Annotated in this window: 71 protein-coding genes, 1 rRNA gene, 1 pseudogene and 2 other annotated features (1 of these 75 only partly in view); of the genes and pseudogenes, 70 read left to right on the top strand and 3 right to left on the bottom strand. The window is 45.0% G+C overall.

Translation table 11 applies throughout. The features are described from left to right. The 65 genes and pseudogenes from clpC to rpsI form a co-directional block, all read left to right on the top strand. Positions 1-1,745, top strand: partial view of an ATP-dependent protease ATP-binding subunit ClpC gene (gene clpC, locus ACINLD_RS21015; RefSeq protein WP_026586092.1) — the 3' portion only. The gene continues 688 nt to the left of window position 1, outside the view; 1,745 of the gene's 2,433 nt are visible here — the last part of the coding sequence; its start codon lies beyond the left edge, outside the window; it ends in the stop codon at positions 1,743-1,745. Positions 1,746-1,822: 77 nt separating this feature from the next. Beyond that, on the top strand, positions 1,823-3,202 hold the full coding sequence (radA, locus tag ACINLD_RS21010) for a DNA repair protein RadA (RefSeq protein ID WP_026586091.1): 1,380 nt from the start codon (positions 1,823-1,825) through the stop codon (positions 3,200-3,202). Positions 3,203-3,205: 3 nt separating this feature from the next. Next, the gene (gene disA, locus ACINLD_RS21005) at positions 3,206-4,282 is read left to right on the top strand and encodes a DNA integrity scanning diadenylate cyclase DisA (protein ID WP_026586090.1); all 1,077 of its coding nucleotides are present in this window, start codon (positions 3,206-3,208) and stop codon (positions 4,280-4,282) included. Positions 4,283-4,388: 106 nt separating this feature from the next. Continuing rightward, positions 4,389-5,477: a PIN/TRAM domain-containing protein gene (locus ACINLD_RS21000; RefSeq protein ID WP_026586089.1), complete on the top strand. Its 1,089-nt coding sequence runs from the start codon at positions 4,389-4,391 to the stop codon at positions 5,475-5,477. A 14-nt stretch (positions 5,478-5,491) separates the two neighbouring features. Continuing rightward, the gene (gene ispD / locus ACINLD_RS20995) at positions 5,492-6,187 is read left to right on the top strand and encodes a 2-C-methyl-D-erythritol 4-phosphate cytidylyltransferase (protein ID WP_026586088.1); all 696 of its coding nucleotides are present in this window, start codon (positions 5,492-5,494) and stop codon (positions 6,185-6,187) included. Beyond that, a complete protein-coding gene (gene ispF, locus ACINLD_RS20990; protein WP_026586087.1) occupies positions 6,180-6,656 on the top strand; it encodes a 2-C-methyl-D-erythritol 2,4-cyclodiphosphate synthase in 477 nt (158 codons plus the stop codon). The genes ispD and ispF overlap by 8 nt, the downstream gene beginning before the upstream one ends. A 79-nt stretch (positions 6,657-6,735) precedes the next feature. Then, positions 6,736-8,193: a glutamate--tRNA ligase gene (gene gltX, locus ACINLD_RS20985; RefSeq protein WP_026586086.1), complete on the top strand. Its 1,458-nt coding sequence runs from the start codon at positions 6,736-6,738 to the stop codon at positions 8,191-8,193. After that, positions 8,194-8,425: a binding site (T-box leader), on the top strand. A gap of 73 nt (positions 8,426-8,498) precedes the next feature. Continuing rightward, complete coding sequence (gene cysE, locus ACINLD_RS20980) at positions 8,499-9,149, top strand: serine O-acetyltransferase (RefSeq protein ID WP_026586085.1); 651 nt, start codon at positions 8,499-8,501, stop codon at positions 9,147-9,149. Continuing rightward, positions 9,146-10,549, top strand: coding sequence for a cysteine--tRNA ligase (cysS, locus tag ACINLD_RS20975; protein ID WP_077735270.1), 1,404 nt, complete (start codon positions 9,146-9,148; stop codon positions 10,547-10,549). Before cysE ends, cysS begins: the two co-directional genes overlap by 4 nt. Before the next feature lie 2 nt (positions 10,550-10,551). Beyond that, positions 10,552-11,011, top strand: a pseudogene (locus tag ACINLD_RS20970) (Mini-ribonuclease 3). Next, positions 10,965-11,714 (top strand): 23S rRNA (guanosine(2251)-2'-O)-methyltransferase RlmB, encoded by a 750-nt coding sequence (gene rlmB, locus ACINLD_RS20965; protein WP_077735271.1) that lies wholly within the window; start codon positions 10,965-10,967, stop codon positions 11,712-11,714. The pseudogene ACINLD_RS20970 and the gene rlmB overlap by 47 nt, the downstream one beginning before the upstream one ends. Positions 11,715-11,720: 6 nt before the next feature. Next, positions 11,721-12,233 carry a ribosome-dependent mRNA decay endonuclease Rae1/YacP gene (rae1, locus tag ACINLD_RS20960; RefSeq protein ID WP_410207170.1) on the top strand — a complete coding sequence of 171 codons (513 nt, stop codon included), beginning with the start codon at positions 11,721-11,723 and terminating at the stop codon, positions 12,231-12,233. Between the two features lie 63 nt (positions 12,234-12,296). Next, positions 12,297-12,968: an RNA polymerase sporulation sigma factor SigH gene (sigH, locus tag ACINLD_RS20955; RefSeq protein WP_026586080.1), complete on the top strand. Its 672-nt coding sequence runs from the start codon at positions 12,297-12,299 to the stop codon at positions 12,966-12,968. A gap of 82 nt (positions 12,969-13,050) precedes the next feature. Beyond that, positions 13,051-13,200, top strand: coding sequence for a 50S ribosomal protein L33 (gene rpmG, locus ACINLD_RS20950; RefSeq protein ID WP_006640304.1), 150 nt, complete (start codon positions 13,051-13,053; stop codon positions 13,198-13,200). 35 nt (positions 13,201-13,235) lie between these two features. After that, entirely contained in the window at positions 13,236-13,406 is a 171-nt protein-coding gene (gene secE, locus ACINLD_RS20945; RefSeq protein WP_026586079.1) for a preprotein translocase subunit SecE, read from the top strand. Between the two features lie 175 nt (positions 13,407-13,581). Further along, complete coding sequence (nusG, locus tag ACINLD_RS20940) at positions 13,582-14,115, top strand: transcription termination/antitermination protein NusG (protein WP_026586078.1); 534 nt, start codon at positions 13,582-13,584, stop codon at positions 14,113-14,115. A gap of 170 nt (positions 14,116-14,285) precedes the next feature. Next, on the top strand, positions 14,286-14,711 hold the full coding sequence (gene rplK, locus ACINLD_RS20935) for a 50S ribosomal protein L11 (RefSeq protein ID WP_003178300.1): 426 nt from the start codon (positions 14,286-14,288) through the stop codon (positions 14,709-14,711). Positions 14,712-14,813: 102 nt separating this feature from the next. Beyond that, positions 14,814-15,512: a 50S ribosomal protein L1 gene (gene rplA, locus ACINLD_RS20930; protein ID WP_410207169.1), complete on the top strand. Its 699-nt coding sequence runs from the start codon at positions 14,814-14,816 to the stop codon at positions 15,510-15,512. Positions 15,513-15,560: 48 nt separating this feature from the next. Further along, positions 15,561-15,701 (top strand) — a sequence feature (ribosomal protein L10 leader region). A 70-nt stretch (positions 15,702-15,771) separates the two neighbouring features. After that, positions 15,772-16,272 (top strand): 50S ribosomal protein L10, encoded by a 501-nt coding sequence (gene rplJ / locus ACINLD_RS20925; protein WP_026586076.1) that lies wholly within the window; start codon positions 15,772-15,774, stop codon positions 16,270-16,272. A gap of 42 nt (positions 16,273-16,314) precedes the next feature. Beyond that, positions 16,315-16,686 (top strand): 50S ribosomal protein L7/L12, encoded by a 372-nt coding sequence (rplL, locus tag ACINLD_RS20920; RefSeq protein WP_026586075.1) that lies wholly within the window; start codon positions 16,315-16,317, stop codon positions 16,684-16,686. 139 nt (positions 16,687-16,825) lie between these two features. Beyond that, positions 16,826-17,431: a class I SAM-dependent methyltransferase gene (locus ACINLD_RS20915; protein ID WP_026586074.1), complete on the top strand. Its 606-nt coding sequence runs from the start codon at positions 16,826-16,828 to the stop codon at positions 17,429-17,431. A 249-nt stretch (positions 17,432-17,680) separates the two neighbouring features. Beyond that, a complete protein-coding gene (gene rpoB / locus ACINLD_RS20910; RefSeq protein WP_026586073.1) occupies positions 17,681-21,262 on the top strand; it encodes a DNA-directed RNA polymerase subunit beta in 3,582 nt (1,193 codons plus the stop codon). 59 nt (positions 21,263-21,321) lie between these two features. Further along, positions 21,322-24,921, top strand: a complete 3,600-nt coding sequence (gene rpoC, locus ACINLD_RS20905; protein ID WP_026586072.1) for a DNA-directed RNA polymerase subunit beta' — start codon at positions 21,322-21,324, stop codon at positions 24,919-24,921. Positions 24,922-25,042: 121 nt separating this feature from the next. After that, entirely contained in the window at positions 25,043-25,291 is a 249-nt protein-coding gene (locus ACINLD_RS20900; RefSeq protein ID WP_026586071.1) for a 50S ribosomal protein L7ae-like protein, read from the top strand. Between the two features lie 104 nt (positions 25,292-25,395). Beyond that, entirely contained in the window at positions 25,396-25,812 is a 417-nt protein-coding gene (gene rpsL, locus ACINLD_RS20895; protein WP_006640313.1) for a 30S ribosomal protein S12, read from the top strand. Positions 25,813-25,975: 163 nt separating this feature from the next. After that, on the top strand, positions 25,976-26,446 hold the full coding sequence (rpsG, locus tag ACINLD_RS20890) for a 30S ribosomal protein S7 (RefSeq protein ID WP_006640314.1): 471 nt from the start codon (positions 25,976-25,978) through the stop codon (positions 26,444-26,446). Positions 26,447-26,495: 49 nt separating this feature from the next. Beyond that, entirely contained in the window at positions 26,496-28,574 is a 2,079-nt protein-coding gene (gene fusA / locus ACINLD_RS20885) for an elongation factor G (RefSeq protein ID WP_026586070.1), read from the top strand. A 118-nt stretch (positions 28,575-28,692) separates the two neighbouring features. Beyond that, the gene (tuf, locus tag ACINLD_RS20880) at positions 28,693-29,883 is read left to right on the top strand and encodes an elongation factor Tu (RefSeq protein WP_026586069.1); all 1,191 of its coding nucleotides are present in this window, start codon (positions 28,693-28,695) and stop codon (positions 29,881-29,883) included. Between the two features lie 322 nt (positions 29,884-30,205). Further along, positions 30,206-30,514 carry a 30S ribosomal protein S10 gene (gene rpsJ, locus ACINLD_RS20875; protein WP_003156464.1) on the top strand — a complete coding sequence of 103 codons (309 nt, stop codon included), beginning with the start codon at positions 30,206-30,208 and terminating at the stop codon, positions 30,512-30,514. 38 nt (positions 30,515-30,552) lie between these two features. Next, positions 30,553-31,182, top strand: coding sequence for a 50S ribosomal protein L3 (gene rplC / locus ACINLD_RS20870; RefSeq protein ID WP_026586068.1), 630 nt, complete (start codon positions 30,553-30,555; stop codon positions 31,180-31,182). A 26-nt stretch (positions 31,183-31,208) separates the two neighbouring features. After that, positions 31,209-31,832, top strand: a complete 624-nt coding sequence (gene rplD / locus ACINLD_RS20865) for a 50S ribosomal protein L4 (protein WP_026586067.1) — start codon at positions 31,209-31,211, stop codon at positions 31,830-31,832. Then, entirely contained in the window at positions 31,832-32,119 is a 288-nt protein-coding gene (gene rplW / locus ACINLD_RS20860; protein WP_026586066.1) for a 50S ribosomal protein L23, read from the top strand. The genes rplD and rplW overlap by 1 nt, the downstream gene beginning before the upstream one ends. A 31-nt stretch (positions 32,120-32,150) precedes the next feature. Next, positions 32,151-32,984, top strand: coding sequence for a 50S ribosomal protein L2 (gene rplB / locus ACINLD_RS20855; RefSeq protein WP_026586065.1), 834 nt, complete (start codon positions 32,151-32,153; stop codon positions 32,982-32,984). Between the two features lie 57 nt (positions 32,985-33,041). Further along, positions 33,042-33,320: a 30S ribosomal protein S19 gene (gene rpsS, locus ACINLD_RS20850; protein ID WP_006640321.1), complete on the top strand. Its 279-nt coding sequence runs from the start codon at positions 33,042-33,044 to the stop codon at positions 33,318-33,320. 17 nt (positions 33,321-33,337) lie between these two features. Further along, a complete protein-coding gene (gene rplV, locus ACINLD_RS20845) occupies positions 33,338-33,682 on the top strand; it encodes a 50S ribosomal protein L22 (protein ID WP_026586064.1) in 345 nt (114 codons plus the stop codon). A 3-nt stretch (positions 33,683-33,685) separates the two neighbouring features. Beyond that, complete coding sequence (rpsC, locus tag ACINLD_RS20840; RefSeq protein WP_026586063.1) at positions 33,686-34,342, top strand: 30S ribosomal protein S3; 657 nt, start codon at positions 33,686-33,688, stop codon at positions 34,340-34,342. A 1-nt stretch (position 34,343) separates the two neighbouring features. Further along, complete coding sequence (gene rplP, locus ACINLD_RS20835; protein WP_006640324.1) at positions 34,344-34,778, top strand: 50S ribosomal protein L16; 435 nt, start codon at positions 34,344-34,346, stop codon at positions 34,776-34,778. Beyond that, a complete protein-coding gene (gene rpmC / locus ACINLD_RS20830) occupies positions 34,768-34,968 on the top strand; it encodes a 50S ribosomal protein L29 (RefSeq protein WP_003178343.1) in 201 nt (66 codons plus the stop codon). The genes rplP and rpmC overlap by 11 nt, the downstream gene beginning before the upstream one ends. A gap of 24 nt (positions 34,969-34,992) precedes the next feature. Then, entirely contained in the window at positions 34,993-35,256 is a 264-nt protein-coding gene (gene rpsQ / locus ACINLD_RS20825) for a 30S ribosomal protein S17 (RefSeq protein ID WP_003178345.1), read from the top strand. Positions 35,257-35,297: 41 nt separating this feature from the next. Next, complete coding sequence (rplN, locus tag ACINLD_RS20820) at positions 35,298-35,666, top strand: 50S ribosomal protein L14 (RefSeq protein ID WP_026586062.1); 369 nt, start codon at positions 35,298-35,300, stop codon at positions 35,664-35,666. 37 nt (positions 35,667-35,703) lie between these two features. Next, entirely contained in the window at positions 35,704-36,015 is a 312-nt protein-coding gene (gene rplX, locus ACINLD_RS20815; RefSeq protein WP_026586061.1) for a 50S ribosomal protein L24, read from the top strand. 25 nt (positions 36,016-36,040) lie between these two features. Further along, positions 36,041-36,580, top strand: coding sequence for a 50S ribosomal protein L5 (gene rplE, locus ACINLD_RS20810; RefSeq protein WP_026586060.1), 540 nt, complete (start codon positions 36,041-36,043; stop codon positions 36,578-36,580). A 22-nt stretch (positions 36,581-36,602) separates the two neighbouring features. Further along, on the top strand, positions 36,603-36,788 hold the full coding sequence (gene rpsN, locus ACINLD_RS20805; RefSeq protein WP_003178353.1) for a 30S ribosomal protein S14: 186 nt from the start codon (positions 36,603-36,605) through the stop codon (positions 36,786-36,788). A gap of 31 nt (positions 36,789-36,819) precedes the next feature. Then, positions 36,820-37,218: a 30S ribosomal protein S8 gene (gene rpsH / locus ACINLD_RS20800; RefSeq protein WP_003178355.1), complete on the top strand. Its 399-nt coding sequence runs from the start codon at positions 36,820-36,822 to the stop codon at positions 37,216-37,218. A 29-nt stretch (positions 37,219-37,247) separates the two neighbouring features. After that, positions 37,248-37,784 carry a 50S ribosomal protein L6 gene (gene rplF / locus ACINLD_RS20795; RefSeq protein ID WP_026586059.1) on the top strand — a complete coding sequence of 179 codons (537 nt, stop codon included), beginning with the start codon at positions 37,248-37,250 and terminating at the stop codon, positions 37,782-37,784. A gap of 31 nt (positions 37,785-37,815) precedes the next feature. Beyond that, complete coding sequence (rplR, locus tag ACINLD_RS20790) at positions 37,816-38,178, top strand: 50S ribosomal protein L18 (protein ID WP_026586058.1); 363 nt, start codon at positions 37,816-37,818, stop codon at positions 38,176-38,178. A gap of 24 nt (positions 38,179-38,202) precedes the next feature. Continuing rightward, positions 38,203-38,703: a 30S ribosomal protein S5 gene (gene rpsE / locus ACINLD_RS20785; protein WP_026586057.1), complete on the top strand. Its 501-nt coding sequence runs from the start codon at positions 38,203-38,205 to the stop codon at positions 38,701-38,703. A 13-nt stretch (positions 38,704-38,716) separates the two neighbouring features. Then, positions 38,717-38,896, top strand: coding sequence for a 50S ribosomal protein L30 (gene rpmD, locus ACINLD_RS20780; RefSeq protein ID WP_006640333.1), 180 nt, complete (start codon positions 38,717-38,719; stop codon positions 38,894-38,896). A gap of 30 nt (positions 38,897-38,926) precedes the next feature. Then, positions 38,927-39,367: a 50S ribosomal protein L15 gene (gene rplO / locus ACINLD_RS20775; protein WP_026586056.1), complete on the top strand. Its 441-nt coding sequence runs from the start codon at positions 38,927-38,929 to the stop codon at positions 39,365-39,367. A gap of 1 nt (position 39,368) precedes the next feature. Beyond that, positions 39,369-40,664: a preprotein translocase subunit SecY gene (gene secY, locus ACINLD_RS20770; RefSeq protein ID WP_026586055.1), complete on the top strand. Its 1,296-nt coding sequence runs from the start codon at positions 39,369-39,371 to the stop codon at positions 40,662-40,664. A 52-nt stretch (positions 40,665-40,716) separates the two neighbouring features. Further along, positions 40,717-41,370: an adenylate kinase gene (locus ACINLD_RS20765; RefSeq protein WP_026586054.1), complete on the top strand. Its 654-nt coding sequence runs from the start codon at positions 40,717-40,719 to the stop codon at positions 41,368-41,370. Beyond that, the gene (map, locus tag ACINLD_RS20760; RefSeq protein ID WP_026586053.1) at positions 41,367-42,113 is read left to right on the top strand and encodes a type I methionyl aminopeptidase; all 747 of its coding nucleotides are present in this window, start codon (positions 41,367-41,369) and stop codon (positions 42,111-42,113) included. Before ACINLD_RS20765 ends, map begins: the two co-directional genes overlap by 4 nt. A gap of 10 nt (positions 42,114-42,123) precedes the next feature. Further along, positions 42,124-42,453, top strand: coding sequence for a KOW domain-containing RNA-binding protein (locus ACINLD_RS20755; RefSeq protein WP_026586052.1), 330 nt, complete (start codon positions 42,124-42,126; stop codon positions 42,451-42,453). Then, positions 42,431-42,649 (top strand): translation initiation factor IF-1, encoded by a 219-nt coding sequence (gene infA / locus ACINLD_RS20750; RefSeq protein WP_003178377.1) that lies wholly within the window; start codon positions 42,431-42,433, stop codon positions 42,647-42,649. Before ACINLD_RS20755 ends, infA begins: the two co-directional genes overlap by 23 nt. 33 nt (positions 42,650-42,682) lie before the next feature. Next, positions 42,683-42,796, top strand: coding sequence for a 50S ribosomal protein L36 (rpmJ, locus tag ACINLD_RS20745; RefSeq protein ID WP_003156543.1), 114 nt, complete (start codon positions 42,683-42,685; stop codon positions 42,794-42,796). A 22-nt stretch (positions 42,797-42,818) separates the two neighbouring features. Next, a complete protein-coding gene (gene rpsM, locus ACINLD_RS20740) occupies positions 42,819-43,184 on the top strand; it encodes a 30S ribosomal protein S13 (RefSeq protein WP_026586051.1) in 366 nt (121 codons plus the stop codon). A gap of 20 nt (positions 43,185-43,204) precedes the next feature. Then, entirely contained in the window at positions 43,205-43,600 is a 396-nt protein-coding gene (rpsK, locus tag ACINLD_RS20735) for a 30S ribosomal protein S11 (protein WP_026586050.1), read from the top strand. A 174-nt stretch (positions 43,601-43,774) separates the two neighbouring features. After that, on the top strand, positions 43,775-44,719 hold the full coding sequence (locus ACINLD_RS20730) for a DNA-directed RNA polymerase subunit alpha (RefSeq protein ID WP_003178382.1): 945 nt from the start codon (positions 43,775-43,777) through the stop codon (positions 44,717-44,719). A 77-nt stretch (positions 44,720-44,796) separates the two neighbouring features. After that, a complete protein-coding gene (gene rplQ / locus ACINLD_RS20725; protein ID WP_020449876.1) occupies positions 44,797-45,159 on the top strand; it encodes a 50S ribosomal protein L17 in 363 nt (120 codons plus the stop codon). Positions 45,160-45,297: 138 nt separating this feature from the next. Further along, entirely contained in the window at positions 45,298-46,143 is an 846-nt protein-coding gene (locus ACINLD_RS20720) for an energy-coupling factor ABC transporter ATP-binding protein (RefSeq protein ID WP_026586049.1), read from the top strand. Beyond that, a complete protein-coding gene (locus ACINLD_RS20715; RefSeq protein ID WP_026586048.1) occupies positions 46,119-46,988 on the top strand; it encodes an energy-coupling factor ABC transporter ATP-binding protein in 870 nt (289 codons plus the stop codon). The genes ACINLD_RS20720 and ACINLD_RS20715 overlap by 25 nt, the downstream gene beginning before the upstream one ends. Continuing rightward, the gene (locus ACINLD_RS20710) at positions 46,985-47,782 is read left to right on the top strand and encodes an energy-coupling factor transporter transmembrane component T family protein (protein ID WP_026586047.1); all 798 of its coding nucleotides are present in this window, start codon (positions 46,985-46,987) and stop codon (positions 47,780-47,782) included. The genes ACINLD_RS20715 and ACINLD_RS20710 overlap by 4 nt, the downstream gene beginning before the upstream one ends. Before the next feature lie 11 nt (positions 47,783-47,793). Then, a complete protein-coding gene (gene truA / locus ACINLD_RS20705; RefSeq protein ID WP_077735275.1) occupies positions 47,794-48,537 on the top strand; it encodes a tRNA pseudouridine(38-40) synthase TruA in 744 nt (247 codons plus the stop codon). A gap of 159 nt (positions 48,538-48,696) precedes the next feature. Continuing rightward, positions 48,697-49,134 carry a 50S ribosomal protein L13 gene (gene rplM / locus ACINLD_RS20700; RefSeq protein WP_026586045.1) on the top strand — a complete coding sequence of 146 codons (438 nt, stop codon included), beginning with the start codon at positions 48,697-48,699 and terminating at the stop codon, positions 49,132-49,134. 20 nt (positions 49,135-49,154) lie between these two features. After that, a complete protein-coding gene (gene rpsI / locus ACINLD_RS20695) occupies positions 49,155-49,547 on the top strand; it encodes a 30S ribosomal protein S9 (protein WP_026586044.1) in 393 nt (130 codons plus the stop codon). 67 nt (positions 49,548-49,614) lie between these two features. On the opposite strand, the gene ACINLD_RS20690 is transcribed toward rpsI, so the two are convergent. Further along, positions 49,615-50,073: a DinB family protein gene (locus ACINLD_RS20690; RefSeq protein ID WP_410207168.1), complete on the bottom strand. Its 459-nt coding sequence runs from the start codon at positions 50,071-50,073 to the stop codon at positions 49,615-49,617. 112 nt (positions 50,074-50,185) lie between these two features. Here ACINLD_RS20690 and ACINLD_RS20685 point away from each other — a divergent pair, with 112 nt between their 5' ends. The 3 genes from ACINLD_RS20685 (at position 50,186) to ACINLD_RS20675 (ending at position 52,607) form a co-directional block, all read left to right on the top strand. Next, complete coding sequence (locus tag ACINLD_RS20685) at positions 50,186-50,629, top strand: YbaK family protein (RefSeq protein ID WP_026586042.1); 444 nt, start codon at positions 50,186-50,188, stop codon at positions 50,627-50,629. A gap of 104 nt (positions 50,630-50,733) precedes the next feature. Then, positions 50,734-51,447, top strand: a complete 714-nt coding sequence (gene cwlD, locus ACINLD_RS20680) for an N-acetylmuramoyl-L-alanine amidase CwlD (protein ID WP_026586041.1) — start codon at positions 50,734-50,736, stop codon at positions 51,445-51,447. Between the two features lie 98 nt (positions 51,448-51,545). Then, positions 51,546-52,607, top strand: a complete 1,062-nt coding sequence (locus ACINLD_RS20675) for an Mrp/NBP35 family ATP-binding protein (protein ID WP_277692273.1) — start codon at positions 51,546-51,548, stop codon at positions 52,605-52,607. A gap of 52 nt (positions 52,608-52,659) precedes the next feature. On the opposite strand, the gene gerD is transcribed toward ACINLD_RS20675, so the two are convergent. Then, positions 52,660-53,241, bottom strand: coding sequence for a spore germination lipoprotein GerD (gerD, locus tag ACINLD_RS20670; protein ID WP_026586039.1), 582 nt, complete (start codon positions 53,239-53,241; stop codon positions 52,660-52,662). Between the two features lie 113 nt (positions 53,242-53,354). Between gerD and ACINLD_RS20665 the strand changes: the two genes are divergently transcribed. Beyond that, the gene (locus ACINLD_RS20665; RefSeq protein WP_026586038.1) at positions 53,355-53,954 is read left to right on the top strand and encodes a KinB-signaling pathway activation protein; all 600 of its coding nucleotides are present in this window, start codon (positions 53,355-53,357) and stop codon (positions 53,952-53,954) included. A gap of 6 nt (positions 53,955-53,960) precedes the next feature. Here the strand turns inward: ACINLD_RS20665 and pdaB are convergent, their stop codons facing one another. Continuing rightward, entirely contained in the window at positions 53,961-54,725 is a 765-nt protein-coding gene (gene pdaB, locus ACINLD_RS20660) for a polysaccharide deacetylase family sporulation protein PdaB (RefSeq protein WP_026586037.1), read from the bottom strand. 342 nt (positions 54,726-55,067) lie between these two features. Here pdaB and ACINLD_RS20655 point away from each other — a divergent pair. After that, positions 55,068-55,263 (top strand): 16S ribosomal RNA (locus ACINLD_RS20655); the annotation flags it as partial.

Here is a 55,263-nt window from a genome sequence, read left to right as displayed (position 1 = left end):
TGCCGGAAATTTTACGAGACAAACGCGTTATGACGCTTGATATGGGCACTGTCGTTGCAGGCACGAAATACCGCGGGGAATTTGAAGACCGCCTTAAAAAAGTGATGGATGAAATCCGCCAGGCCGGCAATATCATCTTATTTATCGATGAATTGCATACGTTGATCGGCGCTGGAGGTGCGGAAGGAGCAATCGATGCCTCCAATATCCTGAAGCCGTCGCTTGCTCGGGGAGAACTGCAATGCATCGGGGCGACAACCCTTGATGAATATAGAAAATACATTGAAAAAGACGCTGCGCTTGAACGCCGTTTTCAGCCGATTCAAGTCGATCAGCCGTCACCTGAAGAAAGCATTCAGATTTTGAGAGGGCTGAGAGACCGCTATGAGGCACACCATCGCGTATCGATCACCGATGAAGCGATCGAAGCAGCCGTGAAGCTGTCAGACCGCTATATTTCAGACCGGTTCCTGCCTGACAAAGCGATCGATTTAATCGATGAGGCCGGTTCAAAGGTTCGCCTGCGTTCCTTCACAACGCCTCCTAATTTAAAAGAGCTTGAACAAAAGCTTGATGAGGTGCGCAAAGAAAAAGATGCCGCCGTCCAAAGCCAGGAATTTGAGAAAGCAGCATCTCTGCGTGATACAGAACAGCGCCTGAGGGAACAGGTTGAAGAAACAAAGAAAACTTGGAAAGAAAAGCAAGGGCAAGAAAACTCCGAAGTAACAGTTGAGGATATCGCGATGGTCGTATCAAGCTGGACCGGGGTGCCGGTTTCAAAAATCGCCCAGACGGAAACAGATAAGCTCCTGAATATGGAACAAATTCTTCATTCACGGGTAATCGGCCAGGATGAAGCGGTTGTCGCCGTTGCCAAAGCTGTCAGACGGGCGCGGGCCGGACTAAAAGATCCGAAACGTCCGATCGGTTCATTTATTTTCCTCGGTCCGACAGGTGTCGGTAAAACAGAGCTTGCCCGCGCACTTGCGGAATCTATTTTTGGTGATGAAGAAGCGATGATTCGCATTGACATGTCTGAGTACATGGAGAAGCACTCCACATCAAGACTAGTCGGCTCGCCTCCTGGATATGTCGGCTATGATGAAGGCGGACAGCTGACGGAAAAAGTAAGAAGAAAACCTTATTCAGTCGTCTTGCTTGATGAGATTGAAAAAGCGCACCCTGACGTTTTTAACATTCTGCTTCAAGTTCTCGAGGATGGACGCCTGACTGATTCAAAAGGCCGCACCGTAGACTTTAGAAATACGATTCTCATCATGACTTCCAACGTAGGAGCCAGCGAGCTGAGAAGAAATAAATACGTCGGTTTTAACGTGCAGGATGAGACCCAGACTTACAAAGATATGAAAGATAAGGTCATGGGCGAATTAAAACGCGCTTTCAGACCGGAGTTTATTAACCGGATAGATGAGATCATCGTCTTCCACTCTCTGGAGAAAAAACATCTGAAGGACATTGTCTCCCTCATGTCAGAGCAATTGACCAAACGTCTGAAAGAACAGGATCTTTCAATCGAGCTGACAGAAGCGGCTAAAGAAAAAATCGCTGAAGAAGGAGTCGACCTTGAGTACGGCGCCCGTCCACTCAGAAGGGCCATCCAAAAACACGTCGAAGACCGTCTGTCTGAGGAACTTCTGAAAGGTCATATTGAAAAAGGCCAGCATATTGTTCTCGATGTAGATAACGGAGAATTTGTCGTAAAAACAGAAGCGAAAACGAACTAATATAGAGACAAAGGAAAGAGGCATACGATTTATCAGTATGCCTCACTTTCTTATAAAGGGAGCGTTTTGAAAAAGCAATGGCTAAAACGAAAAGTAAATTTATTTGTCAATCATGCGGCTATGAATCAGCCAAATGGATGGGGAAGTGTCCGGGATGCGGCGCATGGAACACCATGGTCGAAGAAATGATCAAAAAGCAGGCCGCTAACAGAAGAACCGCCTTTTCACATTCCATCCAAAAGGTGCAAAAGCCATCCCCCATTACATCAATTGAAACGACGGAAGAGCCGAGGATCCAAACGAAATTGCGCGAGTTCAACCGCGTTTTGGGAAATGGCATCGTCAAGGGATCGCTCGTGTTAATCGGCGGTGACCCAGGTATCGGAAAATCCACTTTGCTGCTGCAGGTGTCTGCCCAGCTTGCTGATTTGAAGGAAAATGTCCTGTACATATCAGGGGAAGAATCGGTCAAACAAACAAAGCTGAGAGCGGACCGCCTCGGCATCAACAGTCCAACTCTTCACGTTTTATCTGAAACCGATATGGAGTATATTACGTCTTCTATAGAAGAGATGAACCCTTCATTTGTGGTGGTAGACTCCATTCAAACCGTTTACCAAAGCGATATTACATCAGCCCCGGGCAGCGTATCCCAGGTAAGGGAATGCACCGCTGAGCTGATGAGAATTGCCAAAACAAAAGGGATTCCAATATTTATCGTCGGCCATGTCACAAAAGAGGGCTCGATTGCCGGCCCGAGACTGCTTGAGCACATGGTCGACACCGTTCTTTATTTTGAAGGAGAACGCCATCACACATTCCGGATTTTAAGAGCTGTTAAAAACAGGTTTGGATCGACAAACGAGATGGGGATTTTTGAAATGAGAGAAGAAGGCTTGACAGAGGTGCTGAATCCGTCGGAAATTTTTCTCGAAGAACGTTCGGCAGGTGCCGCCGGGTCAAGCGTTGTCGCCTCAATGGAAGGCACTAGACCGGTTCTGGTCGAAATTCAAGCGCTGATCTCACCTACCAGCTTCGGGAATCCGCGCAGAATGGCTACCGGAATCGATCATAATCGCGTCTCCCTGCTCATGGCGGTTCTCGAAAAAAGAGTGGGTCTCCTGCTGCAAAATCAAGATGCATATTTAAAAGTTGCCGGCGGAGTGAAGCTGGATGAGCCCGCGATCGACCTTGCCGTTGCAATCAGTATCGCGTCAAGCTTCAGGGATGCTCCGCCTCAACCGACAGATTGCTTTATCGGCGAGGTCGGCCTTACGGGAGAGGTCCGCAGAGTATCAAGAATTGAACAGAGGGTTCAAGAAGCCGCAAAGCTTGGTTTCAAAAGAATGATTATCCCTTCTGCCAATGTGGAAGGCTGGACCAAGCCGAAGGGAATTGAGGTCGTCGGTGTTGAAAATGTTGCTGAGGCCCTTCGAGCTTCATTAGGAGGATCATGATATATGGAAAAAGAAAAAAAAGGAGCGAAACAGGATCTTTCAGAAATATTACAGTTTGTCGCCCCCGGCACGCCTCTTCGCGAAGGAATCGAAAATGTGCTTCGGGCAAAAACAGGAGGATTAATTGTTGTCGGTTTTAACGATAAAGTTAAAGAAGTGGTTGACGGAGGATTTCATATAAACTCCGCTTTTTCTCCGGCCCATTTGTATGAGCTGGCGAAAATGGACGGTGCGATTATCCTCAGCGACTCAGGACAAAAGATTTTGTACGCCAATACGCAGCTTATGCCTGAGGCGACGATACCTTCATCAGAGACGGGGATGAGGCACAGGACGGCTGAACGGGTGGCCAAACAGACAGGTTGTCTGATCATCGCCATATCTGAAAGACGGAACGTGATCACGCTTTATCAGGAAAATATGAAATATATCCTTAAGGATATCGGCTTTATTTTAACAAAAGCCAATCAGGCTATACAGACCCTTGAAAAGTATAAATTAATTTTGGACAACGCAATTTCCACTTTAAGCGCTTTGGAATTTGAAGAGCTTGTCACATTCGGAGATGTCATTTCCGTTATGCACCGCTATGAAATGGTGCTGCGAATTAAAAATGAAATCAACATGTACATTAAAGAGCTCGGAACAGAAGGGCACCTCATCAGGCTTCAAGTAAGCGAGCTGATCACAGACATGGAACAGGAAGCGGCGCTGTTCGTAAAAGACTATGTCAAAGAAAAAATTAAAGACCCGTTTGTCCTGCTCAAAACGCTCCAGGATATGTCGAGTTTTGAATTGCTGGATGATTCCATTCTGCTTAAGCTTCTCGGTTATTCGGCTTCAACGAACATGGAAGAATACGTCTTTCCGCGAGGCTACAGGCTGCTTCATAAAATCCCCCGCCTGCCAATGCCGATTGTCGAAAATGTTGTGGAAGCGTTCGGCCATTTAAAGCTTATCATTGAAGCGGATGTAAAAGAATTGGACGAAGTGGAAGGAATTGGGGCTGTTCGTGCCCAAAAGATAAAGAAAGGTTTAAAAAGGCTTCAGGAAAAACATTATATTGACAGGCAGCTGTGAGAATTTATCCTAAAAACGATTAAAATATGCAATTTATGGGTATATTATTTTTAATTTTATTTTCACTACAGCAGCTGTATTCAAAAAAATAAAAGGAGGTGAAGGTATGTTAAAACGAATAGTTCAAGCGTTCTTTGCGATTTTGGGAGGCGTTATCGGTATTTTTCTCATACCGGAATTGTTTGTACTGTTAAATGTACAGGACATACCTTTAATAACAAACCCTTATGTGTCCGCTTGTTTGGGAGCTATCATCTTTTTTCTTCTGGGCATCTGGTGTGCGGATTATGTGATTAATTGGGTGAAATGGATTGAGGATTCCCTGATAAAAGCTCCTGTATCAGATTTGTTGTTTGGCTCACTAGGATTGATCTTCGGACTTATGCTCGCTTATCTTATCGTCAACGTTATTCCGTTAAAAGACATCCCGTACCAACCGATCAGCACGGTGATTCCGCTTGTTTTAGCCGCATTCCTGGGCTACCTCGGATTTCGGGTCGGCTTTAAGAAAAAAGACGAAATGCTCACCCTTTTTTCTACAAGGAAGAAAAAAGGTGCCGCTGAAGAAGAGCGTACTGAAGAAGACAAAAAGCTGAAAATTTTAGATACAAGTGTTATTATAGATGGGAGAATTGCTGATATTTGTCAGACCGGTTTTCTGGAAGGCGTTATTGTGATTCCGCAGTTTGTACTGGAGGAGCTTCAGCACATCGCCGACTCTTCCGACGTCCTGAAACGCAACAGAGGACGGAGAGGGCTTGATATTTTGAATCGGATTCAAAAAGAATTGGATATCAAAGTTGAAATTTACGAGGGCGATTTTGAAGACATCCAGGAAGTTGACAGTAAACTGGTCAAACTTGCAAAGCTGACTTCAGGTGTAGTCGTGACGAACGATTTTAACTTGAATAAGGTGTGCGAACTGCAGAAGGTAGCTGTATTAAACATCAACGACCTTGCCAACGCCGTCAAACCTGTCGTTCTTCCTGGAGAAGAAATGAAAGTACAGGTGATTAAAGACGGAAAAGAACACAATCAAGGTGTGGCTTATTTAGACGATGGCACAATGATTGTCGTTGAAGAAGGGCGAAACTATATCGGCAAACATATCGACGTGCTTGTGACCAGTGTGCTGCAGACGGCAGCCGGCAGAATGATATTCGCCAAGCCGAAACTGCTGGAAAAGGCGCTTTAAAAAGGGGAAAGAACATGAACTATGAAGTCGTCATTCTTGCTGCCGGGCAAGGCAAGCGAATGAACGCCGGGAAAAACAAACTGTTTATCGAGGCAAAAGGAATACCTGTTATAATTCATACTCTACAGGTGTTTGACAACCATGATGCCTGTAAAAGAATGATTTTAGTCATCAATGAGCAAGAATTCGGGGAATTCAACGCCCTTTTGAAACAATACCATTTCAAAACCCTGATCGAGGTCGTACCGGGAGGAAAGGAGCGCCAGCACAGCGTTTTTCAAGGCATCAAAGCGGCCGGAAGAGGGGAGATGGTCCTTGTTCATGACGGAGCAAGACCATTCATTAAACAGGAGCAGATCGAACAGCTCGTCAATAAAGCCGAACAAACAGGTGCTGCAATTTTGGCCGTCCCTGTTAAAGATACAATAAAACGCGTTCAAGACGATAAGATAGACGGAACGATCGAACGTTCAAGCTTGTGGGCCGCTCAAACCCCACAAGCTTTTCGTCTTTCTATTCTGATGAACGCTCATCTCGAAGCGGAAGCAAGTGGCTTTCTTGGAACCGATGACGCCAGCCTCGTCGAGGAAGCGGGCGGCAAGGTCGCGATTGTTCAAGGAGATTACCGGAATATTAAGCTGACGACTCCGGATGACTTGCTTATTGCCGAAGCGATATTAGAAGCGGAAAAGAGGAATGAACATGTTTAGAATTGGACAAGGGTTTGACGTTCATCAGCTTCAAGAAGGCAGGCCGCTCATTATAGGGGGAATCACGATTCCTTATGAAAAGGGCCTTCTCGGACATTCAGATGCTGATGTACTTTTACATACGATTGCCGATGCCTGCCTCGGTGCCATCGGGGAAGGCGATATCGGGAAGCATTTTCCCGATACCGATCCTGAATTCAAAGATGCCGATTCATTTAAGCTTCTTCGCCGCGTATGGCAGCTTGTGAAAGAAAAAGGCTATACGCTTGGAAACCTTGATTGTACAATCATCGCTCAAAAACCAAAGATGGCTCCCTACATCGAAGACATGAGAGCCAGAATTGCCGAAGGATTGGAAGCGGAAGTTTCGCAAATTAATGTGAAAGCGACAACGACGGAAAAGCTCGGGTTTACGGGAAGAGCTGAAGGAATTGCCGCCCAGGCTTCAGTTCTGCTCCAAAAGGCATAATTCATTTTGAAGACCGATTCATTTGATGATAGAATAAGAATAAATTTGAACTCTCATTGAGACGAAAGGAAGTAGACAGATGGGAAACGAAGTTCGCGTTCGTTATGCGCCGAGTCCAACCGGCCATTTACATATCGGGAATGCCAGAACGGCTCTCTTCAATTATTTGTTCGCCCGGAGCCAAGGCGGGAAGTTCATCATCCGCATTGAAGACACGGATAAAAAGCGGAATATTGAAGGCGGAGAGCAAAGCCAGCTCAACTATTTAAAATGGCTCGGGATCGACTGGGATGAAGGTGTGGATGTCGGCGGCGAATATGGACCATACCGCCAATCCGAAAGAAATGATATTTACAAGACATACTATGAGGAGCTTCTTGAAAAAGGCCTTGCTTATAAGTGCTACTGCACGGAAGAAGAGCTTGAAAAGGAACGGGAGGAACAGGCGGCCCGCGGAGAAATGCCGCGCTACTCCGGAAAATGCCGCAATTTGACGAAAGAAGAACAGGAAAAGCTTGAGGCTGAAGGCAGACAGCCGAGCATCCGCTTTAAAGTTCCTCAAGGTGAAGTCATCACCTTTAACGATATTGTCAAAGATGAAATTTCTTTTGAAACAGACGGCATCGGCGACTTTGTCATCGTAAAAAAAGATGGAACGCCGACTTACAATTTTGCGGTGGCGGTCGATGACTATCTGATGAAAATGACGCATGTGCTTCGCGGAGAGGATCATATTTCAAATACGCCGAAGCAGATTATGATATACAATGCGTTCGGCTGGGATGTCCCGACTTTTGGACATATGACGCTGATCGTCAATGAAAACCGCAAAAAGCTCAGCAAACGCGATGAATCGATCATACAATTCATCGAACAGTACGAGGAGCTCGGCTATTTGCCGGAAGCGCTCTTTAACTTTATCGCGCTCCTTGGCTGGTCGCCTGTCGGAGAAGAAGAACTGTTTACAAAGGAACAGTTTATTGAGATATTTGATGTGAATCGTTTATCAAAATCACCGGCTGTGTTTGACGCGCATAAACTGAAATGGGTCAACAACCAGTATGTGAAAAAGCTTGACCTTGATCAGGTCGTTGAACTGACTGTCCCCCACTTGCAGAAAGCCGGCAAGGTTTCCGAAGAGCTCGCCGGAAGCGAAAAGGATTGGGTTCGCAAGCTGATTTCCCTCTACCAGGAGCAGCTCAGCTTCGGTGCAGAAATTGTCGAGTTAACAGAGTTGTTCTTTAAAGACGAAATCCAGTATAATCGTGAAGCAAGGACGGTTTTAGAAGAAGAACAGGTTCCGGAAGTGCTGCGGGTGTTTTCCGAAAAGCTTGAACAGCTTGAGGATTTTACTGCGGATGAGATTAAGCAATCGATCAAAGCCGTTCAGAAGGAAACGGGGCATAAAGGGAAAAAGCTGTTTATGCCGATCCGCGTGGCGACAACCGGCCAAACTCACGGGCCTGAGCTGCCTCAGTCCATTGAGCTGTTAGGAAAAGACACCGTTTTAAAACGGCTGAATAACATTAATCAATAAGATAAATCGCTGACAGGGAGAAGTATAAAGCCACGGCCTTTAAAGAGAGAGTCTTCATCGGCTGGAAAAGACTTAAGCGCCAGGCTTTAGAAATGCGCCTCTTGAGACCTTTGAAGAACGTTTGATGACAAGTATTCAAAGGCGGTATCCGCCGTTATGGATGAAAGTTGAGAAAACAGCTGCGCCTGTTTTCTAAACAGAGTGGAACCGCGCGTCAAAAAGCGTCTCTGTCAGATGACAGAGGCGTTTTTTTTATATCGCCGGAACAAAAGGACAGAAGGAAGCGGGGAAACGGGGGGAATCATGTGTTTTTTAAAATGCTGAAAGAAGACGTAGATGTTGTTTTTGACCAAGATCCGGCTGCAAGAAGTTATTTCGAAGTCATCTTAACATATTCAGGATTGCATGCTATATGGGCGCACCGAATTGCACATGCTTTATATAAAAGAAAAAGATTTTTTATCGCCAGAATCATCTCTCAAATCGCCCGCTTCTTTACGGGAATCGAAATTCATCCGGGGGCAAAGATCGGCAGGAGGTTTTTCATCGATCACGGGATGGGGGTCGTAATCGGCGAAACCTGTGAGATCGGCAACAATGTCACGGTTTTTCAAGGCGTAACGCTCGGAGGGACAGGAAAAGAAAAAGGAAAAAGGCATCCGACAATCGAGGATGATGCTCTCATATCAACAGGGGCAAAGGTGCTGGGCTCGATTACGATTGGGAGAGGATCAAAGATCGGCGCTGGGTCCGTCGTCCTGCACGACGTCCCTGAATGCTCCACCGTTGTCGGCATCCCGGGGCGCGTCGTCGTGCAAAATGGCAAGAAAATTAAGCGCGACCTGAATCATCAGGATTTGCCCGATCCGGTGGCTGACCGCTTTAAAGAGCTGGAAAATGAAATCAGGCAGCTGAAACAGGAGCTCCAGAGAAAAGAAAGGGAAGATGAGCTGTGACACTTAAACTGTATAATACACTCACGCGAAAAAAAGAGCCGTTTGTGCCTATTGAAGAAGGCAAGGTCAAAATGTATGTGTGCGGTCCGACCGTCTATAACTACATCCATATCGGAAACGCAAGGCCGGCTATCGTTTATGATACGGTCAGAAAGTATTTAGAGTATAAAGGCTATGACGTCCAATATGTCTCCAATTTTACAGATGTCGATGACAAATTAATTAAAGCGGCTAATGAGCTTGGAGAGGAAGTGCCGGTCATCGCCGAACGCTTTATTAAGGCATACTTCGAAGACGTCGGTTCACTGGGCTGCACAAAAGCTGACTGCCATCCGCGCGTCACTGAAAACATGGATGAAATCATCGATTTTATTCAGACGCTGATCGATAAGGGCTATGCCTATGAGGCGGACGGAGATGTTTATTATAAAACAAGATCGTTTGCAGGCTATGGAAAGCTGTCTCACCAATCGGTCGATGAGCTGAGATCAGGCGCCCGGATTCAAGTGGGCGAAAAGAAAGAAGATGCGCTCGATTTTACATTATGGAAAGCGGCTAAAGATAACGAAATCTCCTGGGAAAGCCCTTGGGGAAAAGGCCGTCCCGGCTGGCATATCGAGTGCTCTGCGATGGCGAGAAAATATTTGGGCGATTCGATCGACATTCACGCCGGCGGTCAGGATCTGGCCTTCCCGCATCATGAAAACGAAATTGCCCAATCGGAAGCATTGACAGGGAAGCCGTTCGCGAAATATTGGCTTCATAACGGCTACATTAATATCGATAATGAAAAAATGTCAAAATCGCTCGGCAACTTTGTGCTTGTGCATGACATTATTAAAGAGCATGATCCGCAAGTGCTGCGATTTTTCATGCTGTCTGTTCATTACAGACATCCGATCAACTATTCGGTCGAACTTCTCGAGAACACAAAAAACGCTTTTGGGCGTCTAAAAACAGCTTATAGCAATTTGCAACACCGCCTGAAAAGCAGTACAAATTTAACAGAGGGCGATTCCGAATGGCTTGAAAAAATCGAGGAGCAAAGAAACGCATTTGAAACGGCAATGGATGACGATTTTAACACGGCGAATGCGATTTCCGTCCTGTTTGACCTGGCCAAACACGCCAACTACTATCTGCAGGAGAAAAATACCGCTGAACACGTCATTCAAGCATTCCTTCAGCTGTTTGATGAAATTTGCACTGTGCTCGGCTTTTCGCTCAAGGAGCAAGAGCTGTTGGACAGGGAAGTCGAGGAGCTGATCGAAAAGCGGAACGAAGCACGCAAAAACCGCGACTTTGCCACATCAGACCAAATTCGCGACAAGCTGAAAAGCATGAACATCATCTTGGAGGATACTCCTCAAGGAACGCGCTGGAAAAGAGGAGAATCATAAACATGAACTTGGAAACCATTAAAGACGCCAAACAATTAAATGGTTTGGCGCTTGCCTATATGGGTGATGCCGTTTTGGAAATATACGTCAGGCATCACCTGTTAAAGCAAGGCATGACCAAGCCCAATGATCTGCATAAGCGGTCAAGCCGCTATGTGTCCGCAAAATCGCAGGCGAGCATGCTGTTTGCCCTTGAGGAGCAGGGCTTTTTCACCGAAGAAGAAAAGGCTGTGCTGAGAAGAGGGCGGAATGCAAAATCCGGAACGGTGCCAAAAAACACGGATGTCCAAACGTACCGTTACAGTACAGCTTTTGAAGCCGTTATCGGGTACCTTTTCCTTGAAAACAGGGAAGAAAGGCTTGATGAGCTCATCAAAAAAGCGTTGGAAAAACGGGACGGCAGGGAGGAAGTCAAATGAGTCAGCAGCACGATTATGTCATAGGGAAAAACGCGGTAATTGAAACGTTGAAATCGGACCGTGAACTGTACAAGCTTTGGATGGCTGAAAACACAGTGAAGGGACAGGCTCAGCAAGTCGTTGACCTCGCAGCGAAAAAAGGCATCACGATTCATTATGTCCCGCGAAAAAAGCTTGATCAAATGGTTGATGGCCAGCATCAGGGCGTCGTCGCTCAGGTGGCGGCTTACAAGTATGCGGAGCTGGACGACCTTTTTCAAAAGGCCGAAGACAGAAATGAACAGCCGTTTATCATCGTTTTGGATGAAATCGAAGACCCGCATAATCTGGGATCGATTATGCGGACGGCTGACGCAGTCGGCGCCCACGGCATCATCATTCCGAAAAGGCGTGCCGTCGGCCTTACGACGACTGTCGCCAAAGCCTCGACAGGTGCGATAGAACATATTCCGGTTGCGAAAGTAACGAACTTGGCCCGGACATTGGATGATATGAAAGAGCGGGGCATCTGGGTCGTCGGCACCGATGCGTCAGGACAGCAGGACTACAGATCGATGGACGGAAACATGCCAATCGCGCTTGTCATCGGCAGCGAAGGCAAAGGCATGGGAAGGCTTGTCAAGGAAAAATGCGACTTTCTCATCCGCCTGCCCATGGCGGGAAAAGTCACATCGCTGAACGCCTCGGTTGCGGCCGGTCTTTTGCTGTATGAAGTCTACCGGAAACGAAGCCCTCTAGGAGATTAGACAAGGATGGACATCCTGTTAGTCGACGGCTATAACATGATTGGGGCATGGCCTCAGCTGAAAGATTTGAAAGCGAACAGCTTTGAAGAAGCCAGGGACCTTTTGATTCAAAAAATGGCGGAATATCAATCATACACCGGTTTTCGGGTCATTGTTGTCTTTGATGCGCATCTTGTCAAAGGGATCGAGAAAAAACGAATCAATCACCGCGTAGAGGTGATTTTCACAAGGGAAAATGAAACGGCCGACGAACGGATTGAAAAGCTTGCGTCAGATTTGAACAATATTCAGACGCAGATCCACGTTGCCACATCCGATTATACGGAGCAGTGGGCGATCTTTGGCCAGGGGGCACTGCGCAAATCGGCCAGGGAGCTGCTCAGGGAAGTTGAAGCGATTGAAAGAAAAATCGAAAAGAGGGTGAAAAAAATCACCTCAGAACGTCCTGTCGGGAAAATTCCTTTATCAGAAGATATCCTGAAGATCTTTGAAAAATGGCGGCGGGGCGATTTGGATTAGGTTGACGCTTTTTTGTCCATTACTGTATAATATTTCTATCTACGTGCGGTCGGGGGGATCGGAGTGAACTTACAAAACAACCAGGGAAAATTCAGCAAGGAACAGTTCAGCAAAGAACAGTTTTGCCAGTTGGAAGACGAGCAGGTCATTGAAATGGTTCATGTCGGAGACAGTGATGCGTTAGATTATTTGATTACAAAGTACCGTAATTTTGTAAGGGCAAAAGCGAGATCCTACTTTTTAATCGGGGCTGATCGGGAAGATATCGTTCAGGAAGGCATGATCGGACTCTACAAATCTATCCGTGATTTTAGAGAGGACAAGCTGACTTCATTCAAAGCTTTTGCAGAATTATGCATTACCCGCCAAATTATTACCGCTATCAAAACAGCTACTCGTCAGAAACATATTCCGCTCAATTCGTATGTGTCGCTGGACAAGCCCATTTATGACGAAGAGTCAGACCGGACGCTTCTCGATGTGATTTCAGGAGCGAAAGTGATGAACCCTGAGGAACTGATTATCAATCAGGAAGAATTCGATGACATCGAGCTGAAGATGGGAGAATTGCTTAGTGATTTGGAAAGAAAAGTTCTTGCGCTCTATCTCGACGGAAGATCCTATCAGGAAATCTCTGAAGAATTAAACCGCCATGTAAAATCAATCGACAATGCGCTTCAGCGCGTCAAAAGGAAGCTTGAAAAGTACCTCGAGCTCCGCGAGATCAGCTTGTAGCCGATGCTTATGGCATATTGACAGCAATTTTAGGACTGTGATATGTTACTTAGGAAATGCTAGTCCAGAAAAAGGTGTAAACATGAAGAAAAAAATAACGTTGGCCTGTAAAAATTGCGGAAACCGTAATTATACGACAATGAAAAGCTCCGCAGCTTTGGCTGAACGGCTCGAAGTAAAGAAATACTGCAATAACTGCAATTCACATACAGTACATCTGGAAACAAAATAGGCTTTTGTTTTTGGGTTGTGGAGGTTTCTTATATTATGAAATTCTTAAAGAATGTCGGAAAAGAAATGAAAAAGGTCACCTGGCCTAAAGGAAAAGAGTTAACGCGCTATACGATCACCGTTATAACCACCGTTATCTTTTTCGCCATCTTTTTTGCACTCATCGATTCGGGTATTACGCAAATAATTCGTTTAATAGTTGAATAATGATCAGCATAACGTGTTATAATAGATCTAAATATCACTTGCCAAAAAACCCGTTTAACGGGTTTTTTCATTGTTTCAAAATATGAGGCTCGTATAAAAGAACCGTCAGTTTCCCGTACGGCCAATAAACTTTTAAGGTGTGGGGAGGGAAGGACTAGAAAGGTCCTGAATGAGAATGGAAAAGAAATGGTATGTTGTTCACACGTACTCCGGTTATGAAAACAAGGTAAAGGCGAACTTGGAGAAGCGGGTAGAATCGATGGGAATGCAAGATAAAATCTTCCGCGTCGTTGTGCCTGAAGAAGAAGAGACGGATATTAAAAACGGCAAGAAAAAGGTTGTCAAAAAGAAGGTGTTCCCTGGCTATGTTCTTGTAGAGCTGGTCATGACGGACGATTCCTGGTATGTTGTTCGGAATACGCCGGGGGTGACAGGATTTGTCGGTTCAGCGGGGTCCGGTTCAAAACCGACGGCTTTGCTTCCGGGGGAAGCGGAAAAAATTCTGAAGCGGATGGGACTTGAAGAAAGAAAAACAGAAGTTGACTTTGAACTGAAAGAAACCGTTAAAGTCATCGATGGTCCATTTGCCGATTTCACAGGGACGATTGAAGAAATCGACCATGACAAAAACAAAGTCAAAGTATTTGTCAACATGTTCGGAAGGGAAACCCCTGTTGAGCTCGAATTTACTCAAGTTGACAAATTGTAATGGAAAAGCGCTTGAAATCACTATATAAAAGTGGTAATATACAAAGGTGCGTCTTGGCAAAAACGCCAAGGCAGCTAGCTTGATATTTTCATCATTCATATAAAGAATGAGACCTTGAGTGGGAGGGTTCACCCTATTACCACATCACGGACTTTAAGGAGGTGTGTCTCGTGGCTAAAAAAGTAGTTAAAGTTGTAAAATTGCAAATTCCTGCTGGGAAAGCGAATCCAGCTCCGCCAGTTGGTCCTGCATTAGGTCAAGCCGGTGTTAACATCATGGGATTCTGTAAGGAGTTTAACGCTCGTACATCTGACCAGGCTGGTCTTATCATTCCTGTAGAAATTTCGGTTTACGAAGACCGTTCATTTACATTTATTACAAAAACTCCGCCTGCTGCTGTATTGCTTAAAAAAGCGGCTGGAATTGAGTCAGGTTCTGGTGAGCCTAACCGTAATAAAGTCGCAACCGTTAAACGCGATAAAGTACGTGAAATCGCCGAAACAAAAATGCCTGACCTGAATGCGGCAGATGTTGAAGCGGCTATGCGTATGGTTGAAGGAACTGCCCGCAGTATGGGTATTGTGATCGAAGATTAATCTTTTGTTTCTTTGCTGGGTTGCGAGTTTGGATTAGACAAGTTCGCAACCCTTATTCGTGGGAGGTTATTCCGCTAAAACCACTAAGGAGGAAATTTTAAAATGGCTAAAAAAGGTAAAAAATACGTCGAAGCTGCCAAGCTTGTAGAGCGTACAAAAGCTTACGATGTAAACGAAGCGATCGAGCTTGTGAAAAAAACAAACACAGCTAAATTCGACGCTACTGTTGAAGCAGCGTTTCGTTTAGGTGTTGACCCTCGTAAAAACGACCAGCAAATCCGCGGTGCAGTTGTTCTTCCAAACGGAACAGGTAAAACGCAGCGCGTCCTTGTTTTCGCTAAAGGAGAAAAAGCGAAAGAAGCTGAAGCTGCTGGTGCAGATTATGTAGGCGATGCTGATTACATCAACAAAATCCAGCAAGGCTGGTTTGATTTTGATGTCATCGTTGCAACTCCTGACGTGATGGGTGAAGTCGGTAAAATCGGACGCGTGCTTGGACCAAAAGGTCTGATGCCAAACCCTAAAACAGGAACCGTTACATTTGAAGTTGAAAAAGCAGTTAAAGAAATCAAAGCGGGTAAAGTTGAATACCGCGTCGATAAAGCAGGAAACATCCATGTTCCAATCGGAAAAGTGTCATTCGAAGAAGGGAAGCTTGTTGAAAACTTCGCGACAATGTATGACACAATTTTGAAAGCAAAACCTGCTGCTGCTAAAGGTGTATACGTGAAAAACGTATCTGTTACATCTACAATGGGACCTGGAATCAAAGTGGACCCTTCAACTTTTAACGTAAAATAATATTGACTCTTATCACGCGCTTTGATATAATTCATAGCGTTGTATAATAAAATATGTCCATTTATACCGTAGACAGTAGGTGCCTTTCAAGGCTTAATTTCCTACCGAGGTGTATATATATCACAGCTTTACGCTACGATGCTTGTATATACAGCCTCCATGTCGAATGGAGGCTTTTTATATGAAACCAGTCGTTAAAGAACGTGATCACCAAACGGTATAAGTGTTACACAAATGAATTCTTACAGGAGGTGTAACCATGAGCAGCGCAATTGAAACAAAAAAAGTTGTTGTCGAAGAGATTGCTTCTAAACTGAAAGAAAGTAAATCAACGATCATCGTTGACTATCGCGGTCTTAACGTATCTGAAGTAACAGAACTTCGTAAACAGCTTCGCGAAGCTAACGTTGAGTTCAAAGTTTACAAAAATACAATGACTCGCCGTGCGGTTGAACAAGCTGAACTGAGTGGTTTGAACGATTTCTTAACTGGACCGAATGCGATTGCATTCAGCACTGAAGATGTTGTCGCTCCGGCTAAAGTTCTTAACGAGTTTGCTAAAAAGCACGAAGCTCTTGAAATCAAAGCCGGCGTTATCGAAGGCAATGTTGCTACTGTTGAAGAAGTGAAAGCTCTTGCTGAACTTCCATCACGCGAAGGCTTGCTTTCCATGTTGCTTAGCGTACTTCAAGCTCCAGTTCGCAACCTTGCTCTTGCTGCAAAAGCTGTGGCAGATCAGAAGGAAGAACAAGGCGCTTAATTTAATCGTTTTTCAAATTTAAAACAAATGGAGGAATTACAAATGGCTTTAAATATCGAAGAAATCATTGCTTCCGTTAAAGAAGCAACTGTGCTTGAATTGAACGACTTAGTAAAAGCAATCGAAGAAGAATTTGGCGTAACTGCTGCTGCTCCTGTAGCTGTAGCTGGTGGAGCTGCTGGCGGCGCTGCTGCTGAAGAGAAAACTGAATTTGATCTTGTTCTTGCTGGTGCAGGGGATCAAAAAATCAAAGTTATCAAAGTTGTTCGTGAAATCACTGGTCTTGGCTTGAAAGAAGCTAAAGAACTTGTTGACAACACGCCAAAACCTCTTAAAGAAGGTATTGCGAAAGAAGAAGCTGAAGAGCTTAAAGCTAAACTTGAAGAAGTTGGCGCTTCTGTAGAAGTTAAGTAATCTTCACCTAATCTTTAGGGGAAAGCTCGCTTTTAAAAGCGGGCTTTTTCTTTGCTAATTAATTGTAGTCCCTTCCGCATAAGAAAAGCCATCTTGTCTCAAGATATCTGGAGAGTTCACCAACTGAGGAGGTTCTGTGATGACTGACCATTATTATTCGGAAAAACCTTCAGCAAAAAGCAGCAGAAAAACGTGGACATTTCGTTTGAGAAACCGGACGTTTACTTTTATCAGCGACAGCGGGGTCTTTTCAAAAAAAGAGGTGGACTTTGGTTCAAGGCTGCTGATTGAAGCTTTCCGTGAACCTGATGCAGAAGGTGATTTTTTGGATGTAGGCTGCGGATATGGCCCGATTGGCCTTTCGCTTGCTGCGGATTTCGAAGATCGGACGGTTCACATGATTGATGTCAATGAAAGAGCTGTCGAACTATCGAAGGAAAACGCGTTAAACAATCAGATCAACAATGTTGAAGTATATCAAAGCGATCTGTTTTCCAACGTCGAACCTGCAAAAAAATTCGCTTCCATTATCACAAATCCCCCTATACGTGCCGGGAAAAAAACAGTACACGCCATCTTTGAAAACAGCGCTGAACATTTGCGGCCTTCAGGCGACTTGTGGGTCGTCATTCAGAAAAAACAAGGCGGTCCTTCTGCCATTGATAAATTAAAAGAACTTTTTGCGGACGTTGAAGTCGTTCAAAAAAAGAAAGGGTACTATATCATCAGAGCAAAAAAAGTTTGACTCGAATTTTCAGCTATGTTAACATTATAAAATGCCAATGTATATATTTTGCTGCCGTTTTTAAGAAACGCCTCAGCCTGTATAAAATATACATTTTTGGGAACACTAATAAAATCGGTATTTTGTTTTTGGATGTGGTTTTCTAAATTAGAAACCCTTTTTTCTTTTGTCTTGTAAAAGTATTTCTTACATATTTGCGGAGAAATGCTTGTTACACATATATTACGCATGATTTGAGGGGTGAATCAGTTGACAGGTCAACTAGTTCAGTATGGACGACACCGCCAGCGCAGAAGCTATGCACGCATTAGCGAAGTGTTAGAATTACCAAATCTCATTGAAATTCAAACCTCTTCTTATCAGTGGTTTCTTGATGAGGGTCTTAGAGAGATGTTTCAAGACATATCGCCAATTGAGGATTTCACTGGTAACCTCTCTCTGGAATTTATCGACTACAGCTTGGGTGAGCCTAAGTATCCGGTAGAAGAATCAAAAGAACGAGACGTGACTTACTCAGCGCCGCTGCGGGTCAAAGTTCGCTTAATCAACAAAGAGACCGGCGAGGTCAAGGATCAGGACGTCTTTATGGGCGACTTCCCTATTATGACTGATACTGGAACCTTCATTATCAACGGTGCGGAGCGCGTTATCGTATCCCAGCTCGTTCGTTCTCCAAGTGTATATTACAGTGGTAAAGTTGACAAAAACGGTAAGAAAGGTTTTACTGCGACTGTCATTCCAAACCGTGGCGCATGGTTAGAATACGAGACTGATGCGAAAGATGTTGTTTATGTCCGCATTGATCGCACACGTAAGTTGCCGGTTACGGTTCTTTTGCGTGCTCTCGGCTTCGGATCTGATCAGGAGATTATCGATCTGATCGGTGAAAACGAGTATTTGCGCAATACGCTTGATAAAGATAATACCGAAAACACCGACAAAGCGCTTCTTGAAATCTATGAGCGTCTCCGTCCGGGAGAGCCGCCTACGGTAGAAAACGCAAAAAGCTTGCTTGATTCAAGATTCTTCGATCCAAAAAGATATGATCTTGCGAGTGTAGGACGCTACAAAATTAATAAAAAGCTTCATATCAAAAACCGCCTTTTCAATCAGCGGCTTGCTGAAACGCTTGTGGATCCTGAAACAGGTGAAATCATTGCTGAAAAAGGTGCGATTTTGGACAGAAGAACACTTGATAAAGTGCTGCCGTATCTAGAAGAAGGAATCGGTTTTAAAAAGCTTTATCCAAATGGCGGAGTAGTCGAAGATGAAGTGACGCTTCAATCGATCAAAATCTACGCCCCTACCGATCAAGAAGGCGAGCAGACAATCAATGTGATTGGAAATGCTTTTATCGAAGAAGGCGTCAAAAATATCACTCCTTCCGATATCATTTCTTCGATCAGTTATTTCTTTAACCTGCTTCACGGAGTAGGCGATACCGATGATATTGACCATCTGGGCAACCGCCGTCTTCGTTCAGTAGGCGAGCTTCTGCAAAACCAGTTCCGCATCGGTTTGAGCAGAATGGAGCGTGTTGTTCGTGAAAGAATGTCTATTCAAGATACAAACACGATCACACCGCAGCAGTTGATTAATATTCGCCCGGTTATCGCTTCAATTAAAGAATTTTTCGGAAGCTCACAGCTTTCTCAATTCATGGACCAGACGAATCCTCTCGCTGAGCTGACGCATAAGCGTCGTCTATCAGCGCTTGGACCTGGCGGTTTGACCCGTGAGCGTGCCGGAATGGAAGTGCGTGACGTTCACTACTCCCACTACGGCCGGATGTGTCCGATTGAAACGCCTGAGGGTCCGAACATCGGCTTGATCAACTCGCTTTCTTCATTTGCGAAAGTGAACCGTTTCGGATTTATCGAAACACCGTACCGCCGTGTTGATCCTGAGACAGGAAAAGTAACGCCGAGGATCGACTACTTAACGGCTGATGAAGAAGATAACTATGTTGTTGCACAGGCAAACGCACGCCTTAATGACGACGGATCATTTGTAGACGACAGCATCGTCGCCCGCTTCAGAGGTGAGAACACTGTTGTTTCCAAAGACCGCGTCGATTACATGGACGTTTCTCCTAAGCAGGTTGTTTCTGCTGCAACCGCATGTATTCCTTTCTTGGAAAACGATGACTCAAACCGCGCCCTGATGGGAGCGAACATGCAGCGTCAGGCTGTGCCGCTTATGCAGCCTGAATCACCAGTTGTCGGAACAGGAATGGAATACGTGTCTGCAAAAGACTCCGGTGCAGCTGTGATTTGCCGCCATCCGGGAATCGTTGAACGGGTGGAAGCGAAAAACGTATGGGTGCGCCGCTATGAAGAAATCGACGGCCAAAAAGTTAAAGGAAACCTTGATAAATACAGCTTGCTGAAGTTTGTCCGTTCCAACCAGGGAACATGCTACAACCAGCGTCCGATCGTAAGCGTCGGAGACGAAGTTGAAAAAGGTGAAATTTTAGCTGACGGTCCATCCATGGAAAAAGGTGAACTTGCCCTTGGACGCAACGTCATGGTCGGCTTTATGACATGGGATGGCTACAACTATGAGGACGCCATCATCATGAGCGAACGCCTTGTAAAAGACGACGTTTATACGTCTATCCATATTGAAGAATACGAATCAGAAGCCCGGGATACAAAACTCGGACCTGAAGAAATCACCCGCGATATTCCGAACGTCGGTGAGGATGCTCTCCGCAATCTCGATGAACGCGGAATCATCCGTGTCGGTGCCGAAGTGAAAGACGGGGACCTTCTTGTTGGTAAAGTCACGCCTAAAGGTGTGACAGAGCTTACAGCGGAAGAGCGCCTGCTACACGCCATCTTTGGAGAAAAAGCGCGCGAAGTCCGCGATACGTCACTCCGTGTTCCGCACGGCGGCGGCGGAATCATCCTTGATGTTAAAGTCTTCAACCGCGAAGACGGGGATGAACTGCCTCCTGGCGTCAACCAGCTTGTCCGCGTGTACATCGTTCAGAAGCGTAAGATTTCTGAAGGGGACAAAATGGCCGGACGTCACGGTAACAAAGGTGTTATTTCGAAAATTCTTCCGGAAGAAGATATGCCGTATCTTCCTGACGGTACACCGATCGATATCATGTTAAACCCGCTCGGTGTTCCATCGCGTATGAACATCGGGCAGGTATTGGAGCTTCACCTCGGTATGGCTGCACGCCGACTCGGCCTGCATGTTGCATCACCGGTATTCGACGGCGCCCGCGAGGAAGACGTGTGGGAAACGCTTGAAGAAGCCGGCATGTCACGAGATGCGAAAACCGTCCTTTACGACGGCCGCACCGGTGAGCCATTTGATAACAGGGTTTCCGTGGGAATCATGTATATGATCAAACTTGCCCACATGGTTGACGACAAATTGCATGCCCGTTCAACCGGTCCTTATTCACTCGTTACCCAGCAGCCTCTCGGAGGTAAAGCACAGTTCGGCGGACAGCGTTTCGGTGAGATGGAAGTATGGGCGCTCGAAGCTTACGGCGCGGCATACACGCTGCAAGAAATTCTCACTGTCAAATCCGACGATGTCGTGGGCCGTGTGAAAACTTATGAAGCCATCGTAAAAGGAGACAACGTTCCAGAACCTGGCGTTCCAGAGTCGTTCAAAGTATTGATCAAAGAGCTTCAAAGCTTGGGTATGGACGTTAAAATTCTTTCAAGCGATGAAGAAGAAATTGAAATGAGAGACTTGGAAGACGATGAAGATGCAAAACAAAACGAAGGTCTTTCATTATCAAACGATGATGAAGGCGAAGATTTTGTTTCTGCTGATGCTGAACGAGACGTCGTCACAAAAGAATAACTGAATTTTTTACGCAAGTGACAGGGTATAACCCGAAGATAAAAAGGGAGGTAGGCCCCTTGCTGGATGTGAACAATTTTGAGTATATGAACATCGGTCTCGCTTCACCTGATAAAATCCGTTCATGGTCTTACGGAGAAGTGAAAAAGCCTGAAACAATCAACTATCGTACTTTGAAACCTGAAAAAGATGGTCTATTCTGCGAGCGCATTTTCGGTCCTCAAAAGGACTGGGAATGCCATTGCGGGAAGTACAAGCGGGTTCGTTATAAAGGCGTAGTCTGCGACCGTTGTGGAGTAGAAGTAACCCGGGCTAAAGTCCGTCGTGAGAGAATGGGGCATATCGAGCTGGCAGCCCCGGTTTCTCACATCTGGTATTTCAAAGGAATCCCAAGCCGTATGGGTCTTGTGCTGGATATGTCTCCGCGCGCATTGGAAGAAGTCATTTACTTTGCTTCTTATGTCGTAACAGATCCGGCCAATACGCCGCTTGAGAAAAAGCAGCTTCTTTCTGAAAAAGAATACCGTGCGTACCTTGATAAATACGGCAATAAATTTCAAGCTTCCATGGGGGCTGAAGCGATTCATAAGCTCCTTCAAGATATCGATCTTGACAAGGAAGTGGATATGCTCAAAGAAGAGCTGAAAACGTCTCAAGGACAGCGCCGTACGCGTGCGATCAAGCGTCTTGAAGTGTTGGAAGCGTTCCGTAACTCCGGAAACAAACCGTCTTGGATGATCCTTGACGTTCTTCCGGTCATTCCACCTGAGCTGAGACCTATGGTGCAGCTTGACGGCGGACGTTTTGCGACTTCTGACCTTAACGACCTTTACCGCCGCGTCATCAACCGTAACAATCGTTTAAAACGTCTACTGGATCTTGGAGCACCGAGCATTATCGTTCAAAACGAAAAGCGTATGCTTCAGGAAGCCGTTGACGCGCTGATCGATAACGGACGCAGAGGACGTCCGGTTACGGGACCTGGAAACAGACCGCTCAAATCCCTTTCTCACATGCTGAAAGGTAAACAGGGCCGTTTCCGTCAAAACCTTCTCGGTAAGCGTGTTGACTATTCAGGCCGTTCGGTTATCGTCGTAGGTCCGAACCTGAAAATGTACCAATGCGGCCTTCCGAAAGAGATGGCTTTGGAGCTGTTCAAGCCATTCGTCATGAAAGAGCTTGTCGAAAAAGGTCTTGCCCACAATATTAAGAGTGCGAAGCGTAAAATTGAGCGCGTTCAGCCTGAAGTATGGGATGTTCTTGAATCAGTCATCAAGGAACACCCGGTTCTGCTCAACCGTGCACCTACGCTTCACAGGCTGGGGATCCAAGCGTTTGAACCAACGCTTGTTGAAGGCCGCGCCATCCGTCTTCACCCGCTTGTATGTACGGCATACAACGCTGACTTTGACGGTGACCAAATGGCCGTTCACGTTCCATTATCAGCCGAAGCGCAAGCTGAAGCGCGTATTCTGATGCTTGCTGCGCAAAACATCTTGAACCCTAAAGACGGAAAACCGGTTGTTACACCGTCTCAGGATATGGTTCTTGGAAACTACTACCTGACGCTTGAACGCCCTGGTGCTGTCGGCGAAGGTATGGTTTTCAAAGATACAGATGAAGCGCTGCTTGCTTATCAAAACGGATATGTTCATTTGCATACGAGAGTGGCCGTTGCGGTTAACTCCCTGAAAAATGAAACATTCACAGAAGAACAGCGTTCAAAACTGCTGATTACAACAGTCGGAAAGCTGATCTTCAATGAAATTCTTCCGGCTTCGTTCCCATACATGAACGAACCGACGAAGAGCAATATTGAAGAAAAAACGCCTGACCGTTTCTTCCTGGACTACGGAGCCGATGTGAAAGAGGCGATTCAAAAGCAAGAAATCAATCCGCCGTTCAAAAAAGGCATCCTAGGTAAAATCATTGCGGAGATCTTCAAAAGATTCCACATTACAGAAACGTCAAAAATGCTTGATCGCATGAAGAATCTCGGCTTTAAATATTCAACAAAAGCCGGTATCACGGTCGGTGTTTCCGATATCGTCGTCTTGGATGACAAACAGGAAATTCTTGAGGAAGCACAAGGAAAAGTCGATAACGTTCTGAAGCAGTTCAGACGCGGTCTGATTACAGAAGAAGAGCGTTATGAACGCGTCATTTCCATCTGGAGTGCGGCTAAGGATACGATCCAAGGCAAGCTGATGAAATCCTTGGATGAAATCAACCCGATCTATATGATGAGTGATTCCGGAGCCCGGGGTAACGCATCAAACTTTACGCAGCTTGCGGGTATGCGGGGTCTGATGGCCAACCCGGCCGGACGGATTATCGAGCTTCCGATCAAGTCAAGTTTCCGCGAAGGTTTAACGGTTCTGGAGTACTTTATCTCCACACACGGTGCGCGTAAAGGTCTTGCCGATACAGCGCTGAAGACAGCCGACTCAGGCTACTTGACAAGACGTCTTGTAGACGTTGCCCAAGATGTCATCATTCGTGAGACAGATTGCGGCACTGACCGCGGTATTCTTGCAAAAGCCATCACAGAAGGCACAGAAGTGATCGAGCGTCTTGAAGAACGTCTCATTGGCCGCTTTGCAAGAAAGCCTGTTAAACATCCGGAAACCGGCGAAGTGATCGTGAACGAAAACGAGCTGATCGACGAGGACAAAGCGCTTGAAATCGTCGAAGCCGGCATCGAAGAAGTATGGATTCGTTCCGCCTTTACATGTAATACGTCACACGGGGTATGTAAACGATGCTATGGCCGCAACCTGGCGACAGGAACCGATGTTGAAGTCGGTGAAGCAGTCGGAATCATCGCTGCCCAATCCATCGGTGAGCCTGGTACACAGCTAACAATGCGTACCTTCCATACGGGCGGTGTTGCCGGAGACGATATTACACAAGGTTTGCCGCGTATTCAGGAATTATTTGAAGCGCGTAACCCTAAAGGTCAGGCGACGATCTCTGAAATTGACGGTGTCGTAGCTGAAATCAATGAAGTTCGCGATAAACAGCAGGAAATCGTCGTTCAGGGTGAAGTTGAAAGCCGTTCTTATACGGCGCCGTACAACGCCCGTCTGAAAGTAACTGAAGGAGAGAAAATCTCCCGCGGTCAGGTTCTGACGGAAGGTTCGGTCGATCCGAAAGAGCTTCTGAAAGTAACCGACATTACGACGGTTCAGGAATATCTGCTTCACGAAGTGCAGAAGGTTTACCGTATGCAGGGGGTTGAAATCGGAGATAAGCACGTTGAAGTTATGGTCCGCCAGATGCTTCGCAAAGTGCGTGTGATCGATGCCGGTGATACAGATGTACTGCCTGGCACACTTCTCGATATTCACCAGTTTACACAAGCGAACAAAAAGGTGCTGCTTGAAGGAAAACGACCTGCAACAGGCCGTCCGGTGCTGCTCGGTATCACAAAAGCGTCTCTTGAAACGGATTCCTTCTTGTCTGCCGCGTCATTCCAGGAAACAACACGCGTCCTGACAGATGCAGCAATCAAAGGAAAACGGGATGAACTTCTCGGCCTGAAAGAGAATGTCATCATCGGTAAGCTTGTCCCGGCGGGAACAGGTATGCTCAACTACCGTAAAGTGAAGCCGGTATTGCAAGTTCAATCTTCCGATGAAATGGTTCCGGCAGAATAGATTTAAAATATCCTAAAGAAGGATGTCACTAAAAATTGTCATACTATGTTGACATCCTTCTTTCAGGATGATAATATAACCAAGGTGCTCAATTTAAACCTGTTACTTTGGAGGATGTCTTATGTCTTATGATAAAGTATCACAGGCTCAATCAATCATCATCGGTACGAAGCAGACAGTTAAAGCACTCAAACGAAATTCTGTAAAGGAAGTTGTCGTTGCGAAAGACGCAGATCCCCATCTGACAGCAGGTGTTATTCACCTGGCGAATGAACAGGGTGTTCCCGTCTCATTGGCTGAGTCCATGAAAAAGCTCGGCAAAGCTTGCGGAATTGAAGTCGGTGCGGCAGCTGTTGCCATTATTCAATAACGTACTCGTTGTTTTTGCTTTTATGCAAAGGCATTGTTTTTTGCTTTTAAATGAACCACCTGGGTATGTGGGTTATAAAACATGATGAAGGGAGGAAATACAACATGCCTACAATTAATCAGTTAGTACGCAAGGGACGTGTGAACAAAGTTGAAACTTCCAAGTCTCCTGCACTTAACAAAGGATACAACAGCTTTAAGAAAGAGCACACTAACGTGTCTTCACCACAAAAACGCGGGGTATGTACTCGTGTTGGTACAATGACACCGAAGAAGCCGAACTCAGCGCTTCGTAAATATGCCCGTGTTCGTTTGACAAACGGAATCGAGGTTACTGCCTACATTCCTGGTATCGGACACAACCTGCAAGAGCACAGTGTCGTATTAATCCGCGGCGGACGTGTTAAAGACTTACCGGGGGTACGCTACCACATCGTGCGTGGCGCACTTGATACTGCCGGAGTTGAAAACCGTGCACAAGGCCGTTCTAAATACGGTACAAAACGTCCTAAGAAAAAATAATGCAGTTTAAATACAAATAAAAGGGTTTTTAAAAGCAAGGAGTTCTGGCAATGCTGTTAAGGGCATTGTGCTTCCGCCCGAAAAGCGGATGCCGCCTCTACGGGCATAGCCGCGAAATTCCTCGCTTATTCAAACCCGTAACAAGAGAAGGGAGGATAATCAGATGCCACGTAAAGGTCCTGTAGCAAAAAGAGACGTTTTACCTGATCCGATTTACAATTCTAAGCTGGTTACTCGTTTGATCAACAAAATGATGATCGACGGTAAAAAAGGTAAAGCTCAAACAATCCTATACAAGTCATTCGATATCATTAAAGAACGTACCGGCAACGATGCAATGGAGGTTTTCGAACAAGCATTGAAAAACATCATGCCTGTACTTGAAGTAAAAGCACGCCGTGTAGGTGGTGCGAACTACCAAGTGCCTGTAGAGGTTCGTCCTGAACGTCGTACGACTCTTGGACTTCGCTGGTTGGTAAACTACGCTCGTCTTCGCGGAGAAAAAACGATGGAAGAGCGTTTAGCCAACGAAATTTTAGATGCAGCCAACAACACTGGTGCTGCTGTTAAGAAACGTGAAGATACTCATAAGATGGCTGAAGCGAACAAAGCGTTTGCTCACTATCGCTGGTAATCTTTAACGACAAAATATTATTCCCTAAGAAGGAAGGAGAAAAGACCCAATGGCAAGAGAGTTCTCCTTAGAAAAAACTCGTAATATCGGGATCATGGCTCACATCGATGCCGGTAAGACGACAACAACTGAACGTATCTTGTTCTATACAGGCCGTATTCATAAAATTGGTGAAACTCATGAAGGGGCTTCCCAAATGGACTGGATGGAGCAGGAACAAGAACGCGGTATCACGATTACATCTGCTGCGACAACCGCACAATGGAAAGGCCACCGCGTTAACATCATCGATACACCAGGACACGTAGACTTCACTGTAGAGGTTGAACGTTCCCTGCGCGTACTTGATGGTGCCGTTGCCGTTCTTGACGCTCAATCAGGCGTTGAGCCGCAAACTGAAACAGTTTGGCGTCAGGCAACAACTTACGGAGTACCTCGTATCGTATTTGTCAACAAAATGGACAAAACCGGTGCGGATTTCCTTTACTCTGTAGGAACTCTTAGAGACCGTCTTGAGGCGAACGCTCACGCGATCCAATTACCGATTGGCGCCGAAGACAACTTTGAAGGGATCATCGATCTTGTAGAAAACGTTGCGTATTACTACGAAGATGATCTTGGAACACGCTCTGAAGCGCGTGAAATCCCTGCTGAGTACAAAGATAAAGCTGAAGAGCTTCGCGCCAGCTTAATTGAAGCTGTTGCCGAGCTTGATGAAGAGCTTATGATGAAGTACTTGGAAGGCGAAGAAATCACAATTGACGAGCTGAAAGCAGCAATCCGTAAAGGAACTTGTAACGTTGAGTTCTACCCGGTTCTTTGTGGTTCAGCTTTCAAAAACAAAGGTGTTCAATTAGTGCTTGATGCAGTTCTTGACTACCTTCCAGCTCCAACTGATGTTGAAGCGATCAAAGGTATTGTGCCTGATACTGACGAAGAGGTTACTCGTGAGTCTTCTGACGATGCACCTTTCTCAGCGTTGGCATTTAAAGTTATGACCGACCCTTATGTCGGTAAACTGACATTCTTCCGTGTGTACTCAGGAACGCTTGATTCCGGTTCATACGTAAGAAACTCAACAAAAGGCAAACGTGAGCGTGTCGGACGTATCCTGCAAATGCACGCCAACAGCCGTGAAGAAATCTCTACTGTATACGCAGGAGATATCGCAGCAGCTGTAGGTCTGAAAGATACGACGACTGGTGACACGCTTTGCGACGAGAAAAGCCTGGTTATCCTGGAATCAATGGAATTCCCTGAGCCGGTTATCCACGTTGCAATCGAGCCTAAGTCAAAAGCCGACCAAGACAAAATGTCTACAGCGCTGTCTAAACTGGCTGAAGAAGATCCAACTTTCCGCGCGCATACCGATGCGGAAACTGGTCAAACGATCATCGGCGGTATGGGTGAGCTTCACCTTGATATCATCGTTGACCGTATGAAACGCGAATTTAAAGTTGAAGCCAACGTAGGTGCTCCTCAAGTTGCGTATCGTGAAACATTCCGTGCGAGCGCGCAAGTTGAAGGTAAATTCGTACGTCAATCTGGTGGACGCGGACAATTCGGACACGTTTGGATCGAATTCTCTCCAAACGAAGAAGGAAAAGGCTTTGAATTCGAAAACGCAATCGTCGGTGGTGTCGTTCCACGTGAATACATTCCGGCTGTTCAAGCGGGACTTGAAGATGCGCTGCAAAACGGTGTAATCGCAGGCTACCCGGTTATCGACATCAAAGCTAAATTGTATGATGGTTCTTACCATGATGTTGACTCAAACGAAATGGCGTTTAAAATCGCCGCTTCTATGGCGCTTAAAAACGCTGCAAGCAAATGTAGCCCGGTTCTTCTTGAGCCGATTGCGAAAGTTGAAGTCGTTATCCCTGAAGAATACATGGGAGACATCATGGGTGACATCACATCACGCCGTGGACGCGTAGAAGGTATGGAAGGCCGCGGAAACGCTCAAGTTGTTCGCGCAATGGTTCCGCTTTCTGAAATGTTTGGATACGCAACTGCGCTTCGTTCAAACACGCAAGGCCGCGGTACGTTCACAATGCACTTTGATCACTATGAAGAAGTGCCTAAGAGCATCAGTGATGAGATCATCAAAAAAAATAAAGGCGAATAATTGATTTTGCCGCTTCATTAAAGTATAACTACTATTGTAAGATGAGAAAGTGAAACACAGCTTTCACTTTCTATCACTCTATATCAATAAAATAACCTTTTTAAGGAGGATTTTCAGAATGGCTAAAGAAAAATTCGACCGTTCCAAATCACATGCCAACATTGGTACAATTGGACACGTTGACCATGGTAAAACTACATTAACAGCTGCTATCACTACAGTACTTCATAAGAAATCTGGTAAAGGTACTGCTATGGCATACGACCAAATCGATGGTGCTCCAGAAGAGCGCGAGCGTGGAATCACAATCTCTACTGCACACGTTGAGTATGAAACTGATACTCGTCACTATGCACACGTTGACTGCCCAGGACACGCTGACTATGTTAAAAACATGATCACAGGTGCTGCGCAAATGGACGGAGCGATCCTTGTTGTATCTGCTGCTGACGGCCCAATGCCGCAAACTCGTGAGCACATCCTTCTTTCTCGTAACGTTGGCGTGCCTTACATCGTAGTATTCTTGAACAAATGCGACATGGTAGACGATGAAGAGCTTCTTGAACTAGTTGAAATGGAAGTTCGTGACCTTCTTTCTGAGTACGAATTCCCTGGTGATGATGTACCAGTTATCAAAGGTTCTGCTCTTAAAGCTCTTGAAGGTGATGCTGATTACGAAGCTAAAATCTTCGAACTGATGGATGCGGTTGACGAGTACATCCCAACTCCAGAGCGCGATACTGACAAACCATTCATGATGCCTGTTGAGGACGTATTCTCAATCACTGGTCGTGGAACAGTTGCTACTGGACGCGTAGAGCGCGGTCAAGTTAAAGTCGGTGACGAAGTTGAAATCATCGGTCTTCAAGAAGAAAACAAGAAAACAACTGTTACAGGTGTTGAAATGTTCCGTAAGCTTCTTGACTATGCTGAAGCTGGAGACAACATCGGTGCACTTCTTCGCGGTGTATCTCGTGAAGAAATCCAACGTGGTCAAGTACTTGCTCAACCAGGTACTATCACTCCGCACAAAAAATTTAAAGCTGAAGTTTACGTTCTTTCTAAAGAAGAGGGTGGACGTCACACTCCATTCTTCTCTAACTACCGTCCTCAGTTCTACTTCCGTACAACTGACGTAACGGGTATCATTCAGCTTCCAGAAGGCGTAGAAATGGTTATGCCTGGAGACAACATCGAAATGACTGTTGAATTGATTTCAACAATCGCGATCGAAGACGGAACTCGCTTCTCTATCCGTGAAGGTGGACGTACAGTAGGTTCTGGTGTTGTAACTTCTATCACCGAATAATACTTAAAAATAAAAAAACGGGATCCGGATGGATCTCGTTTTTTTATGTATCGCATGTTTGGTAGAGGGATTTATTTTCCGGCTTCATATCCTTGATTAACACAGTCTGAATCTGTATAATAAAAAAAGTGTGCAAACACGGTTAATATTTAATATTGCCTTGCAACATGCCTATAAATTTTGTATAATAGTGCATGTTGGTCTTTGACTGCGATGAAGTGAGAGGTTGCTGACACACCCGGCCGCTTTGCCATGGCAAGGTGATGCAGGTTTTTCTCACGGAGAATTGTCTAACGTAAGTAGGCGAAAAGGAGGGAAAATAATGGCAAAACAAAAAATTCGTATTCGTTTAAAAGCGTATGATCATAGAATCCTTGATCAATCTGCTGAGAAGATTGTTGAAACGGCAAAACGTTCCGGTGCCAGCGTATCTGGTCCGATTCCATTGCCAACTGAGAAATCAGTTTACACAATCCTTCGTGCGGTGCACAAATACAAAGATTCTCGTGAGCAATTTGAAATGCGTACACATAAACGTTTAATCGACATTGTGAACCCAACACCGCAAACTGTCGATGCTCTAATGCGATTAGATCTACCATCTGGTGTCGATATCGAAATTAAACTTTAATCTAAAATATAGAATGATCTTTATAGGAGGTGTGACGAATGACCAAAGGAATCTTAGGAAGAAAAATTGGTATGACGCAAGTTTTCGCAGAAAACGGTGATCTTATTCCGGTAACTGTTATCGAAGCTGCAGCTAACGTTGTACTTCAAAAGAAAACAGCTGAAAACGACGGCTACGAAGCGATTCAGATCGGTTTTGACGACAAGCGCGATAAGCTTGCCAACAAGCCGGAAAAAGGCCACGTCGCAAAAGCGGAAACTGCACCTAAGCGCTTCGTTAAAGAACTACGCGGAGTGGATATGGATGCGTATGAAGTTGGTCAGGAAGTCAAAGTTGATATTTTCTCTAACGGAGAAATCGTAGATGTAACAGGAACATCAAAAGGTAAAGGTTTCCAAGGTGCGATCAAACGCCACGGACAATCTCGTGGACCTATGTCTCACGGTTCCCGCTACCATCGTCGTCCTGGTTCAATGGGACCGGTAGACCCTAACCGTGTATTCAAAGGAAAACTGTTGCCTGGACGTATGGGCGGAGAGCAGATCACTGTTCAAAACCTTGAAATCGTAAAAGTTGATGCAGAACGCAACCTTCTTTTAGTTAAAGGTAACGTTCCTGGTGCCAAAAAATCTCTAGTCACTATTAAAAGTGCAGTTAAATCTAAATAACTCTTTAGGAAAGGAGGAAATTGATCATGCCAAAAGTAGCATTATATAACCAAAACGGTTCTACTGCTGGTGATATCGAATTAAACGACTCTGTATTTGGAATCGAGCCAAATGAGAGCGTAGTATTCGACGCTATTCTTATGCAAAGAGCTTCCTTGCGTCAAGGAACTCACAAAGTAAAAAATCGTTCTGAAGTTAGTGGCGGAGGTCGTAAACCTTGGCGTCAAAAAGGCACTGGCCGTGCTCGTCAGGGATCTATCCGTTCACCGCAATGGCGCGGAGGTGGTATCGTATTCGGTCCTACACCACGCAGCTATGCTTATAAATTACCGAAAAAAGTTCGCCGCTTGGCAATCAAATCAGCATTGTCTTCTAAAGTGCAGGACAACAACTTGATCGTTCTTGAAGATCTTACTCTTGATGCGGTTAAAACAAAAGAAATGGCTTCTGTTCTTACAGGCCTTTCTGTTGAGAAAAAAGCTTTAATCGTAACTGCAGATGTAAATGAAACGGTTGCACTTTCTGCCCGTAACCTTCCTGGAGTTACAGTCGTTGAAGCTAACGGAATCAACGTACTTGATGTTGTCGGTCACGAGAAGCTTGTGATGACGAAAGCAGCGGTTGAAAAAGTAGAGGAGGTGCTTGCATAATGAAAGATCCTCGTGATGTTCTTAAGCGCCCCGTCATTACTGAACGTTCTGCTGATTTAATGGCTGAAAAAAAATATACGTTTGAAGTAGACGTAAGAGCTAATAAAACAGAAGTGAAAGATGCAGTTGAAGAAATCTTTGGAGTGAAAGTTGAGAAAGTCAACATAATGAACTACAAAGGGAAATTCAAACGTGTCGGCCGCTACTCTGGTATGACGAACAAACGCAGAAAAGCCATTGTCAAGCTTACTGCAGACAGCAAAGAAATCGAAATTTTTGAAGCTTAATCATTTGTAAAAAGAAGGAGGGAAATTCAAAATGGCGATTAAAAAGTACAAACCGACCTCTAACGGACGTCGCGGCATGACGACTTCTGATTTCGCTGAAATCACGACAGATCAGCCGGAAAAATCCTTGCTTGCCCCGCTTCATAAAAAAGGCGGACGTAACAACCAAGGGAAATTGACTGTACGTCATCAAGGCGGCGGACATAAACGCCAATATCGTATTATCGACTTCAAACGCGATAAAGATGGTATACCTGGACGCGTTGCTACAGTTGAGTACGATCCAAACCGTTCAGCAAACATTGCTCTAATTAACTATGTAGACGGAGAAAAACGCTACATTTTGGCTCCTAAGGGGCTTGAAGTAGGCACTGAAATCATGTCAGGTTCAGAAGCTGACATTAAAGTAGGTAACGCACTTCCACTGATCAACATCCCAGTTGGTACAGTTGTGCACAATATTGAATTGAAACCAGGAAAAGGCGGACAGCTGGTACGGTCAGCTGGTACATCTGCTCAAGTTCTTGGTAAAGAAGGTAAATACGTTCTTGTACGTCTGAACTCCGGTGAAGTTCGCATGATTCTTTCTGCTTGCCGCGCGACAATCGGTCAAGTGGGTAACGAGCAGCACGAACTGATCAACATCGGTAAAGCAGGACGTTCTCGCTGGAAAGGCGTTCGCCCTACAGTTCGCGGTTCTGTTATGAACCCTAACGATCACCCACACGGCGGTGGTGAAGGACGCGCACCTATCGGACGTAAATCACCTATGTCTCCATGGGGTAAACCAACTCTTGGATTCAAAACTCGCAAGAAAAAGAACAAGTCAGATAAATTCATCGTACGTCGTCGTAAAAATAAATAACGGGGTTGTCTACGGTTCTTATCGGACCGTAGCGCAATCACGAAGGGAGGTTCCAAAATGGCTCGCAGCTTAAAAAAAGGACCATTTGTCGATGATCATCTAATGACAAAAATCGAGAAATTAAATGAAACGGATAAGAAACAAGTTGTGAAAACTTGGTCTCGCCGTTCAACTATTTTCCCGCAATTCATCGGTCACACAATCGCAGTCTATGATGGACGCAAACATGTGCCTGTTTACATCTCTGAAGATATGGTAGGTCACAAGTTGGGTGAGTTTGCACCTACTCGTACTTACAAAGGTCATGCTAGTGATGACAAAAAAACAAGACGCTAATGAGAGGAGGCTTTTAAATGCAACAAGCTAAAGCTGTCGCAAGAACAGTCCGTATTGCTCCTCGTAAGGCACGTCTAGTAATGGACCTGATTCGAGGCAAGCAAGTAGGTGAAGCAGTATCAATCTTAAACCACACGCCAAAAGCTGCTTCCCCGATTATTGAAAAAGTTTTAAAATCTGCTATCGCTAACGCTGAGCACAACTATGAAATGGATGCAAACAGCCTGGTTGTTACTCAAGCTTACGTGAACGAAGGCCCTACGTTGAAAAGATTCCGTCCGCGCGCTATGGGACGTGCAAGCCAAATCAACAAACGTACGAGCCACATTACTATCGTTGTATCAGAAAAGAAGGAGGGATAACTCGTGGGTCAAAAGGTAAATCCAGTCGGTCTTCGTATTGGGGTTATACGTGATTGGGAATCTAAGTGGTTCGCTGGCAAAGATTACGCAGACTTCCTTCACGAAGATCTAAAAATCCGTGAATTTATTAATCAACGCCTGTCTGACGCTTCAGTTTCTAAAGTGGAAATCGAGCGTGCGGCAAACCGTGTCAATATTACGATCCACACAGCTAAGCCTGGTATGGTTATCGGTAAAGGCGGTTCTGAAGTCGAAGCGCTTCGCAAAGCCCTTAACAGCCTTACTGGCAAGCGTGTACACATTAACATTCTTGAAATCAAAAGAGCTGATCTTGATGCTCAGCTAGTTGCAGATAACATTGCTCGTCAATTGGAAAACCGTATTTCTTTCCGTCGTGCGCAAAAGCAACAAATCCAACGCACAATGCGCGCTGGTGCACAAGGAATTAAAACAATGGTTTCCGGTCGTCTTGGCGGCGCTGATATCGCTCGTTCTGAATATTACAGTGAAGGAACTGTTCCATTGCACACATTGCGTGCTGACATCGACTATGCTACATCTGAAGCTGACACAACTTACGGTAAGCTCGGTGTAAAAGTCTGGATCTATCGTGGAGAGGTTCTTCCTACTAAGAAGAAAACTGAGGAAGGAGGAAAATAATATGTTAATGCCAAAACGCGTTAAATATCGCAGAGAGCATCGCGGAAAAATGCGCGGCCGTGCGAAAGGCGGCACTGAAGTGCATTTCGGTGAATACGGTATCCAGGCTCAAGAAGCTTCTTGGATCACAAACCGCCAAATCGAAGCAGCACGTATTGCGATGACTCGTTACATGAAACGTGGCGGTAAAGTTTGGATCAAAATTTTCCCTTCTAAGCCTTATACAGCTAAGCCTCTAGAGGTTCGGATGGGTTCCGGTAAAGGTGCTCCTGAAGGATGGGTAGCTGTTGTAAAACCGGGCAAAGTTTTATTTGAAATTTCTGGTGTGTCTGAGGAAGTCGCTCGTGAAGCTCTTCGTCTTGCATCTCACAAATTGCCAATTAAAACGAAGTTCGTAAAACGTGAAGAAATTGGTGGTGAATCAAATGAAAGCTAATGAAATTCGTGACCTTACCACTGCTGAAATTGAACAAAAAGTAAAGTCTCTTAAAGAAGAACTTTTCAATCTTCGCTTTCAATTAGCGACAGGACAACTTGAAAATACTGCTCGCATTCGTGAAGTGCGCAAGTCAATCGCGCGCATGAAAACTGTGATTCGGGAAAGAGAAATTGCTGCCAACAAATAATTCCGGAGGGAGGTTCTCTAAAACATGAGCGAACGCAATCAGCGCAAAGTCTACCAAGGACGTGTTGTTTCTGACAAAATGGATAAAACCATTACTGTTGTTGTAGAAACTTACAAAAAACATTCACTCTACGGTAAACGCGTAAAGTACTCTAAAAAATTTAAAGCACATGATGAAAATAATCAGGCTAAAATCGGTGACATCGTAAAGATCATGGAAACTCGTCCATTATCTGCGACTAAACGTTTTCGTCTAGTTGAAGTTGTCGAAGAAGCTGTTATTATCTAATAAAGTTCGGAAATCCTTTTTCCGAAGGGAGGTAACAAATAATGATTCAACAAGAGACTCGTTTAAAAGTAGCTGATAACTCTGGCGCGCGTGAAGTTCTTACGATCAAAGTTCTTGGCGGTTCCGGACGCAAAACGGCTAACATTGGTGATGTCATTGTTTGCACGGTTAAACAAGCAACACCAGGAGGCGTTGTCAAAAAAGGTGATGTCGTTAAAGCTGTTATCGTTCGTTCTAAGAGCGGAGCACGCAGAAATGACGGATCTTACATCAAATTCGACGAGAATGCATGTGTTATCATCCGTGACGACAAAAGCCCGCGCGGAACTCGTATCTTCGGACCTGTTGCACGTGAACTTCGTGACAACAACTTTATGAAAATTGTTTCTTTAGCTCCAGAAGTACTTTAATGATATCAATGCCGGACTTGAAGGAGGTGCGATCAGGATGCATGTTAAAAAAGGCGATAAAGTAATGGTTATCTCTGGTAAAGACAAAGGGAAACAAGGAGTGATCCTTGCAGCATTCCCTAAAAAGGACCGCGTACTTGTTGAAGGTGTCAACATGGTGAAGAAGCACGCTAAGCCGACACAAGCAAACCCTCAAGGCGGAATCTTAAACCAAGAGGCGCCAATTCATGTGTCAAACGTAATGCCGCTCGATCCTAAAACAGGTGAAGTGACTCGCGTAGGATACAAAGTAGAAAATGGCAAAAAAGTTCGTGTTGCAAAAAAATCTGGGCAAGTTCTAGATAACTAGTAATAAAGGAAGGGAGGTCTATCTCATGAACCGCCTTAAAGAAAAGTACAATAAAGAAATTACACCTGCATTAATGAACAAGTTTAACTACAACTCTGTAATGCAAGTGCCTAAAATCGAAAAAATCGTAATCAACATGGGTGTTGGTGACGCTGTTCAAAACGCTAAAGCAATCGATAGCGCAGTTGAAGAACTAACGTTTATCGCTGGTCAGAAACCTGTCGTTACTCGTGCGAAGAAATCTATTGCTGGATTCCGTCTTCGTGAGGGAATGCCGATCGGTGCGAAAGTAACTCTTCGCGGAGAGCGCATGTACGATTTCCTTGATAAACTGATTTCTGTTTCTTTACCGCGTGTACGTGACTTCCGCGGGATTTCCAAAAAGTCTTTCGACGGCCGTGGAAACTACACACTTGGAATTAAAGAACAGCTGATCTTCCCTGAAATTGACTATGATAAGGTTACTAAGGTTCGCGGTATGGATATCGTTATTGTAACGACTGCCAACACGGATGAAGAAGCTCGTGAACTGTTAACTCAATTAGGTATGCCATTCCAGAAATAATCAATGAAAGGGAGGCGAAATCGTGGCTAAAAAGTCAATGATTGCGAAACAAAAACGCACACCGAAGTTTAAAGTACAAGAGTACACTCGCTGCGAACGCTGCGGACGTCCACACTCAGTCATTCGTAAATTTAAACTTTGCCGTATTTGTTTCCGTGAACTTGCATATAAAGGACAAATTCCTGGCGTTAAAAAAGCCAGCTGGTAATCCCCGTTAATGGGAAGGAGGTTATTAAATAATGGTTATGACAGATCCGATTGCAGATATGCTGACTCGTATTCGTAATGCAAACATGGTACGTCATGAGAAGCTTGAAATCCCTGCTTCTAAGTTGAAAAGAGAGATCGCTGAAATCTTGAAACGAGAAGGTTTCATCCGTGACGTAGAATTCATTGAAGATAACAAACAAGGCATCATCCGTGTTTTCTTGAAATACGGACAAAACAACGAACGTGTCATCACTGGCCTTAAAAGAATCAGCAAACCTGGTCTGCGCGTTTACGCTAAGTCAAACGAAGTGCCTCGCGTACTGAACGGACTTGGAATCGCAATTCTTTCTACATCACAAGGTGTGTTAACTGATAAAGAAGCTCGCGCTAAGCAAGCCGGCGGAGAAGTATTAGCATACGTTTGGTAAGAAGTTTAACATGAATGGAGGTGTTTGGTATGTCTCGTGTAGGTAAGAAGCTACTTGAGATTCCTTCAGGTGTTACAGTTACAATGAACGACAACACTGTAACCGTGAAAGGACCAAAAGGAGAATTAACTCGTACGTTTCATCCTGATATGAAGATTAAAATTGAGGACAATGTACTGACTGTAGAACGTCCTTCTGAAAATAAAGAACATCGCGCGCTGCATGGTACAACTCGCAGCATCATCGGAAACATGGTTGAAGGTGTATCTAAAGGGTTTGAAAGAGGTTTGGAATTAGTCGGTGTCGGTTACCGTGCTTCTAAATCCGGAAACAAACTTGTTTTAAACGTTGGATACTCTCATCCAGTAGAGATCGTTCCTGAAAACGGAATTGAAATCGAAGTTCCATCTCAAACAAAAATAGTCGTTAAAGGTACGGATAAAGAACGCGTTGGTGCTACTGCTGCCAACATTCGCGCTGTACGCTCTCCAGAGCCTTACAAAGGTAAAGGGATTCGCTATGAAGGAGAAATGGTTCGTCGTAAAGAAGGTAAATCTGCTAAGTAAACCCGCTTAAAGTGAGAAAGGAGTGACCCAGATGATTACGAAAACAAGCAAGAATGCTGCACGTCTTAAAAGACACGCTCGTGTTCGTTCGAAGCTTTCAGGAACGCCTGAAAGACCTCGTCTAAATGTTTTCCGTTCAAACAAACATATCTACGCACAAGTGATCGATGACGTGAACGGTGTTACACTTGTGAGTGCATCTACTCTTGATAAAGACTTCAACGCCGAAAACGGCGGCGATACGTCTGCGGCTGCAAAAGTTGGAGAGCTTGTTGCAAAACGCGCTTCTGAAAAAGGTATCACAAACGTCGTGTTCGACCGTGGCGGTTACCTCTATCATGGACGTGTAAAAGCTTTGGCTGATGCTGCACGCGAGGCTGGATTAGAATTTTAATAAAAGAAGGAGGGACATATGAATATGCGTCGTATTGACCCAAGCAAATTAGAGTTAGAAGAACGCTTAGTTACCGTTAACCGCGTAGCGAAAGTTGTTAAAGGTGGTCGTCGTTTCCGTTTCGCAGCTCTAGTCGTTGTCGGTGACAAAAACGGTCACGTAGGATTCGGAACTGGTAAAGCACAGGAAGTGCCGGAAGCGATCCGCAAAGCTGTAGAAGATGCGAAAAAGAATTTGATCGAAGTACCAATGGTTGGAACTACAATTCCACACGAAATCATCGGACGTTTCGGTGCAGGAAACATCTTGTTAAAACCTGCTTCTGAAGGTACGGGAGTCATCGCTGGAGGCCCAGTACGTGCGGTACTTGAGCTTGCCGGTATAGCTGATATCCTTTCTAAGTCTCTAGGTTCTAACACACCGATCAACATGATTCGTGCAACAGTCCAAGGTTTAAGCGAGCTGAAACGCGCCGAGGAAGTTGCGAAGCTTCGTGGAAAATCTGTAGAAGAACTGTTAGGATAAGGAGGGAACATTAATGGCTAAATTAGAAATTACCCTCAAACGCAGTGTAATCGGTCGCCCGGAAGATCAGCGCATTACTGTCAGAACGCTTGGTTTAAAGAAAACAAACCAAACAGTCGTTCATGAAGACAACGCTGCGATCCGCGGCATGATTAACAAAGTATCTCATTTAGTTTCTGTTAAAGAACAATAATAATAAACGATAAGCTAAGGAGGTGTCCTAATGAAACTTCATGAATTAAAGCCCGCAGAAGGTTCACGCAAAACGCGCAACCGCGTAGGTCGTGGTATTGGTTCTGGAAACGGTAAAACAGCTGGTAAAGGTCATAAAGGTCAAAACGCTCGTTCCGGCGGCGGTGTACGTCCTGGATTCGAGGGTGGACAAATGCCTTTATTCCAACGTCTTCCGAAACGCGGTTTTACAAACATCAACCGCAAGGACTTCGCTGTAGTCAACCTAGACAAACTCAACAGCTTTGCAGAAGGGACGGAAGTTACTCCTGAACTTCTTTTGGAAACAGGTGTAATTAGCAAGTTGAAATCTGGAGTGAAAATTCTTGGCGACGGTAAATTAGAAAAGAAATTAACTGTTAAAGCCAATAAATTCTCCGCTTCTGCTAAACAAGCAATTGAGGCTGCTGGCGGTACAGCTGAGGTGATCTAACTTGTTTAAGACAATCTCCAATTTTATGCGTGTGAAGGATATTCGGAATAAGATTATCTTCACTCTTTTAATGCTTATCGTCTTTCGTCTCGGTTCGTTCATTCCTGTGCCGCATGTAAACACAGAAGTTTTGAAGGCACAGGACCAAATGAGCGTATTTGGGATCCTTAACACATTTGGCGGCGGTGCATTATTCAACTTCTCCATTCTTGCGATGGGGATCATGCCTTACATCACAGCTTCGATCATCATCCAGCTTTTGCAGATGGATGTTGTGCCGAAGTTTACCGAGTGGTCTAAGCAGGGAGAAGTTGGTCGCCGAAAATTAGCTCAGTTCACAAGGTACTTCACAATTATTCTTGGGTTCATTCAAGCGCTGGCTATGTCTTACGGATTTAATAATATGGCGGGCGGCGCGTTGATTAGTGACCCGGGATTCGGTACTTATTTGACCATTGCGATTGTGCTGACTGCCGGAACTGCTTTTTTAATGTGGCTGGGAGAACAAATTACGTCCCATGGAGTTGGTAATGGAATATCGATTATCATCTTCGCCGGTATCGTTGCCGGTATTCCGCAGACGGTCAATCAGATCTACGCTCAGCAGTTTACAGACGCTGGAGATCAGTTGTTCTTGCAAATCTTAAAGGTTGTCATCATATTGGTTGCGATTGTGGCGATTGTCGTTGGCGTGATTTTTATCCAACAGGCAGTAAGAAAAATCTCAATTCAATATGCGAAAGGTTCAGGCCGTTCACCGGTTCCTGGCGGTCAGTCAACACACTTGCCGCTGAAGGTTAACCCGGCGGGTGTTATTCCGGTTATCTTTGCTGTTTCGTTTATCATTACACCGCGGACCGTGGCTTCATTCTTTGGTACCAACGATGTGACGAACTGGATCCAAAAAACGTTTGATTACACGCATCCGGTTGGAATGGCGATCTATGCAGCACTGATTATTGCCTTTACCTATTTCTATGCATTTGTCCAGGTTAACCCTGAACAAATGGCCGATAATCTTAAAAAACAAGGCGGCTATATTCCGGGAGTTCGTCCAGGAAAAATGACTCAGGATAGAATTACGAGCATCTTGTACCGGCTGACATTTGTCGGCTCCATATTCTTGGCCGTGATTGCCATTCTTCCTGTCTTGTTCGTTAATATTGCCGGGCTGCCTTCTTCTGCACAAATTGGCGGAACAAGTTTGCTGATTGTGATCGGTGTTGCACTGGAAACGATGAAGCAGCTTGAAAGCCAGCTGGTGAAACGAAACTATCGTGGATTTATGAAGCACTAGAGGAAATGGGATGCGCCCATTCCTCTAAAATAGAGAGGACGGGGAATCCGAAATGAACTTAGTCTTAATGGGACTGCCTGGAGCCGGTAAAGGAACACAGGCTGAACGGATTGTTGACGATTTTGGGATACCTCATATCTCAACAGGAGACATGTTCCGCGCTGCGATGAAAGAAGAAACTGATCTGGGGCTGGAAGCTAAATCATACATTGATAAAGGCGAGCTTGTTCCGGATGAAGTGACAATTGGTATTGTCAGGGAAAGACTTGGCAAGAATGATTGTGACCGAGGTTTTCTTCTGGACGGATTTCCGAGAACAGTCGCTCAAGCTGAAGCACTTGAGGAAATTCTTAAAGGACTTGGCAAGTCGATCGATCATGTCATCAACATTCAAGTCGATAAAGATGCATTGATGGAACGTCTGACGGGACGCAGAATCTGCAAAAATTGCGGTGCAACTTATCATTTAGTCTTTAATCCGCCTGCAAAAGAAAATGTATGCGATAAGTGTGGAGGAGAGCTCTATCAGCGTGAAGATGATAATGAAGCTACAGTTTCCACACGACTTGAGGTCAACCTGAAGCAAACTCAGCCTTTACTCGATTTTTATGCGGATAAAGGATATCTTGTAAACATTGACGGTCAAAAGAACATCAATGAAGTTTACGGTGATATAAGGGAGCTTCTCGGGGGCCATGGCAAATGATTATTTGTAAAACGCCCCGGGAAATCGAAATTATGCGGGAAGCAGGCCGGATTGTTGCTTTAACTCACCAGGAGCTAAAAAAACACATCAAACCCGGCATCTCGACAAAAGAATTGGATCAAATTGCCGAACGTTTTATTACAAAGCAAGGTGCAATCCCATCTTTTAAAGGGTATAATGGTTTTCGCGGGAGCATTTGCGTTTCAGTCAATGAAGAACTCGTTCACGGTATACCGGGTAAAAGGGTGCTTCGTGACGGAGACATCATCAGCATCGACATCGGTGCGAAGTTAAACGGTTATCATGGCGACTCTGCCTGGACTTATCCGGTGGGAACGATCAGCGCTGAGGATCAAAAGCTGCTGGATGTGACAGAGGAGTCTTTATATAGAGGCTTGCAGGAAGCAAAACCGGGAGAACGGTTGTCGAATATTTCCCACGCAATACAAACGTATGTCGAAAATGAGCAATTTTCAGTTGTCAGGGAATATGTAGGACACGGGGTCGGTCAGAACCTGCATGAGGATCCGCAAATTCCTCACTATGGTCCGCCGAACAAAGGCCCGCGCTTAAAGCCTGGCATGGTCCTGGCCATTGAGCCGATGGTCAACGCTGGCACCCGTTATGTTAAGACATTAGCTGATAACTGGACGGTTGTAACTGTGGACGGGAAGAAGTGTGCTCACTTTGAACACACGATCGCGATTACGGAGACAGGTTTTGATATACTGACAAAAGCCTAGGTGAAATGAGATGAATCGGAAAACACCTGAAATTGGACAGTTCGTACGCATTACGCAAGGACGCGAAATGGACCAATACGCGGTTGTCATTGATATATTCGATCATCATCATGTGCTGATAGCAGACGGAGAAAAGCGTAAATTTCATTCTCCTAAGAAAAAGAATATCAATCATTTAACCTTTTATGATTGCGTATCTCCGGAAGTTCAGAACAGTATAAATGAAACTGGGCGTGTGACAAACGGAAAATTGAGATTTTCTCTTTTGAAATTTGTCAGAGAGCAAGTTACTGATTTGAAGAAGGGAGAACACTTGAATGGCGAAAGACGATGTAATTGAAGTGGAAGGTACTGTAGTCGAAACGCTGCCAAACGCAATGTTCAAAGTTGAACTTGAGAATGGCCACACGGTTTTGGCTCACGTATCTGGTAAAATCCGCATGCACTTCATTCGCATTTTACCTGGAGACAAAGTTACGGTAGAATTATCTCCATATGACTTAACTCGTGGTAGAATTACGTACCGTTACAAATAAAGCACTCCGGAAATTGAAGGAGGTTGGAAACACATGAAAGTGAGACCATCAGTTAAACCGATCTGTGAAAAATGCAAAGTCATTCGCAGAAAAGGAAAAGTAATGGTGATCTGTGAAAATCCAAAGCATAAACAAAAACAAGGATAATTTTTAAGGAGGTGCGAGAGAGATGGCTCGTATTGCTGGTGTAGATATTCCACGTGATAAACGTGTTGTTATTTCATTAACATACATCTTTGGAATCGGCCGTTCAACGGCTCAGCAAGTCTTGAAAGAAGCTGGTGTTTCTGAAGATACTCGCGTTCGTGATTTGACTGAAGAAGAACTTGGTAAAATCCGTGACGTGATCGACAAACTGAAAGTTGAAGGTGACCTTCGCCGTGAAGTGTCTCTTAACATTAAACGTCTGATCGAAATCGGAAGCTACCGCGGAATTCGTCATCGTCGCGGATTGCCTGTTCGCGGTCAAAATACTAAAAATAACGCGCGTACTCGTAAAGGTCCGCGTCGTACTGTAGCTAACAAGAAAAAATAAGCAAGGGAGGTAACTAAACTATGGCTGCTGCTCGTAAATCAAACACGCGTAAACGCCGCGTGAAAAAGAATATTGAATCTGGAATCGCTCATATTCGTTCAACTTTCAACAACACGATCGTTACTATTACAGATGTTCATGGCAATGCTATTTCTTGGTCAAGTGCCGGAGCTCTAGGATTTAGAGGTTCTCGTAAATCCACTCCATTTGCTGCACAAATGGCTGCTGAAACAGCTGCTAAAGGTTCTATCGAACATGGACTGAAAACTCTCGAAGTAACTGTTAAAGGACCGGGTTCTGGCCGTGAAGCTGCAATCCGTGCTCTCCAAGCTGCCGGACTTGAAGTTACAGCGATCAGAGACGTAACACCTGTTCCTCATAACGGATGCCGTCCGCCAAAACGTCGCCGCGTGTAATTTGTTTGTATAGATTTTGTGTCCCTGTCAATAATGGGTTATGATACAGTTAATTTATAAAACGAATGCACACTCGTTGCCTGAGCACATACGGGACTAAACAATGGGGAATTTCGGATAGAATGAGAGCCGTTCTTTCCGGGGTTTCGACGTTTTGAAGGAGGGTTTTATGAAATGATCGAGATTGAAAAACCAAAAATCGAAACGGTTGAAATCAGCGACGATGCCAAGTATGGTAAATTTGTCGTAGAGCCACTTGAGCGTGGATATGGTACAACTTTGGGTAACTCCTTACGTCGTATCCTTTTATCCTCACTCCCTGGTGCCGCTGTAACATCGATCCAGATAGATGGTGTACTGCATGAATTCTCGACGATCGAAGGCGTTGTTGAAGATGTTACAACGATTATCTTAAACATTAAAAAACTTGCACTGAAAATCTACTCTGAAGAAGAGAAGACGCTTGAGATTGATGTACAGGGTGAAGGAGTTGTAACAGCTGCTGATATTACCCACGACAGCGATGTTGAGATTTTGAATCCTGATCTTCACATTGCGACTCTTGGCCAAAATGCGAGTTTCCGAGTTCGCTTAACCGCTCAAAGAGGTCGCGGGTATACACCAGCTGACGCGAATAAAAGAGACGATCAGCCGATTGGCGTCATCCCGATTGATTCCATCTTTACACCTGTTTCTCGTGTATCTTATCAAGTTGAGAATACTCGTGTGGGTCAGATTACAAACTATGACAAACTTACGCTTGACGTATGGACAGATGGAAGCACTGGACCAAAAGAAGCAATTGCGCTTGGTTCAAAGATTTTGACTGAACACCTTAATATTTTTGTCGGTTTGACCGACGAAGCCCAGCATGCTGAAATCATGGTTGAAAAAGAAGAGGATCAAAAAGAAAAAGTTCTTGAAATGACAATTGAAGAGCTTGATCTTTCCGTCCGTTCTTACAACTGCTTGAAACGTGCGGGCATCAATACGGTTCAAGAGCTTGCGAACAAGACCGAAGAAGATATGATGAAAGTTCGCAACCTGGGTCGCAAATCACTTGAAGAAGTGAAAGCGAAACTTGAAGAACTTGGACTCGGCCTTCGCAAAGACGATTGACTAGTTTCCATGTGAACTAGGATTTTCGTGTGTTTTTTATTTCAGATAGAGTATTTCAATAAAGGAGGGGACACCACATGTCATACAGAAAACTGGGACGCACTAGTGCACAGCGTAAAGCAATGCTGCGTGATCTTACAACAGACTTGATCATCAACGAGAGAATTGAAACAACAGAAGCTCGCGCGAAAGAACTTCGCTCTGTTGTAGAAAAAATGATTACACTTGGCAAGCGCGGAGATTTACACGCACGCCGCCAAGCAGCTGCATACATCCGCAACGAGGTAGCGGACGCAGAGAAAGACCAAGATGCACTTCAAAAACTTTTCTCTGATGTAGCACCTCGTTATGAAGAGCGCCAAGGCGGATACACACGTATTATGAAGCTTGGTCCTCGCCGTGGTGACGGAGCACCAATGGCTATCATCGAATTGGTTTAATCACATATTTTGTGTGTCTAAAGAAGGGCGGGACAGTTTTTAACTGGATCTATGCCCTTTTTTTAGATACCGGAATATTTTTGCACGAAGAACAGTCAGATAAGCGGAGCTTTAGAGGAGAGGAGGCCGGACGGGCGAATGAATCAAGAACGATTAATTGCTGCAAAGGATATCACGTTCCGCTACCAGGAAGGCGCCGACAGACCTGCACTTGATCATGTATCCTTCCATGTTTCAAAGGGTGAGTGGCTGGCGATCGTCGGTCACAACGGGTCGGGGAAATCGACGCTTGCCCGCGCTTTAAACGGCTTGATTCTTCCTGATGAAGGATCGATTGAAGTCGGCGGCATCAGACTGACGGAAGAAACGGTCTGGGATATCAGAAAAAAAGTCGGCATGGTGTTTCAAAATCCCGATAATCAATTTGTCGGGACAACCGTTCGCGATGATGTGGCTTTTGGTTTGGAAAACAACGGCGTTCCCAGAGAAGACATGGTGGAAAGGGTAGATTGGGCTGTTCAGCAAGTGAACATGCAGGAATTTCTCGATCAAGAGCCGCACCATCTCTCAGGAGGACAAAAGCAGCGCGTTGCGATTGCGGGAGTGCTTGCCGCCCGTCCTGATATCATGATTCTTGATGAAGCGACTTCAATGCTTGACCCGATGGGGCGAGAGGAAGTGCTTGAGACGGTCAGGCGGTTAAAGGACGAAGGTATGGTGACGGTCATTTCGATTACGCATGATTTAAATGAGGCGGCAAAAGCCGACCGGATCATTGTCATGAACGGCGGCAGGAAATATGCCGAAGGTGTGCCTGAAGATGTGTTTCGTCTCAACAAGGATCTCATCGACATCGGACTTGATTTGCCATTTTCCTTTCAGCTCAGCCAGATGCTGAAAGAAAACGGTCTTGATGTGAAGGGCGATCATCTGACACAAGAAGGATTGGTGAATGAGCTATGGACATTGAGATCAAAGATGTAGAGCACCGATACCAGATGAAAACGCCTTTTGAACGCCTGGCGATATATGATGTCAATGCCGTGATCAAGGAAGAAAGCTACGTCGCCGTCATCGGTCACACAGGATCGGGCAAGTCGACGCTGCTTCAGCACCTGAACGGTCTGTTAAAGCCGACAAAAGGACAGATTCGCCTTGGACAAGATGTGATCGAAGCAGGCAAGAAAAATAAACATTTAAAGGCTTTGCGCAAAAAGGTCGGCATTGTTTTTCAGTTTCCCGAGCATCAGCTGTTTGAAGAGACGATCTTAAAGGACATTGCTTTTGGGCCCGTCAATTTTGGCATGAGCCGGGAGAACGCTGAAAAAAAGGCGAGGGAAATGCTGCAGCTTGTTGGGTTGGATGAAGAACTGTCAGACCGTTCTCCATTTGAGCTGAGCGGAGGTCAGATGCGCCGGGTGGCCATCGCTGGTGTTCTGGCGATGGAGCCTGAAGTTCTCGTTCTTGATGAACCGACGGCAGGCCTTGATCCGAGGGGCCGGAAAGAGATCATGGACATGTTCTACCGCCTTCACAAACAAAGGAAGCTGACGACGATTCTCGTCACACACAGCATGGAGGATGCGGCCGCCTATGCAGATGAGCTGATCGTGATGCACAAAGGCACGGTAAAAGCGAAAGGATCGCCGCGCGATATCTTTTCTAAGCGAGATGAAATCGCCGGTTTAGGGCTTGACCTGCCGGAAACGATTAAATTTCAGCAACGGCTTGAAGAGGCGCTCGGCATTACCTTTAAAAAGCCCATCCTGACGATTGAAGAGGCAGCCTCTGAAATCAAAGCGCTCTTTCAGGAGGAAAATGCCCTATGATGGACAGTATTATTATCGGCAAGTATGTGCCCGGTTCTTCGATCATTCATCGTCTTGACCCGCGCACGAAGCTTGTGACCATTTTCCTTTTTGTCTTTATCGTTTTTTTTGCAAACAATACAGAAACATATGCGCTTCTTGGCGTGTTTACGCTGCTTGCGGCCGCTTTCTCAGGCGTTCCGGCCCGTTTCCTTATGAAAGGGATGAAGCCGGTTATCTGGATTGTGCTGTTTACGTTTCTGCTTCATATTTTGATGACACGGGAAGGATCTGTGATCGCCGATCTCGGGCTGTTTAAAATATATGAGCAGGGGCTTGTTCAGGGAATTTTTATTTCGCTTCGTTTTATTTATTTGATTTTGATCACAACGCTATTAACATTAACGACCACACCGATCGAAGTAACAGATGGGCTTGAGCATTTGCTTGGTCCGTTTAAAAAGCTGAAGCTGCCTGTTCATGAACTCGCTTTAATGATGTCCATTTCGCTCAGATTTATACCGACCCTTATTGAAGAAACGGATAAGATCATGAAGGCGCAGATGGCGAGAGGCGTAGATTTTACAAGCGGTTCTGTCAAAGAACGCGTCAAGGCGATTGTTCCCCTTCTTGTTCCGCTGTTTGTCAGTGCGTTTAAGCGGGCTGAAGAGCTTGCAACCGCAATGGAAGCACGCGGATACCGGGGAGGGGAAGGACGCACGAAATACAGGCAGCTGACGTGGAAATGGAAGGATACTTCCGCCATCCTGATTTTAGTTGTGCTTGCCGTATTGCTAATCCTTTTGCGGACTTAGGTGATATAGACATGAGAATGAAGTGCACCATTTCATATGACGGACACCTTTTTTTCGGCTATCAGGTTCAGCCGGGGAAAAGAACGGTTCAGGATGAGCTGGAAAAGGCGTTGAAGACCCTTCACAAATCGAAGGAGCGCATCCCTGTCGTATCATCCGGCAGAACCGACAGCGGCGTCCATGCGGTCGGACAGACGATCCACTTTGACAGCACGCTCTCCATCCCTGAAGCAAAATGGCCTTATGCATTAAATGCCCTGCTTCCCGATGATATAACCGTCAACAAAGCGGAAGCGGTCGATGAGCAGTTCCATGCGAGGTTTTCCGCAAAGAGAAAAGAGTATCGTTATCTGATCGACAGGGGCAGACATGCGGATGTATTTAAACGGCACTATGCATACCATGTTCCGTATGAGCTTGATACGGAGAAAATGAAAGAAGCGTCCGATTATTTGATCGGCACCCATGATTTCACAAGCTTTTGCGCGGTCAAAACCGATGTGAAAGACAAAGTCAGAACGATCTATGAGCTGGAATGGTCTGAAACGGATGACGGCCTGCAAATGAGAATCGTGGGAAGCGGATTTTTGTATAACATGGTCAGGATTATCGCCGGTACACTGCTTGACGTCGGAACTGGTAAATTTTCTCCCGATGACATCGGGAAGATGATCGCCGCCCAAAATCGCGATGCCGCGGGGCGCACCGCACCGGCTCATGGACTGTACTTATGGAACGTCATCTATGACAACTAAACCAGGTGTAACATTTTCTTGACAGAGAGTGCAGAAAGTTATAAGATATCATATGGTATGTATTTCAACCCCACGATAAGCCCCGGAACTTATTGTGTTGTGAAATAGAACGTAATCAAAGTTTATTGAAATTGACAGATCTTTTAGGAGGGAAATTCAATGCGTACAACACCTATGGCTAACGCAAGCACTATTGAACGCAAGTGGTTAGTTGTTGATGCTGCTGGCAAGACGCTAGGACGTCTTTCTACAGAAGTTGCATCTATCCTTCGCGGAAAACATAAACCAACTTACACACCACACGTTGACACTGGAGATCATGTGATCATCATCAACGCTGAAAAAATCGAGTTAACTGGTAAAAAGTTAACGGACAAAATCTACTACCGTCACACTCAACATCCAGGCGGATTAAAATCAAGAACTGCTCTTGAAATGCGTACAAACTACCCTGAGAAAATGCTTGAGCTTGCTATCAAAGGCATGCTTCCAAAAGGTTCTCTAGGCCGTCAAATGTTCAAAAAATTGAACGTATACCGTGGTTCTGAGCATCCACATGCAGCACAAAAACCTGAAGTTTACGAACTTCGCGGTTAATTAAAAAGGAGGTTACCAATTTGGCACAGGTTCAATATTACGGTACTGGCCGTCGTAAAAGTTCTGTAGCGCGTGTGCGTTTAGTTCCAGGAGAAGGTCGTATCGTCGTTAATAATCGTGAAATCAGCGAACACATCCCGTCTCCAGCTCTAATCGAAGATATCAAACAACCATTAACTTTGACTGAAACAGCTGGAACTTATGATGTTTTGGTAAACGTACATGGAGGCGGCTTATCTGGTCAATCAGGAGCAATCCGTCACGGTATCGCTCGTGCATTGCTTGAAGCAGATCCAGAATACCGTTCAACTCTTAAACGCGCTGGTCTTCTGACTCGTGACGCTCGTATGAAAGAACGTAAAAAATACGGACTTAAAGGCGCGCGCCGTGCACCTCAGTTCTCAAAACGTTAATTTTGGACGTTTGGAAGGCTCTCAATCCTTTGGATTGGGAGCCTTTTGTTCTTCATCACGGTCCGTTTTAAATGCGTCGTCCCACATATGAAGCGGATACCGGAGTACAGTTCATCTCCCTTGCCCAGACGGATATTTGTCCGTTATGGTGAATTTCATGAGCGATCAAATGCCTTAAAATAGCCCCCTCTGTATAAGCCTCATCAGACCATGACGCTTTAATCAGCTTTTGTTCAGAAGCGCTGCAAAAGCTGGATACCGCATCTTCCACTTCAGGCCGATATGCTTCAGAAAAACGAATGATATGCTGTATGGTCTGAAAGTCGGTAAAGTCAGGGGCAATATCCGGTTTGTCTAATATGGCGTAAATCCAGCTCACTTCAACATCGACAATATGAAAGAGATTTTTCAAAATGCTTCCCATACCCCCTGAACGCCTCTTCTCAAGTTCTTCCCGCGGCTGCTGCATACACCAGTCAAACCATTCATCGCGAACCTGCCAATTATACTGAAACAATCCTTTCACCTCATGCTCACCTCTCCTAATATTTTCGGCTTCTTCCTCCGTTTCCCTTCTTTAGGCAAGCATGATTTGCGGCTCCTGATTGCACAATACAGGGTAAAAAGGAGGCGGTGTTATGGGGACTGTATTATCATTTATTGAAGTAAAACAAAAAAAGCAGATTCATTTAGAGAAAAAGCTGCTCTGTGAGCTTTCTTTGGAAAAAATGATCACCAGGGCAGAGGAATGCTTTGCACCTCTTTTTTATTTCTATTCAAAGCATACGGATATCCTATATGACGGATGCATCGATTTTGCGATTGAAGCGTATTTGATGGGTGCTCAATATGGTAAATTCGGCTATCACGGAGAATCTGTTCAAAAAGCGATGGCTCGTTCGGAAAAGGAAGAAAGGCAGCTTCTTCATGAACTTTATGACTATGCGGTCAGCTGGTCTGAAGCTTTTAACATTGCAGTTGCCAATGAACCGCTCTATTATGCATGTGAGTCCTTTATCCAAAGCTGGTGGAAGGAAGGATTCAACCAAAGGGAAAAGCGGTTCAAACTCCGCCTCAAATAATCTTGAGAATCGGAAAAAGTTTTATTTGAATGTGCAGCAGGACTGAATCATATTTCCTTTCCTTGTCCCATATCTTGTAATAAGGACAAGCGGGAGGGAAAGGGATGAAGAAGAAAATAAAATGGCTTGGGTTTTTACTCGGCTTTGTCGTTTTATTATGTTTATTTCAGTACCAATTCAACAATGATGATTCTTGGAAATCATGGAATCTGCCATTAAGCGGAAAAATCATTTATATTGATCCCGGACATGGGGGCCCTGACGGAGGCGCTTCCGGTGGAGACCTTCTGGAAAAAGACGTGGCGCTTGAGGTTTCATTGAGAGTCAGGGATTACCTTCAGGAGCAGGGAGCGTTGGTGCTGCTGACCCGTGAAGATGATCATGACCTTGCCCCGGAGGAAACGAGGGGGCTTAGCAGAAGGAAAGCGGAGGATCTGCGTAAGAGGGTGGATATGATCAATAGCTCTGAAGCGGATCTTTACATCAGCATTCATTTGAATGCCATTCCTTCAGCAAGATGGAGCGGAGCGCAGAGTTTTTTCTATGGACAGTATGAAGAAAATGAACGGGTGGCCAAGTTTATTCAGGATGAACTAAGGCATAACCTTGAGAATACAAACCGGAAAGCAAAGCGGATCCACGGTATTTATCTGATGCAGCATGTGGAGAAGCCGGGAGCGTTAGTCGAAATCGGGTTCTTATCAAATCCCGGGGAAGCCAAACAGCTGGGGAAACCGAAATACCAGGATAAAATCGCTGCCTCCATTTATAAAGGTGTGCTTCGATATTTCACAGAAGACAGAGACCCTCCTGAATAAGGAGGGTTTCCTGCGTTTTCCGCATTGCGTCAAAGACACTGAAAGGAAAGATATGCTATACTTATTTTGTAAACGAATACAACAAAGGGTGAGATTCAATGATGCGAGAAGACGATGTAAATAAAATAGTCGGCGATTTGTACGAGCCTTTTCTTCATAAGCCGCTCAGCGAACTGGATGCTGTCAAAGACATTAAAATAAAGCCTGAAAAGCAGCATGTCAGCGTAAAAGTGGCGCTCGCAAAAACGGGATCTGCCGAACAGATGCAGCTTCAGCAGGAGATCGTTACAAGACTGAAGGAAGCCGGCGCAGAGACGGTGGGACTGCGATTTGAAGAGCTGCCGGAAGAAGTGGTCATGAAATATCAAGAGCCCGCTCCAGGCCAAGGCAAGTCATTGCTGAACAGTGATAAACAGCCCGTTTTCTTAGCCGTTGCAAGCGGAAAAGGCGGTGTCGGCAAGTCGACGGTTTCGGTAAACTTGGCTGTTTCCCTTGCGCGTCTCGGAAAAAAAGTCGGCTTGATTGATGCCGATATTTACGGTTTCAGCGTGCCTGATATGATGGGAATCACGGTGCGGCCTACAATAGAAGGCGAGAAGGTTGTCCCTGTCGAAAGATTTGGCGTCAAAGTGATCTCGATGGGCTTTTTCGTTGAAGATAATGCACCTGTCATTTGGAGGGGCCCGATGCTTGGGAAAATGCTGAATAACTTCTTTCACGAGGTGGAATGGGGAGATGTCGATTACATTATTTTAGACCTTCCGCCAGGTACCGGTGATGTCGCGCTTGACGTCCATTCCATGCTACCGAGCTGCAAGGAAGTGATCGTTTCGACACCGCATCCGACGGCAGCATTTGTCGCCGCCAGAGCAGGGGCTATGGCGTTGAAGACCGACCATGAAATCGTGGGAATCGTTGAAAATATGGCTTATTTTGAAAGTGCCAAGACGGGCGAAAAGGAATACGTCTTTGGCAAAGGCGGAGGCGAAAAGCTTGCCGAAGAACTAGGCGTCCCTATTTTAGGCAAAATACCGCTCAGGCAGCCGGATTGGGATGATGATGATTTTGCACCATCCGTGTATGATCAAAACCATCCGACAGGTGAGATCTATTTAGATATTGCCAAAAAAATCGATCAAAGCATCAGCCTGCAAGCATGAAAAAGAAGCTTCTTCCGGAGAAGAAGCCAGGTGATGAGGTCAGGCGAAGCGTTTAGCTTTGTTTTTCCTCGCCGCCCTTTAATTCTTCCTTCATGCTTTCGGCGGCCGCTTTCTTCAGTTCTTCTTCAAACTGCTTTTTATAAAGGGGACTTGTAAGAGTTTCGGTTATTACTTCTTTAAGATGGGTTCGAAATTCTTGGCTCTTGACCAGTTCGCCGTATTTTTTGGCCATTGCCGGATCCTGCATGACCTCCATGAGCATTTTTTGATAGTCAGGGTCTTTCATCAGCTTTTTGAGTACCTTTTCATGCTCATTTTCAAGCGTTTTGGCAAAGCCTTCAGCGAACTTCGGGTCTTCAAAAACTTTCTTCCAGAACTCGGTTCCCTTTTTTGAAGTCAGTGTTTTTTCGACGGTCTCTTTGACGGTCTTTTCATCCATTACAAGTGTTTCATTCAATTTGTCATCATTTAAAATTTCCTGAATCGCCTTTTTTCCGTCATCTGTTTTTAATATATCGACAACCATTTTTTTTGTTTCCTCATAGTCCAGCTCAGCTGCTTGGTCCTTGGGAGCACAAGCTGTTACAGATAGAAACAGAAAACAGCTTATCCATAGCATTGCGTGTTTGAACATGCTTAAGCTCCTTTCGAAAACTCTTCTTACTTTTAATATGAATGTCTTTGATGAATTTATACATAACAAAATATCGCTGCATGAAGCGGCAATTTAGGGGTTGGAAAGTCTAAATGAAAAGCCGTAATCTTGTCCGATTTTTCTTTTCTGTGTTAGGTGTTGGAGCATTGACTACAAGCATTGTCGGTTTTGGGATAGAGTGGGGAAGGTATAAGGAACTGTTTTTGTCCTTTGAGGTTCTTGAAATTCTTTCTGTTTTATTTTGGTTTATCGGGGTGGGCATGATCTTTAGTGTGATTGCCCAAATGGGGTATGTCATTTTTTTAACGATTCATCGATTTGCGCTTGAAATATTCAGATCCCATTCTTTGTGGAATTCAATTCAATTGTTTTTAGTTATATTTGTCACATTCGATTTAGTGTATTTGCGTTATTTGTTTTTTGAAGAAGAAGGGGGAGCATTCATCCCGTATATTTGGCTGCCGTTGTTTATATTGGCGGTTGGACTTGTAGCAGCCTATATGAAACAAAAACAGTCCTCAAAAAAAACATTTGTTTCCGCGTTGTTTTTAATGGTCGTGTTTACGGTCTTGGAATGGTTCCCGGCGTTAAGGGTGAATGAAGAGGACTGGCTTTATTTAATGCTGCTCCCTTTATTAAGCTGCAACGCTTTTCAGCTTTTAATGCTGCCGAAATTCTTAAGTCGTACATAGCCTTTGTTATTTCACTTCGGAAGATTGAGCATCGGTATTGGAGATCAACTCGCTCACGGATACATTTTTGAGCCCCTTGCCCCGCAGATGATGGATGATCTCAGGCAGGGCTTCTTTTGTCTGCTTCGCCGAATCTGACGCATGAAAAAGAACGATGTCTCCTGCACTCACTGTGTCATTGACGTTTTGAACAATTTTCCGAACGCCCGGGTTCGTCCAGTCATCGGAATTGATACTATAATGTACGATAGTGTAGCCGTACTGTTTGGCGACATCAAGTACATCTTTATTGAACTGGCCGGTAGGCGGTCTGAGCAGAGTCAGGTCATCGATACCCAACTTTTGAAACGAATTTTGCGCCTTTGTCAGATCTTTTTTGATCTCGCTTTTCTTCATTTGCGAATAGTTTTTATAGGCATAGCCCATGCTGCCGATTTGATGGCCGTCTTTTTGAATTCTTTCCACGACATCCGGATGGCGTTCCGCCCATGAAGCGGAAATAAAGAAAGTGGCATCTTTTATTCCGTTTGCTTTTAATGTATTTAAAATCGGGATTGCTTTTTGGTCTCCCCAGCTGATATTAAATGTCAGGGCCACTTCATTGGAGTCCTTATCTCCCCGATACACTGCTTTTGATCCGCCGTCTGTTGAAAACACAGGAAGAGGAAGCAGGTTTTGCATATAAAAAAAACTGGCAGTGGCAAAAGCGGCAATCATAATAATGATCAGCTGCTTAATCCGTTTTATATGCCATACATAAAAATGGTTCACAGAAAAACTCCTCCTTGTCCATGCTGCTTTGTTTTCATCCTATGCTTGTTTAAAATAGAACATAACAATTATTCGTCATTAGAAAAAAATTAAAAACGTGGTTGACTTCATTTCTTTATGTATGGTATATTGTTATTCGTCGCTGATGAACAGCCGACATGAAAAAGCCCCAAAAAATAATTTCGAAAAAAATTATTGACAATACAGTGGGCTTGATGTTATATTATTAAAGCCGCTGAACGAAGCGGAAATGATCTTTGAAAACTAAACAAGACAAAACGTACCTGTTAATTCATTTTTTATAAATCGCACATGCGAGTGTGCGTAGTCATTATCAAACTTTTCATGGAGAGTTTGATCCTGGCTCAGGACGAACGCTGGCGGCGTGCCTAATACATGCAAGTCGAGCGGACCGACGGGAGCTTGCTCCCTGAGGTTAGCGGCGGACGGGTGAGTAACACGTGGGTAACCTGCCTGTAAGACTGGGATAACTCCGGGAAACCGGGGCTAATACCGGATGCTTGATTGAACCGCATGG

The organism is Bacillus sp. z60-11 (assembly GCF_046464135.1).
GTDB lineage: Bacteria > Bacillota > Bacilli > Bacillales > Bacillaceae > Bacillus > Bacillus sonorensis_A.
This window is presented reverse-complemented; position numbering and strand designations above follow the sequence as displayed.

Coding starts and splice junctions, on each gene's coding strand:
- radA (WP_026586091.1), top strand. CDS start 1,823: ATGGCTAAAACGAAAAGTAAATTTATTTGTCAATCATGCGGCTATGAA.
- disA (WP_026586090.1), top strand. CDS start 3,206: ATGGAAAAAGAAAAAAAAGGAGCGAAACAGGATCTTTCAGAAATATTA.
- ACINLD_RS21000 (WP_026586089.1), top strand. CDS start 4,389: ATGTTAAAACGAATAGTTCAAGCGTTCTTTGCGATTTTGGGAGGCGTT.
- ispD (WP_026586088.1), top strand. CDS start 5,492: ATGAACTATGAAGTCGTCATTCTTGCTGCCGGGCAAGGCAAGCGAATG.
- ispF (WP_026586087.1), top strand. CDS start 6,180: ATGTTTAGAATTGGACAAGGGTTTGACGTTCATCAGCTTCAAGAAGGC.
- gltX (WP_026586086.1), top strand. CDS start 6,736: ATGGGAAACGAAGTTCGCGTTCGTTATGCGCCGAGTCCAACCGGCCAT.
- rlmB (WP_077735271.1), top strand. CDS start 10,965: ATGAGTCAGCAGCACGATTATGTCATAGGGAAAAACGCGGTAATTGAA.
- rae1 (WP_410207170.1), top strand. CDS start 11,721: ATGGACATCCTGTTAGTCGACGGCTATAACATGATTGGGGCATGGCCT.
- rpmG (WP_006640304.1), top strand. CDS start 13,051: ATGAAGAAAAAAATAACGTTGGCCTGTAAAAATTGCGGAAACCGTAAT.
- secE (WP_026586079.1), top strand. CDS start 13,236: ATGAAATTCTTAAAGAATGTCGGAAAAGAAATGAAAAAGGTCACCTGG.
- nusG (WP_026586078.1), top strand. CDS start 13,582: ATGGAAAAGAAATGGTATGTTGTTCACACGTACTCCGGTTATGAAAAC.
- rplA (WP_410207169.1), top strand. CDS start 14,814: ATGGCTAAAAAAGGTAAAAAATACGTCGAAGCTGCCAAGCTTGTAGAG.
- rplJ (WP_026586076.1), top strand. CDS start 15,772: ATGAGCAGCGCAATTGAAACAAAAAAAGTTGTTGTCGAAGAGATTGCT.
- rplL (WP_026586075.1), top strand. CDS start 16,315: ATGGCTTTAAATATCGAAGAAATCATTGCTTCCGTTAAAGAAGCAACT.
- ACINLD_RS20915 (WP_026586074.1), top strand. CDS start 16,826: ATGACTGACCATTATTATTCGGAAAAACCTTCAGCAAAAAGCAGCAGA.
- ACINLD_RS20900 (WP_026586071.1), top strand. CDS start 25,043: ATGTCTTATGATAAAGTATCACAGGCTCAATCAATCATCATCGGTACG.
- rpsL (WP_006640313.1), top strand. CDS start 25,396: ATGCCTACAATTAATCAGTTAGTACGCAAGGGACGTGTGAACAAAGTT.
- rpsG (WP_006640314.1), top strand. CDS start 25,976: ATGCCACGTAAAGGTCCTGTAGCAAAAAGAGACGTTTTACCTGATCCG.
- fusA (WP_026586070.1), top strand. CDS start 26,496: ATGGCAAGAGAGTTCTCCTTAGAAAAAACTCGTAATATCGGGATCATG.
- tuf (WP_026586069.1), top strand. CDS start 28,693: ATGGCTAAAGAAAAATTCGACCGTTCCAAATCACATGCCAACATTGGT.
- rpsJ (WP_003156464.1), top strand. CDS start 30,206: ATGGCAAAACAAAAAATTCGTATTCGTTTAAAAGCGTATGATCATAGA.
- rplC (WP_026586068.1), top strand. CDS start 30,553: ATGACCAAAGGAATCTTAGGAAGAAAAATTGGTATGACGCAAGTTTTC.
- rplD (WP_026586067.1), top strand. CDS start 31,209: ATGCCAAAAGTAGCATTATATAACCAAAACGGTTCTACTGCTGGTGAT.
- rplW (WP_026586066.1), top strand. CDS start 31,832: ATGAAAGATCCTCGTGATGTTCTTAAGCGCCCCGTCATTACTGAACGT.
- rplB (WP_026586065.1), top strand. CDS start 32,151: ATGGCGATTAAAAAGTACAAACCGACCTCTAACGGACGTCGCGGCATG.
- rpsS (WP_006640321.1), top strand. CDS start 33,042: ATGGCTCGCAGCTTAAAAAAAGGACCATTTGTCGATGATCATCTAATG.
- rplV (WP_026586064.1), top strand. CDS start 33,338: ATGCAACAAGCTAAAGCTGTCGCAAGAACAGTCCGTATTGCTCCTCGT.
- rplP (WP_006640324.1), top strand. CDS start 34,344: ATGTTAATGCCAAAACGCGTTAAATATCGCAGAGAGCATCGCGGAAAA.
- rpmC (WP_003178343.1), top strand. CDS start 34,768: ATGAAAGCTAATGAAATTCGTGACCTTACCACTGCTGAAATTGAACAA.
- rpsQ (WP_003178345.1), top strand. CDS start 34,993: ATGAGCGAACGCAATCAGCGCAAAGTCTACCAAGGACGTGTTGTTTCT.
- rplN (WP_026586062.1), top strand. CDS start 35,298: ATGATTCAACAAGAGACTCGTTTAAAAGTAGCTGATAACTCTGGCGCG.
- rplX (WP_026586061.1), top strand. CDS start 35,704: ATGCATGTTAAAAAAGGCGATAAAGTAATGGTTATCTCTGGTAAAGAC.
- rplE (WP_026586060.1), top strand. CDS start 36,041: ATGAACCGCCTTAAAGAAAAGTACAATAAAGAAATTACACCTGCATTA.
- rpsH (WP_003178355.1), top strand. CDS start 36,820: ATGGTTATGACAGATCCGATTGCAGATATGCTGACTCGTATTCGTAAT.
- rplF (WP_026586059.1), top strand. CDS start 37,248: ATGTCTCGTGTAGGTAAGAAGCTACTTGAGATTCCTTCAGGTGTTACA.
- rplR (WP_026586058.1), top strand. CDS start 37,816: ATGATTACGAAAACAAGCAAGAATGCTGCACGTCTTAAAAGACACGCT.
- rpsE (WP_026586057.1), top strand. CDS start 38,203: ATGCGTCGTATTGACCCAAGCAAATTAGAGTTAGAAGAACGCTTAGTT.
- rpmD (WP_006640333.1), top strand. CDS start 38,717: ATGGCTAAATTAGAAATTACCCTCAAACGCAGTGTAATCGGTCGCCCG.
- rplO (WP_026586056.1), top strand. CDS start 38,927: ATGAAACTTCATGAATTAAAGCCCGCAGAAGGTTCACGCAAAACGCGC.
- ACINLD_RS20765 (WP_026586054.1), top strand. CDS start 40,717: ATGAACTTAGTCTTAATGGGACTGCCTGGAGCCGGTAAAGGAACACAG.
- map (WP_026586053.1), top strand. CDS start 41,367: ATGATTATTTGTAAAACGCCCCGGGAAATCGAAATTATGCGGGAAGCA.
- ACINLD_RS20755 (WP_026586052.1), top strand. CDS start 42,124: ATGAATCGGAAAACACCTGAAATTGGACAGTTCGTACGCATTACGCAA.
- infA (WP_003178377.1), top strand. CDS start 42,431: ATGGCGAAAGACGATGTAATTGAAGTGGAAGGTACTGTAGTCGAAACG.
- rpmJ (WP_003156543.1), top strand. CDS start 42,683: ATGAAAGTGAGACCATCAGTTAAACCGATCTGTGAAAAATGCAAAGTC.
- rpsM (WP_026586051.1), top strand. CDS start 42,819: ATGGCTCGTATTGCTGGTGTAGATATTCCACGTGATAAACGTGTTGTT.
- rpsK (WP_026586050.1), top strand. CDS start 43,205: ATGGCTGCTGCTCGTAAATCAAACACGCGTAAACGCCGCGTGAAAAAG.
- ACINLD_RS20730 (WP_003178382.1), top strand. CDS start 43,775: ATGATCGAGATTGAAAAACCAAAAATCGAAACGGTTGAAATCAGCGAC.
- rplQ (WP_020449876.1), top strand. CDS start 44,797: ATGTCATACAGAAAACTGGGACGCACTAGTGCACAGCGTAAAGCAATG.
- ACINLD_RS20720 (WP_026586049.1), top strand. CDS start 45,298: ATGAATCAAGAACGATTAATTGCTGCAAAGGATATCACGTTCCGCTAC.
- ACINLD_RS20715 (WP_026586048.1), top strand. CDS start 46,119: ATGGACATTGAGATCAAAGATGTAGAGCACCGATACCAGATGAAAACG.
- ACINLD_RS20710 (WP_026586047.1), top strand. CDS start 46,985: ATGATGGACAGTATTATTATCGGCAAGTATGTGCCCGGTTCTTCGATC.
- truA (WP_077735275.1), top strand. CDS start 47,794: ATGAGAATGAAGTGCACCATTTCATATGACGGACACCTTTTTTTCGGC.
- rplM (WP_026586045.1), top strand. CDS start 48,697: ATGCGTACAACACCTATGGCTAACGCAAGCACTATTGAACGCAAGTGG.
- ACINLD_RS20685 (WP_026586042.1), top strand. CDS start 50,186: ATGGGGACTGTATTATCATTTATTGAAGTAAAACAAAAAAAGCAGATT.
- cwlD (WP_026586041.1), top strand. CDS start 50,734: ATGAAGAAGAAAATAAAATGGCTTGGGTTTTTACTCGGCTTTGTCGTT.
- ACINLD_RS20675 (WP_277692273.1), top strand. CDS start 51,546: ATGATGCGAGAAGACGATGTAAATAAAATAGTCGGCGATTTGTACGAG.
- gerD (WP_026586039.1), bottom strand. CDS start 53,241: ATGTTCAAACACGCAATGCTATGGATAAGCTGTTTTCTGTTTCTATCT.
- ACINLD_RS20665 (WP_026586038.1), top strand. CDS start 53,355: ATGAAAAGCCGTAATCTTGTCCGATTTTTCTTTTCTGTGTTAGGTGTT.